Annotated in this window: 62 protein-coding genes, 1 other RNA gene and 1 pseudogene (2 of these 64 only partly in view); 20 read left to right on the forward strand and 44 right to left on the reverse strand. The window is 39.0% G+C overall.

The window, feature by feature from the left end; genetic code table 11:
• The 3 genes from HMPREF1210_RS12910 to HMPREF1210_RS12920 form a co-directional block, all read right to left on the reverse strand.
• A protein-coding gene (locus tag HMPREF1210_RS12910) for a YhgE/Pip domain-containing protein (protein WP_016429142.1) crosses the window boundary here: on the reverse strand, positions 1-622 show its 5' portion. It extends 1565 nt beyond the left edge of the window; 622 of the gene's 2187 nt are visible here — the first part of the coding sequence; it begins with the start codon at positions 620-622; its stop codon lies off the left edge, out of view.
• Between the two features lie 66 nt (positions 623-688).
• Complete coding sequence (locus HMPREF1210_RS12915; protein WP_016429143.1) at positions 689-1258, reverse strand: TetR/AcrR family transcriptional regulator; 570 nt, start codon at positions 1256-1258, stop codon at positions 689-691.
• 114 nt (positions 1259-1372) lie between these two features.
• Positions 1373-1561, reverse strand: a complete 189-nt coding sequence (locus HMPREF1210_RS12920) for a hypothetical protein (RefSeq protein WP_016429144.1) — start codon at positions 1559-1561, stop codon at positions 1373-1375.
• A gap of 426 nt (positions 1562-1987) precedes the next feature.
• Here HMPREF1210_RS12920 and HMPREF1210_RS12925 point away from each other — a divergent pair, with 426 nt between their 5' ends.
• Both HMPREF1210_RS12925 and HMPREF1210_RS12930 read left to right on the forward strand, forming a co-directional pair.
• A complete protein-coding gene (locus tag HMPREF1210_RS12925) occupies positions 1988-2341 on the forward strand; it encodes a hypothetical protein (protein ID WP_016429145.1) in 354 nt (117 codons plus the stop codon).
• On the forward strand, positions 2319-3290 hold the full coding sequence (locus tag HMPREF1210_RS12930; RefSeq protein ID WP_369758034.1) for an NAD-dependent epimerase/dehydratase family protein: 972 nt from the start codon (positions 2319-2321) through the stop codon (positions 3288-3290). The genes HMPREF1210_RS12925 and HMPREF1210_RS12930 overlap by 23 nt, the downstream gene beginning before the upstream one ends.
• Positions 3291-3565: 275 nt before the next feature.
• Here the strand turns inward: HMPREF1210_RS12930 and hemY are convergent, their stop codons facing one another.
• The 3 genes from hemY to hemE form a co-directional block, all read right to left on the reverse strand.
• Positions 3566-4978 carry a protoporphyrinogen oxidase gene (gene hemY / locus HMPREF1210_RS12935; RefSeq protein WP_036660190.1) on the reverse strand — a complete coding sequence of 471 codons (1413 nt, stop codon included), beginning with the start codon at positions 4976-4978 and terminating at the stop codon, positions 3566-3568.
• 23 nt (positions 4979-5001) lie between these two features.
• Positions 5002-5937 carry a ferrochelatase gene (gene hemH / locus HMPREF1210_RS12940; RefSeq protein ID WP_016429148.1) on the reverse strand — a complete coding sequence of 312 codons (936 nt, stop codon included), beginning with the start codon at positions 5935-5937 and terminating at the stop codon, positions 5002-5004.
• A gap of 73 nt (positions 5938-6010) precedes the next feature.
• A complete protein-coding gene (hemE, locus tag HMPREF1210_RS12945; RefSeq protein ID WP_016429149.1) occupies positions 6011-7060 on the reverse strand; it encodes a uroporphyrinogen decarboxylase in 1050 nt (349 codons plus the stop codon).
• A gap of 212 nt (positions 7061-7272) precedes the next feature.
• Between hemE and HMPREF1210_RS12950 the strand changes: the two genes are divergently transcribed.
• Positions 7273-7785, forward strand: coding sequence for an antibiotic biosynthesis monooxygenase (locus tag HMPREF1210_RS12950; protein ID WP_016429150.1), 513 nt, complete (start codon positions 7273-7275; stop codon positions 7783-7785).
• 186 nt (positions 7786-7971) lie between these two features.
• Here the strand turns inward: HMPREF1210_RS12950 and HMPREF1210_RS12955 are convergent, their stop codons facing one another.
• The 6 genes from HMPREF1210_RS12955 to liaF all read right to left on the reverse strand — a co-directional run bounded on the left by HMPREF1210_RS12955 (position 7972) and on the right by liaF (position 12225).
• The gene (locus HMPREF1210_RS12955) at positions 7972-8865 is read right to left on the reverse strand and encodes a manganese catalase family protein (RefSeq protein ID WP_016429151.1); all 894 of its coding nucleotides are present in this window, start codon (positions 8863-8865) and stop codon (positions 7972-7974) included.
• A gap of 90 nt (positions 8866-8955) precedes the next feature.
• Positions 8956-9189 (reverse strand): DUF2642 domain-containing protein, encoded by a 234-nt coding sequence (locus HMPREF1210_RS12960; RefSeq protein ID WP_016429152.1) that lies wholly within the window; start codon positions 9187-9189, stop codon positions 8956-8958.
• 101 nt (positions 9190-9290) lie between these two features.
• Complete coding sequence (locus tag HMPREF1210_RS12965) at positions 9291-9764, reverse strand: SRPBCC family protein (protein ID WP_036660116.1); 474 nt, start codon at positions 9762-9764, stop codon at positions 9291-9293.
• Positions 9765-9794: 30 nt separating this feature from the next.
• Entirely contained in the window at positions 9795-10439 is a 645-nt protein-coding gene (locus HMPREF1210_RS12970; protein ID WP_016429154.1) for a response regulator transcription factor, read from the reverse strand.
• Complete coding sequence (locus HMPREF1210_RS12975) at positions 10408-11481, reverse strand: histidine kinase (protein WP_016429155.1); 1074 nt, start codon at positions 11479-11481, stop codon at positions 10408-10410. Before HMPREF1210_RS12975 ends, HMPREF1210_RS12970 begins: the two co-directional genes overlap by 32 nt.
• Positions 11482-11496: 15 nt before the next feature.
• Entirely contained in the window at positions 11497-12225 is a 729-nt protein-coding gene (gene liaF / locus HMPREF1210_RS12980; RefSeq protein ID WP_016429156.1) for a cell wall-active antibiotics response protein LiaF, read from the reverse strand.
• Between the two features lie 209 nt (positions 12226-12434).
• Here liaF and HMPREF1210_RS12985 point away from each other — a divergent pair, with 209 nt between their 5' ends.
• The 3 genes from HMPREF1210_RS12985 to HMPREF1210_RS12995 all read left to right on the forward strand — a co-directional run bounded on the left by HMPREF1210_RS12985 (position 12435) and on the right by HMPREF1210_RS12995 (position 14883).
• Complete coding sequence (locus HMPREF1210_RS12985; RefSeq protein WP_016429157.1) at positions 12435-13607, forward strand: M20 family metallopeptidase; 1173 nt, start codon at positions 12435-12437, stop codon at positions 13605-13607.
• A gap of 250 nt (positions 13608-13857) precedes the next feature.
• Positions 13858-14250, forward strand: a complete 393-nt coding sequence (locus HMPREF1210_RS12990) for a hypothetical protein (protein WP_016429158.1) — start codon at positions 13858-13860, stop codon at positions 14248-14250.
• 24 nt (positions 14251-14274) lie between these two features.
• Positions 14275-14883: a DUF3298 and DUF4163 domain-containing protein gene (locus HMPREF1210_RS12995; RefSeq protein WP_016429159.1), complete on the forward strand. Its 609-nt coding sequence runs from the start codon at positions 14275-14277 to the stop codon at positions 14881-14883.
• An 83-nt stretch (positions 14884-14966) separates the two neighbouring features.
• Here HMPREF1210_RS12995 and HMPREF1210_RS13000 read toward each other — a convergent pair whose 3' ends face one another.
• Together HMPREF1210_RS13000 and HMPREF1210_RS13005 are read right to left on the reverse strand one after the other, a co-directional pair.
• Positions 14967-16157, reverse strand: a complete 1191-nt coding sequence (locus HMPREF1210_RS13000) for an ABC transporter permease (protein ID WP_016429160.1) — start codon at positions 16155-16157, stop codon at positions 14967-14969.
• Positions 16150-16890 (reverse strand): ABC transporter ATP-binding protein, encoded by a 741-nt coding sequence (locus HMPREF1210_RS13005; RefSeq protein ID WP_016429161.1) that lies wholly within the window; start codon positions 16888-16890, stop codon positions 16150-16152. The genes HMPREF1210_RS13000 and HMPREF1210_RS13005 overlap by 8 nt, the downstream gene beginning before the upstream one ends.
• Before the next feature lie 114 nt (positions 16891-17004).
• On the opposite strand from HMPREF1210_RS13005, the gene HMPREF1210_RS13010 reads away from it, so the two are divergent.
• From HMPREF1210_RS13010 to HMPREF1210_RS13035, 6 genes are all read left to right on the forward strand, one after another.
• On the forward strand, positions 17005-17430 hold the full coding sequence (locus HMPREF1210_RS13010; RefSeq protein WP_016429162.1) for an HIT family protein: 426 nt from the start codon (positions 17005-17007) through the stop codon (positions 17428-17430).
• Between the two features lie 117 nt (positions 17431-17547).
• On the forward strand, positions 17548-18072 hold the full coding sequence (locus HMPREF1210_RS13015) for a tryptophan transporter (RefSeq protein ID WP_016429163.1): 525 nt from the start codon (positions 17548-17550) through the stop codon (positions 18070-18072).
• Positions 18073-18244: 172 nt separating this feature from the next.
• Entirely contained in the window at positions 18245-18628 is a 384-nt protein-coding gene (locus HMPREF1210_RS13020) for a YtxH domain-containing protein (RefSeq protein ID WP_016429164.1), read from the forward strand.
• 168 nt (positions 18629-18796) lie between these two features.
• Entirely contained in the window at positions 18797-19363 is a 567-nt protein-coding gene (locus tag HMPREF1210_RS13025; RefSeq protein WP_016429165.1) for an HTH-type transcriptional regulator Hpr, read from the forward strand.
• A gap of 118 nt (positions 19364-19481) precedes the next feature.
• Positions 19482-20027, forward strand: a complete 546-nt coding sequence (locus HMPREF1210_RS13030; RefSeq protein WP_016429166.1) for a DUF3267 domain-containing protein — start codon at positions 19482-19484, stop codon at positions 20025-20027.
• Positions 20028-20095: 68 nt separating this feature from the next.
• The gene (locus tag HMPREF1210_RS13035; protein ID WP_016429167.1) at positions 20096-20281 is read left to right on the forward strand and encodes a hypothetical protein; all 186 of its coding nucleotides are present in this window, start codon (positions 20096-20098) and stop codon (positions 20279-20281) included.
• Between the two features lie 213 nt (positions 20282-20494).
• Here the strand turns inward: HMPREF1210_RS13035 and HMPREF1210_RS17800 are convergent, their stop codons facing one another.
• Positions 20495-20596: a YjcZ family sporulation protein gene (locus HMPREF1210_RS17800; protein WP_231391157.1), complete on the reverse strand. Its 102-nt coding sequence runs from the start codon at positions 20594-20596 to the stop codon at positions 20495-20497.
• Positions 20597-20726: 130 nt separating this feature from the next.
• Here HMPREF1210_RS17800 and HMPREF1210_RS13040 point away from each other — a divergent pair, with 130 nt between their 5' ends.
• On the forward strand, positions 20727-21623 hold the full coding sequence (locus HMPREF1210_RS13040) for a peptidylprolyl isomerase (protein WP_016429168.1): 897 nt from the start codon (positions 20727-20729) through the stop codon (positions 21621-21623).
• 461 nt (positions 21624-22084) lie between these two features.
• Here the strand turns inward: HMPREF1210_RS13040 and yhaM are convergent, their stop codons facing one another.
• From yhaM to HMPREF1210_RS13075, 7 genes are all read right to left on the reverse strand, one after another.
• Positions 22085-23029, reverse strand: coding sequence for a 3'-5' exoribonuclease YhaM (gene yhaM, locus HMPREF1210_RS13045; RefSeq protein WP_016429169.1), 945 nt, complete (start codon positions 23027-23029; stop codon positions 22085-22087).
• Positions 23026-25920, reverse strand: a complete 2895-nt coding sequence (locus tag HMPREF1210_RS13050) for an AAA family ATPase (RefSeq protein ID WP_016429170.1) — start codon at positions 25918-25920, stop codon at positions 23026-23028. The genes yhaM and HMPREF1210_RS13050 overlap by 4 nt, the downstream gene beginning before the upstream one ends.
• 9 nt (positions 25921-25929) lie before the next feature.
• Positions 25930-27150, reverse strand: coding sequence for a DNA repair exonuclease (locus tag HMPREF1210_RS13055; protein ID WP_016429171.1), 1221 nt, complete (start codon positions 27148-27150; stop codon positions 25930-25932).
• 166 nt (positions 27151-27316) lie between these two features.
• Positions 27317-28585, reverse strand: coding sequence for an ABC transporter permease (locus HMPREF1210_RS13060; RefSeq protein ID WP_016429172.1), 1269 nt, complete (start codon positions 28583-28585; stop codon positions 27317-27319).
• Entirely contained in the window at positions 28578-29477 is a 900-nt protein-coding gene (locus tag HMPREF1210_RS13065; protein ID WP_016429173.1) for an ABC transporter ATP-binding protein, read from the reverse strand. Before HMPREF1210_RS13065 ends, HMPREF1210_RS13060 begins: the two co-directional genes overlap by 8 nt.
• Positions 29478-29488: 11 nt before the next feature.
• Complete coding sequence (locus HMPREF1210_RS13070) at positions 29489-29800, reverse strand: DUF3796 domain-containing protein (RefSeq protein WP_016429174.1); 312 nt, start codon at positions 29798-29800, stop codon at positions 29489-29491.
• On the reverse strand, positions 29793-30002 hold the full coding sequence (locus HMPREF1210_RS13075) for a helix-turn-helix transcriptional regulator (RefSeq protein WP_016429175.1): 210 nt from the start codon (positions 30000-30002) through the stop codon (positions 29793-29795). Before HMPREF1210_RS13075 ends, HMPREF1210_RS13070 begins: the two co-directional genes overlap by 8 nt.
• A 146-nt stretch (positions 30003-30148) precedes the next feature.
• Here HMPREF1210_RS13075 and HMPREF1210_RS13080 point away from each other — a divergent pair, with 146 nt between their 5' ends.
• On the forward strand, positions 30149-30334 hold the full coding sequence (locus tag HMPREF1210_RS13080; protein WP_016429176.1) for a YhzD family protein: 186 nt from the start codon (positions 30149-30151) through the stop codon (positions 30332-30334).
• Positions 30335-30375: 41 nt separating this feature from the next.
• Here HMPREF1210_RS13080 and HMPREF1210_RS13085 read toward each other — a convergent pair whose 3' ends face one another.
• The gene (locus HMPREF1210_RS13085; RefSeq protein WP_016429177.1) at positions 30376-31158 is read right to left on the reverse strand and encodes an enoyl-CoA hydratase; all 783 of its coding nucleotides are present in this window, start codon (positions 31156-31158) and stop codon (positions 30376-30378) included.
• Between the two features lie 230 nt (positions 31159-31388).
• Between HMPREF1210_RS13085 and HMPREF1210_RS13090 the strand changes: the two genes are divergently transcribed.
• A complete protein-coding gene (locus HMPREF1210_RS13090) occupies positions 31389-32051 on the forward strand; it encodes a CPBP family intramembrane glutamic endopeptidase (protein ID WP_016429178.1) in 663 nt (220 codons plus the stop codon).
• A gap of 134 nt (positions 32052-32185) precedes the next feature.
• Here HMPREF1210_RS13090 and HMPREF1210_RS13095 read toward each other — a convergent pair whose 3' ends face one another.
• Both HMPREF1210_RS13095 and ssrS read right to left on the reverse strand, forming a co-directional pair.
• The gene (locus HMPREF1210_RS13095; protein ID WP_016429179.1) at positions 32186-32725 is read right to left on the reverse strand and encodes a MepB family protein; all 540 of its coding nucleotides are present in this window, start codon (positions 32723-32725) and stop codon (positions 32186-32188) included.
• 367 nt (positions 32726-33092) lie between these two features.
• A non-coding RNA gene (gene ssrS, locus HMPREF1210_RS17805) (6S RNA) lies at positions 33093-33287 on the reverse strand.
• Positions 33288-33910: 623 nt separating this feature from the next.
• Between ssrS and cspC the strand changes: the two genes are divergently transcribed.
• Entirely contained in the window at positions 33911-34111 is a 201-nt protein-coding gene (gene cspC, locus HMPREF1210_RS13100; protein WP_016429181.1) for a cold shock protein CspC, read from the forward strand.
• Between the two features lie 438 nt (positions 34112-34549).
• Here cspC and HMPREF1210_RS13105 read toward each other — a convergent pair whose 3' ends face one another.
• The 3 genes from HMPREF1210_RS13105 to HMPREF1210_RS13115 all read right to left on the reverse strand — a co-directional run bounded on the left by HMPREF1210_RS13105 (position 34550) and on the right by HMPREF1210_RS13115 (position 36523).
• Positions 34550-34897, reverse strand: a complete 348-nt coding sequence (locus tag HMPREF1210_RS13105) for a YlbF family regulator (RefSeq protein WP_016429182.1) — start codon at positions 34895-34897, stop codon at positions 34550-34552.
• Between the two features lie 10 nt (positions 34898-34907).
• Complete coding sequence (locus HMPREF1210_RS13110; RefSeq protein WP_016429183.1) at positions 34908-36056, reverse strand: DUF445 domain-containing protein; 1149 nt, start codon at positions 36054-36056, stop codon at positions 34908-34910.
• Positions 36057-36133: 77 nt separating this feature from the next.
• Complete coding sequence (locus HMPREF1210_RS13115; protein ID WP_016429184.1) at positions 36134-36523, reverse strand: ferritin family protein; 390 nt, start codon at positions 36521-36523, stop codon at positions 36134-36136.
• A gap of 69 nt (positions 36524-36592) precedes the next feature.
• Here HMPREF1210_RS13115 and HMPREF1210_RS13120 point away from each other — a divergent pair, with 69 nt between their 5' ends.
• Positions 36593-36799 (forward strand): YheE family protein, encoded by a 207-nt coding sequence (locus tag HMPREF1210_RS13120; RefSeq protein ID WP_016429185.1) that lies wholly within the window; start codon positions 36593-36595, stop codon positions 36797-36799.
• A 65-nt stretch (positions 36800-36864) separates the two neighbouring features.
• On the opposite strand, the pseudogene HMPREF1210_RS17810 reads toward HMPREF1210_RS13120, so the two are convergent.
• The 7 genes and pseudogenes from HMPREF1210_RS17810 to chrA form a co-directional block, all read right to left on the reverse strand.
• Positions 36865-37072 (reverse strand): annotated as a pseudogene (locus tag HMPREF1210_RS17810) (metal-sensing transcriptional repressor).
• A gap of 93 nt (positions 37073-37165) precedes the next feature.
• Complete coding sequence (locus HMPREF1210_RS13125; RefSeq protein WP_016429186.1) at positions 37166-38419, reverse strand: MFS transporter; 1254 nt, start codon at positions 38417-38419, stop codon at positions 37166-37168.
• 257 nt (positions 38420-38676) lie between these two features.
• Positions 38677-40434, reverse strand: coding sequence for an ABC transporter ATP-binding protein (locus tag HMPREF1210_RS13130; RefSeq protein WP_016429187.1), 1758 nt, complete (start codon positions 40432-40434; stop codon positions 38677-38679).
• A complete protein-coding gene (locus HMPREF1210_RS13135) occupies positions 40431-42173 on the reverse strand; it encodes an ABC transporter ATP-binding protein (RefSeq protein WP_016429188.1) in 1743 nt (580 codons plus the stop codon). Before HMPREF1210_RS13135 ends, HMPREF1210_RS13130 begins: the two co-directional genes overlap by 4 nt.
• A 607-nt stretch (positions 42174-42780) precedes the next feature.
• A complete protein-coding gene (gene kynB, locus HMPREF1210_RS13140) occupies positions 42781-43401 on the reverse strand; it encodes an arylformamidase (protein WP_016429189.1) in 621 nt (206 codons plus the stop codon).
• Positions 43402-44679, reverse strand: a complete 1278-nt coding sequence (gene kynU, locus HMPREF1210_RS13145) for a kynureninase (protein ID WP_369758045.1) — start codon at positions 44677-44679, stop codon at positions 43402-43404.
• Positions 44680-44688: 9 nt separating this feature from the next.
• Positions 44689-45876 (reverse strand): chromate efflux transporter, encoded by a 1188-nt coding sequence (gene chrA, locus HMPREF1210_RS13150; protein WP_016429191.1) that lies wholly within the window; start codon positions 45874-45876, stop codon positions 44689-44691.
• A gap of 204 nt (positions 45877-46080) precedes the next feature.
• Here chrA and HMPREF1210_RS13155 point away from each other — a divergent pair, with 204 nt between their 5' ends.
• A complete protein-coding gene (locus HMPREF1210_RS13155; RefSeq protein WP_016429192.1) occupies positions 46081-47433 on the forward strand; it encodes a hemolysin family protein in 1353 nt (450 codons plus the stop codon).
• A gap of 46 nt (positions 47434-47479) precedes the next feature.
• A complete protein-coding gene (locus HMPREF1210_RS13160; RefSeq protein ID WP_016429193.1) occupies positions 47480-48355 on the forward strand; it encodes a cation diffusion facilitator family transporter in 876 nt (291 codons plus the stop codon).
• Positions 48356-48575: 220 nt separating this feature from the next.
• Here the strand turns inward: HMPREF1210_RS13160 and HMPREF1210_RS13165 are convergent, their stop codons facing one another.
• From HMPREF1210_RS13165 to HMPREF1210_RS18115, 4 genes are all read right to left on the reverse strand, one after another.
• Entirely contained in the window at positions 48576-49229 is a 654-nt protein-coding gene (locus HMPREF1210_RS13165; protein ID WP_016429194.1) for a hypothetical protein, read from the reverse strand.
• 348 nt (positions 49230-49577) lie between these two features.
• A complete protein-coding gene (locus HMPREF1210_RS13170; RefSeq protein WP_016429195.1) occupies positions 49578-50417 on the reverse strand; it encodes a TIGR03943 family protein in 840 nt (279 codons plus the stop codon).
• A 13-nt stretch (positions 50418-50430) separates the two neighbouring features.
• The gene (locus tag HMPREF1210_RS13175; protein ID WP_036660122.1) at positions 50431-51321 is read right to left on the reverse strand and encodes a permease; all 891 of its coding nucleotides are present in this window, start codon (positions 51319-51321) and stop codon (positions 50431-50433) included.
• A gap of 360 nt (positions 51322-51681) precedes the next feature.
• Complete coding sequence (locus HMPREF1210_RS18115; RefSeq protein WP_016429197.1) at positions 51682-51825, reverse strand: hypothetical protein; 144 nt, start codon at positions 51823-51825, stop codon at positions 51682-51684.
• A gap of 418 nt (positions 51826-52243) precedes the next feature.
• Here HMPREF1210_RS18115 and rsgA point away from each other — a divergent pair, with 418 nt between their 5' ends.
• Complete coding sequence (gene rsgA, locus HMPREF1210_RS13180) at positions 52244-53338, forward strand: ribosome small subunit-dependent GTPase A (RefSeq protein ID WP_036660197.1); 1095 nt, start codon at positions 52244-52246, stop codon at positions 53336-53338.
• Between the two features lie 242 nt (positions 53339-53580).
• On the opposite strand, the gene HMPREF1210_RS13185 is transcribed toward rsgA, so the two are convergent.
• The 5 genes from HMPREF1210_RS13185 to HMPREF1210_RS13205 form a co-directional block, all read right to left on the reverse strand.
• Positions 53581-54120, reverse strand: coding sequence for an NADPH-dependent FMN reductase (locus tag HMPREF1210_RS13185; protein ID WP_016429200.1), 540 nt, complete (start codon positions 54118-54120; stop codon positions 53581-53583).
• 15 nt (positions 54121-54135) lie between these two features.
• Complete coding sequence (locus HMPREF1210_RS13190) at positions 54136-54783, reverse strand: response regulator transcription factor (protein WP_016429201.1); 648 nt, start codon at positions 54781-54783, stop codon at positions 54136-54138.
• Positions 54784-54795: 12 nt separating this feature from the next.
• Positions 54796-55911, reverse strand: coding sequence for a GAF domain-containing sensor histidine kinase (locus HMPREF1210_RS13195; protein ID WP_016429202.1), 1116 nt, complete (start codon positions 55909-55911; stop codon positions 54796-54798).
• Positions 55912-56007: 96 nt separating this feature from the next.
• Complete coding sequence (locus tag HMPREF1210_RS13200) at positions 56008-56916, reverse strand: DNA-3-methyladenine glycosylase (RefSeq protein WP_016429203.1); 909 nt, start codon at positions 56914-56916, stop codon at positions 56008-56010.
• A 60-nt stretch (positions 56917-56976) separates the two neighbouring features.
• Positions 56977-57671, reverse strand: partial view of a phospho-sugar mutase gene (locus HMPREF1210_RS13205; protein WP_016429204.1) — the 3' end only. 1039 nt of this gene lie beyond the right edge of the window; the window shows 695 of its 1734 coding nt (coding positions 1040-1734); its start codon lies beyond the right edge, outside the window; the stop codon is at positions 56977-56979.

Raw genomic sequence — 57671 nt, forward strand, 5'->3', positions numbered from 1 at the left:
ATTGTTCCAAGTAACCTTTCAAATCCGTCGCTCCAGAAGTAAGACTATCTGCTCCAGCCGATAATTTCTCAGCTCCGTCTGCAGCCTCCCCATACCCATTGCCCATTTTAGAAATGGAAGCGAAAAGATTTTCAGAGTAACTAGCGACGACTTGTTTATTTACTTCTGCACGAATTTGTTCAATTGCTGACTCACCAATTTGTGCGGATAAGAAATTAAACCCTTCGTTCGGTTTGTATTCAATCATCAATTTTTCAGGTTTCTCATCTAAAAGTGTCGTTGCATGTTGAGAAAAATTCGAAGGAATCTCAATTACCATATAATAGTCTTGATTTTTCAGAGCTTCTTCTCCCTGTTTTTTTGACACTTCCACAAAATGGAACTCTTGACTTTCTACCAGGTTCTTCGTGAGATCCTTCCCGACCGTTATGCGTTCCCCATCCAATTCAGCTCCCGCATCCTCGTTAACTATTGCTACTGGCAGTTCATTTAACTGTTCATAGGGATCCCAAAACGCCCATAAGAACATCCCCGCATACAATACCGGAATGAATAAAACCGCTAGGATTGGAACAAGTAATTTACGGTTCTTAACAATGTTTAGAAATTCTTGTTTTATCATCTAATTTCCTCCTAATACTTATTGACCGAATTTCTCAATTGGTCATTTTATTTCAAAAAAAGAGTCTCACTTAATGAGACTTCGGAATATAGTGTCACGAAATACATCCACTATTTTTTCTTCCGGCAGCGCTTGCTCATGAGTTTTTTGCCAATCAACAGCAAAGGCCATATAGGCTTTAAAAATTAAATAGGCGACTAGTTCAACATCTACTACTCTTATTTCATTCTTGGCAATCGCCCGCTCGATATGCTCTGCTATATAGCGTACAATTTCTTGTTCAACCTTTACAAGAACAGCCTGAACGACAGGCGTTTTCATATCTTTTTCTTCAGCAATCAACTTTGCAAGTAAAGCGTGTCGCTCCCGGAATTCCAGCATTTTCATTAATACGAGATGGGCATTTTTCTGGAAAGAGCACTGATCCGAAATGATGGCATCTTTTTCTGCCTTCATTTCATTAATCATCGTAAAGGCAATTTCATGAAACAATTCTTCTTTATTTGCAAAAAATGTATAAATCGTCCCTTTTCCTACATTTGCAACCTTCGCCACTTGATCCATGGTGGTCGCTTTATAACCAAATAAAGAAAATGATTTAGTTGCTGCTTCTAAAATTTCATGTCTGCGATCCAATTCTTTCACCTCATCTCATAAAATTGACTAAAAAACCATATTGGTCATCTAGTCATAATCATAATAGATTCTTATGTTTTTTACAATAGGCAATTCATTACTGTCACTATTTGTTCATAAATCATTAATCCTTCTTAATATATAGTATGAACTGATAATGGCTAAAATGGTTGCAATAATGGAGCGAATGAATAGACTCATAATGCCATCAGCACCAAAAGGATGGAAAATCATAATCTTCAACAGAAAATCAAAACACCAGATTAAAATGATGAAAATCATAAATTTCATAATAAGATACATAGTTTTCCCACCTACTATTACAATTTTTGATAGATTTACTAAACACTATAATACAATTTAAAGAGCTTTTTTAAAAAAGCCCTTACTTTCAACAATTGAAAAATCACAAAACAGATTAGCGCCAACTATTATAATCAACTTTTATCTGGATTAACTTCCTATGATTCTAATCCTAACCGGAACTCGTGACGACAAAGGTTGAACAAATAAAGGGAAAAATCCTCAAATCATTACCCAAATTCACTCAATTCCTCACAATCCATTGCTTAAATTCCATCCCAATAAAAATACATTTGTGTTCTGTAACTTAAACTTATCTTCTATTAGTTACCTACGATAAGTGAAGGTCTATATGTAAAAATTCGAATGCCTAAACTCATAGTCACCTACTACATACAATGTAAAAAACAAAAGGATGTTTGTGAATTGAAAGTTGTTGTCACGGGAAAAGCCGGATTTATTAGTTCCCATTTATTTGACGCGTTCATTTTGTCAGGAGTAAGTACGGCGAAAAAATCTTCCATCAATGAGCTTTTCAAGTTACTGGCAGATATTAATGGTATTAATATGCAACCACTCCATACTGCTTCTCCGGATGTAGATATCAAACATAGTTGTCTTTTTAATAAAAACGCACATCAAGGGCTATATTGGGATCCTCTCGTTAAAATCCAAAAGGGAATGAATGATACCTATGCTTTTATCGATCTAATTGACCGTTCATTTCTAGGTCCTTTCAATTTTCATTCCGATAGGAGTGGAGGATTTGACGCAAAATAACGAGTCATCAAGCCAGTTCCCGCTAAATGCTATACCATTGGGGAAACCGAGGATTTTAATTACAGGAGCAAATGGATTTACGGGGAAACACGCATGCCAATACTTTATGAATGAGAACTATCATGTGATTGCAGTAACGAGAATGGCAACCAATCAAATTTCAAATCGCTTAATAACCTATGAAAAATGTGAACTTACAGATAAACAGGCAGTTAAAATGCTAATCAAAAAAACAAAACCCGATTTTCTTCTTCATTTGGCAGGTCAGAACCATGTTGAAGCATCCTGGAGTGACCCACTTGGCTCTCTCGAGGCAAATGTTTTCTCTACTGCATATTTATTGGAAGCCCTGCGAAATGAAGAATCTGATTGTAGAATTGTAGTTGTTGGATCCTCGCTGGAATTCAATCCTGCCGACTTCTCCGCTCCTCACCATCCCTATGCTTTATCGAAAACTCTTCAAACATTGATTGCACAGTCCTGGGAAATGCTTTATGGAATGAATGTTATTATCGCAAAGCCTTCTAATCTTATCGGTCCGGGCATTTCTTTCGGGCAATGCTCAATCCTTGCAAAAAAAGTAGTTGAAATGGAATTCACTAATGCCGAAAAAATACTTAAAGTAATTAACTTACATGCGAGACTCGATTTTTTGGATGTTAGAGATGCTATTTTGGCGTACGATACATTATTTCAAAAAGGTATTCCTGGCAAAATGTATGTAATATCGTCTGGAAAATACAAGTACTTAAAAGACCTGATAAATACTCTCCGTCTTTATTCTTCTGTTGAATTTGAGATTCAAACATTGGGCAATTACCTTGAAGTAGTTAAACCTCTTAGACCTAATTCAATCAATAAACTTGGATGGCAACCTAGCATATCATTTGAGGAGTCAATACAGGACATTCTATCGTATTATCGCGATGTTTCACTTGGTTTTTCATAACTTTTTTGTAAATATAGCAGGTACTATTATCCTTGTACTCTCTGCTTAATCAAAAGGCTCCGTTTACTTTTACTATTGATTATTTATAGAGGGAATCCGCTCCCTTTCGTGAACTACGTAGAAAAGATTAAGGCCAAAGGTTATTTGGTCATGACCATTCCTCCGAAGCTATCGCAGCGAAAAATGGTATTTTATACCACTCTGATCTTTTATAATAACTCTACAATAAACGTAAACAAAAGGACAACTCCGAGGAGTTGCCCTTTCACATTCATTTATTTAACAAACAAGTCATCCAAAACTTCACTGACAGCTGCTTTCCCTTGATCGACACAATCAGGCAGTCCAAGGCCTTCATAAGAACTTCCTGCTAGCTTAATCATTGGAAAACGCTCTTGAATCTCTCTTTTCGCTTTAGCAACGCGCTCTTTATGCCCTACCACATATTGGGGAGAAGCATTTCTCCATCGAGTGACGACCGAAAATAGAGGTTCTTGATCAATGTTAATCGTTTTGCGTAAGTCCGAGAGAACAATTTTTTCAAGTTCGCTGTCTGATAATTCAACCGCAGACTCATCGCCTGCCCGACCAACAAATCCTCGAAGCAATACATGCCCGTCTGGTGTTGTTGTTGGCCACTTACGATGTGTCCACGTACAGGCAGTGATGGAGTAATCACTGTTTCTAGACACTAAGAAGCCAGTGCCTTCTTTATCTTGTTTGACTGCTTCTTCTTTAAAAGCCAGTGCAACAGTCGCCACTGAAGTAGCAGGCATCTCCTCGAAATCAGCCATCAATCCGTGCTCTTCAAATAATGGCAGAGCGGCGAGATGTGGTGTTGCAAAAATCAATTGATCGAGAAGCATTTCTGAATCGTTGTTTAGGAACAAATTCACTTGTTCCCCAACTCGTTCGAAACGTTCCACACGGACACCCTTCATAACTGAACCTGGTTCAAGCTGTGCTTCAATTGCTTCCACAACAGTTTCCAATCCATTTTTGAATGTACGGAAAATACCTTCTTTTGACTTAACAATCGGCTGTTTTGGTGTCGTTTTTTTCGAACCGATTATCAAACTTCGATGTTCCTGTTCCAGTTTATAAAACTGGGGAAACGTAGCCTGAAGGCTCATTTTATCAATGTCTCCTGAGTAGATGCCTGATAATAAAGGTTCAATTAAATTTTCAACTACTTCACCGCCGAAACGTCTACGTAAGAATTGTCCAACCGACTGATCTCCGTTAACAGAGGACTTAGGTAAAATAAAATCTCCAGCCGCGCGAAATTTCCCGCTCCATGAGAACAATCCTGAGGTGACGAAAGGCGATATTTGTGTAGGGATGCCCATGACAGACCCTCCAGGAATTGGGTGCAGCCCGTCATTGACCAGAATATATGCCTGTCCAGTTGCATTGCTGACAAGTTGGTCACTGATGCCAAGATCCTCGGCTAAAATGCCAAAGCTTTTTTTACGTGCCAAAAACGAGTCAGGTCCCCGTTCAATGACAAATCCATCTTTGCGGACTGTTTGGATTTTCCCTCCGAGTCGATGGGAAGCTTCTATCAAAACTACTTCAAGAGGATACCCTTTTTCTTTCGCTTCTTTCTGCAAGTAATATGCAGCTGCCAATCCAGTAATTCCCCCACCAACTATCGCTACTTTTCGTTTTCCTTGAGACACAGTCATCATCACTTTCGATTTCAGTTTCCTTATTTTTTATCTAAATGTTTCAATACAACATCGGACATAGCATCAATAAATAATGGTTGTGTGTTAGGCATTTCAGGTCGGTAGTAATTGGCACCGATTTCATCAGTCACCACTTTACACTCATAATCATTGTCGAATAACACTTCTAAATGATCTGCGACAAACCCTACTGGCGTATAGACAAATGTAGAATAGCCTTTTTGTTCGTGCAATTCATGAGTAAGGTCTTGAACGTCTGGTCCAATCCAAGGTTCTGGCGTTTGACCAGCACTTTGCCATCCGACTTCGTAGTTTTCAATACCAGCTGATTGCGCGATTAAGTTGGCCGTTTCTTTTAATTGATCTGGATATGGATCGCCATTTGCGATAATTTTTTCAGGTAATGAGTGTGCAGAAACGATTAAACAAGCTTTTTCACGTTGTTCTGCCGACATCGAATTGAAAGTTTCGGAAACCTTTTCAGACCAATACTGAATGAATTTTGGTTCATCGTACCAACTCTCTACTGAAGTGATCTGTAGACTACCTAATTTTTCAGCAGTTTCTTGTACGCGCCCGTTATACGACTTAATCGAGAATGTTGAGAAATGAGGTGCAAGTACAATGGAAACCGCTTCTGTGATTCCATCCTTATGCATTTGCTCCACGGCATCTTCAACAAACGGTTCAATATGTTTTAACCCAATGTATAATTTGAATTCAATCTCGTCTTGAACGGCATTCAAACGGTCACGAAGTGCAGTCGCTTGGTCGTCTGTAATTTTTGCCAAAGGAGAAATCCCACCGATTGCACGATAGCGGTCTCTTAAATCGATAAGAGCTTCTGGGCTTGGCGGACGACCATGACGAATATGTGTATAATAACGCTCTAAATCTTCTTCTTTATAGGGCGTACCGTAAGCCATCACAAGCAGTCCCATTGTTTTTTTAGTCAACTTGATCACCTCGTTCATTAATTTACAATCTTCATTTTGCTAGGTTCAATTTCATTGCGCGAACATGTAAGCCTTATGAATGTGCTTTGATTTGTGCACGGCTGTATTCATGGACAAATGACGTCAATCGTTTTAATGTATCTGGATTTACTTCAGGGAATACGCCATGTCCTAAATTGAAAATGTGTGAAGGATGAGCGATTCCTTGATCGATGATTTCTTTAGCACGTTCTTCAATGACAGACCAATCTGCCAACAAAAGAGATGGGTCCAAGTTTCCTTGAAGCGTTTTTGTTAAGCCCATTGCTCGAGCTTCTTTGATTGATAAGCGCCAGTCTAGACCTATTACGTCCACCGGCAGATCATGCCACTCTTTTGCTAAATGACTTGCACCAACACCAAATGTCGTTACAGGTACACCTTGTTCTTTAATAGCAGTAAAAATTCGTGTCATTACCGGTTTGATGAAAATACGGTAATCTTCAATATTCAATGCGCCAACCCATGAATCAAAAATTTGAATGGCTTTAGCACCAGCATCGATTTGTGCTTTAGTATAAATGATAATCATATCAGCAAGCTTGTCCATTAATGCAAACCACGCTTGAGGCTCAGAAACCATGAATGCTTTCGTTTTGTTGTAATTTTTAGAAGGACCGCCTTCAATCATGTAACTTGCAAGCGTGAACGGAGCTCCAGAGAAACCGATTAACGGAACATCCAGTTGTTCTTCAGTCAAAATTTTGATGGTTTCAAGAACAAATGGGATGTGATCTTGAGGCGAAAGTTCACCAAGTTTTTCTACATCTTGCACTGTTCGAATCGGATTAGAAATAACAGGACCCACGCCTGATTTGATTTTCACATCAACGCCGATTCCAGGAAGTGGTGTCACGATATCTTTATATAAAATCGCGGCATCCACATTGTAATTTTCAACCGGTAAGCGTGTGACGTATGCACAAAGTTCTGGTTGATGCGTGATTTCTTCTAAAGAATATTTTTCTTTAATTTTGCGATATTCCGGTTGTGAACGTCCTGCTTGACGCATATACCATACAGGTGTGTAATCTACTTTCTCGCCTCTCGCTGCGCGTAAAAAAGTGTCGTTAATCTGTCTCATGAATTGCCTTCCTGCCTTTCAACATTACATATTTGGGGTCGTCCTTGTTATATTCGTTCTAAATATAGACGTTCTCTACACTATTGTATAGATTTCAAGTGCAATTGTCATAGAATTGTCTTGATTCAACGACACTCTTTTGACAAAGTGTTGTTTTGAGCACTTTTAACTGGGGAAGATTATAATGTACATATAGAATGGAGGGATTTTGAGTGAATATTTATTTGACGTCAGGTACACCTGAATTCATGAATTCTTTAAAGGAAAAACATGCAGGAGAAAAGATGGTCGTCCTACACGGACAAGGAAATGCAGTGCTACTTCATGAAACAAGTGGCAAAACAGTTTTTCAAACACCGCGTAAGTATGAAGTCATCGACTCTTCAGGTGAATTAAGTGACCAGGGCTACTTCGTTTTCAACAATATCCCAGTAACGGAAGAAGGTCGCCCGATTTTTGAACACCGATTCACAAATCGTCCGCGTGCTATTGAAAATGAGCCAGGATTTATTGCAATCCGCGTATTGCGTCCAGTCGGTTCGGACACATACATCATTTTGACGGAATGGACTGGTGCAGGCTCATTCGAAGCTTGGCAGAATTCACAAGCTTATAACAAGGCACATGAAAAACGCGGTACCGATGAAGGCATCGACAAACGTCCAAATATCTTCTCAAGTGCTTCTTATGTTACAACTTATAAAACTGCAAAAAAGACAGACTAAGCTTAATAATATTGAAAAGCGCCTATTCCCAAGGGAACGGCGCTTTTTTGATGGCTATGGATTTCTTAATAATAATTTCGTGAAATTTTTATCGCTCAAATTAGAGGATTTATCAATCAAACTAGAAATTTATCGCTCAAACTCGGTTCACAAGCAAGTTAACTTCTTGAGAAATCGTTTAAAACCCTACATGTTAGCCATTAAACGTTTGGCAATTTGTTGATATTCATCCGGCCCAATTCCTGGCGCGAATTCTTCAGGTAAATCGTCAAGATCCGGAATTGGTCCACCTTTAGGAATGCCATCTTGTACAACAAGTGGCTGACCATTACTCGGATTATCGCCTTTCCAGATAGAGCGGATATCTTTATACTGCCCTTCATCATTCCATGTAAAGAGAACATTTCCTAACCCACGATCTTCAAATTTTACCGCATGATCAAATGACCGATTATCCAGATTCGGTATTGGAAGCATTCTTGTTAAATCAACACCAGTGGCCATTTCAATTGCTTTAGCATACGCAAGTACGTGTGTACCGCCTCGTACTAATAGATATCCAATCATTTCTCTCGCTGTTTCGTGACTCGTCATTTCATAAACGCGCATTTTATGGGTTCTTGCTCCACATTCCAAGAAGAAATTATGCAACAGATCCAGCACTAAGTTTCCGCTAGAAAACACATGGTCACCGCGCCATGGATTACCCATGGAATCCCCTGCCATCGAAGTTTGGGCGGTTGCTATGAGCGCGTACGTATTTCGTAAATCTTTACCATTCTGCAATGGTGTCAAATCAGGATCACCTGCAAAGGAAATACCTTTGTTCAAGATATTGATGGTATTGGATACCAGCTCAACATGTCCAAATTCTTCAGCGGTAATACTTGCGACTAAGTCATAAAATGGTTTAAATTTCGTTTTTTGACGAAAATTGAATGACTGATACATATAGTTATTCAAAGTCGACATTTCTCCGAATTTACCACCCAAAAGTTCTTGAACGGCTGCGGCAGCGTTTGCATCGCCATATTCGGGTACAGGCAACTCGATTGCCAGCCTATTTACGCGTTTAAACATGGAATCTCCTTCTCTCAAATTTGATAATTAAACGAATTCGACTCTTCCCGTTTATGTTTATGACTCCCAGTAAGTGAATATGTTCAATTATTATTTATGAGAAGCTGGAGACACCCAAATAATTTGTTGGATACGAACGTAAAATGGTGTTCCATTTTTTTCTACTACGATATGATCGGGCACAACCTCTTTAAGTACACCTGTGACCACACTGTTATTTGATAATTGAACAACAATTTTTCCTCCTACAGCAGATGTTAATGTCTGGTACACAAAAGGATCAAAATTGCTGACAAATTCTACGGACTGTTGTTGATCATCCATTCATGCCACACTCCTTTCAATCAATACCCATATTGTATGGAAGGACTGTGGCAAAGGTGATATAAAATTTCCAATCCTCGAAATTTGAAATGTCCACAGGCTTATTCTGACTTCATTTCCCTCATTCGTAATTCTGCCAGATGCTTTAGCTCATTCGAACGGGATTCAATAAATCCTTGCATGTACTTTTCCAAAAACAGTTTATCTGCCACGCGCCCAATGATGCCGAATGGTGCATGATAGACAAATGTATCTTTCATCATTGTTCCGTAATGGATTTCCGTAAATTCGTGCGTATGTGTAAATGATTGAAAAGCTCCTTTAACTTGAACATCTATAAAAAAATTGGGTCTAACCATCTCTATAATTTTGGCAGTTAACCTCTGTTTCACTCCAAAATGAGTGGCTTCCCAAGTGACACAATCACCTTTTTCAAATAATCCTGTTATTACGCCATCAACTGCCCTTTCATTTGTTTGAGAGGTAGTTTTCATATGCGCTTCAACGCTTCTGGCAAGATTGAAACACACTTCAATCGGTGCTTTTATGTAAGTAATGTGTATGATAACAGGCATCATTCGACACTCCTCAATGTGAAAGTCAGTTTATTCTTTCCCGTGCAAGATCCCATTACGATTGGCATAAACAGCCGCTTGAGTGCGGTCGGCACATTCAAGCTTCCCTAAAATATTGCTCACGTGAGTCTTCACCGTTTTGATGCCAATGAATAACTTTTCCCCAATTTCCTGGTTACTAAGCCCGTCCCCTAGGCACTTTAATACATCCAATTCCCGCTCCGTTAAATCATCGTGAAGAAACCGCTCTTTAGGACGCAGCTTTTTCATCATCAAGTCAGTCACTTTAGGGGCAATCGTCGCCTGCCCTTTAATGGCATCATGAATCGCCTCAGAAATTTTATGGGCCGGCAATGTTTTCAATAAATAGCTGAAAGCCCCTGCTTCTAGCGCTGGAAATACTTGTTCTTCATCATAATAGCTCGTTAATATCATGATTTTACATGTTGGATGAAAAGTCAGGATTTCTTTTGTGGCTTCGATTCCATTGCCATCTTCCATTAACAAGTCCATCAGCATCACATCGGGCAGATGTTTTTTAGCTAAGGCGATTCCTTCTTTACCACTTCTCGCTTCTCCAACAACTTCGATTCCAGGTTCTGTCATAAAATAAGATACCAATCCCAGTCGGACCATTTCATGATCATCCGTTATGCCAATTCGAATCGGTTTCATCACGCATACCTCCTTTTAAAGGTTGGCAAGGAATCTGGAAAAGCCACTCCGTTCCTTCCCCTTCTTTTGAGTGCAAACGGGCAGTTCCGCCTATTTCTTCACAGCGTTCTCGTATCGTCATCAATCCATATGATGTTTGCTTCTTCTTTGCCGAATCAAACCCTCTGCCGTCGTCTCTGATGGTCAATACAAATTGTGAACTACTGAGCTCAGCTAAAATTTTCACATATGTAGCTTCTGCATGACGAAGACAATTGGCAAGCACTTCCTGCACAATTCTGTACACATGCTCTTCACTTCCTTGAGACAAGCAGGACTCTTCTGGGAATTTAAGGTCGAATTTAACATCAGTCCTCGTCTCCAACTCTTCGAGTAACTCTGAAAGTGCCACAAAGAGGGTTTTATTTTGTAAATCCATTGGTCTTAAATGAAGCAATAGAGCTCGCATTTCATTGAGGGTTTTAACGGATAGAACAGATATTTGCTGAATAATGGATACAGCTCGTTCAGGATTTTGTAGAACTGTTCTCTCTGCAGCAGAGGACAGCATCGATAAGGCAAACAATTGCTGACTGACAGCATCATGCAATTCACGTGCAATTTTTTGACGTTCTTCCGTCATTGCAGCTTGTTCAGCTTGTTTGATCATCATGACATTCTGATCCACTAGACGTTGTAAAGTTCTTAATTGGACATTCATTTGTTCTGCCAACTCATTAAAACCTTCTTCGAGCAACCCAAGCTCGTCATTTCCTTGAACTGGAAGGCGGGTACGGTATTTGCCGTTTTGCAACATACCAAAACCGGCCAGTAGATCGCGGTGGCGACTTGATAAATGATTGTCCCTTCGATATCCCCGGATCATTTCGTACGTAGCGATTACTATAAAAACGATGATGGGCACTACAATAGAACCTTTTATAGTAATAAATGTGTACGGAATGAAATAAACATATAGTTGAAGAATAGCGAATAGGAAAATGGAGACATCACGTGCAAGCCGCCAGCCTTGTTTAATGGATTCAACATGAAATGACTTCATTCCTACTCTTCCTTCCTAGACACCATGAATTTTAACATCGACAACATTGTACTTAATGAATATTCGCAGACGTTTTTCTGAAGTTTCAAAGTTTGGTGTTTCATAAACGAGGTCTGCACCAAGTCCTTTATCCAGTTGGTCGAATAATTCAACTGCACCTACATTCGCTTTAATCGTAATATGAGCACCGATATGTTCAGGGATTAACATATGGATGTCTCCTACAAAACCAGTTAATTGAATCGGAGTCTCGCCAGGCGGAATAATTGCCTTTGAAAAGTCAAAAAAATATTCAGCCACATTTTTTGTTAATTGTAGAGGCCCTAATTCCCAATCAGGACTGTGAAAAGACTTCTTTTCACTATTTTTTGATGTATTAATTGTAATGATTTTCTTCTTTTTCTCTTGTAAAGGCCGTTTGAATAGTTGATGTACACCGAAAGCAACAAATAAAATCGGCCATAATTTCAACCAGTCTCTATATGCAAATTCAAAATAATCCAGAATTCCCAATGTAATGAGAATTCCGTACAAAACGGCAAACATTCCCCAAACTAAGGAAATACCTTGGCGATCTTTTTTGATATAACTATCCAGAGCAATCAATCCAAGCACAATAAGGATTCCCGGAATAATAAAAGTTTTCCAGGAGGTCTCTCGTAAGTTAAATACACCTAAATTCAAACTAAGTAAAATCGCACCCATCCCAATAAAAAAAAACGTGGACAATAATGGCCTTTTCATGTTTTTACCACCAATCTAAAATTTCTTATACCCTTTATTCTAACTAAATCGTATGCGAATACTTCTCTCGCTAGTGGGATGTGTTCTCCGCCTTAAGACGGAATTTGCTTTGTTTGGTGAATTTATTAAACTTCAATTGTTCTGATGTTCCCTCAATGATATAATAACAAACATTCAAACTATTTCGACAGTCGAAAGGAGATTTTTTTGTGAAGAATCAATTATTTGAAAAACTAGATGCGGCATTTGAGGAAATGCTAGTCATCCGCAGATATTTACATATGCATCCTGAAGTTTCATTTCAAGAGACAAATACAGCAAAATACATTCAAGATTACTATGCAGATTTAGGTATTGAGTTCACAGCAAATGTTGGCGGAAATGGTGTAGTTGCACGAGTCAAAGGTGCTTTGCCAGGTAAAACTGTTGCCCTGCGTGCGGACTTCGATGCATTGCCAATTCAGGACGAGAAAGATGTATCGTATAAATCGACGGTTCCTGGCGTTATGCATGCTTGCGGTCACGATGGTCATACCGCTACTTTATTAGTTCTTGGAAAAACATTGCATCAAATGCGCGAACAACTTACCGGAGAATACGTACTCATTCATCAACATGCAGAAGAGTATGCGCCTGGTGGAGCGAAGCCAATGATTGAGGCAGGCTGTTTAGAGGGTGTCGATGCCATTTTTGGTACACATTTGTGGTCACTGACTCCTGCAGGAACGATTGAATACAGAGTCGGACCGGTCATGGCCGCAGCTGACCGATTCGAAATTACAATTCAAGGTCGCGGAGGACACGGAGCCAGCCCCCACCAAACAAAAGATTCAGTCGTAATCGGTGCTCAACTAGTTACTAACCTGCAACAAATCGTCTCTCGTCGAGTGAGTCCAGTGGAATCGGCCGTATTATCTGTGGGTTCTTTTGTAGCCGAGAATGCATTCAATGTCATTGCTGATTCAGCGAAGTTAATAGGAACAGTCCGTACATTCAATCCTGAAGTCCGTGATCTTATTGAAAAAGAAATGGAACGTGTCATTCAAGGAACATGCCATTCGAATGATTGCACATACGAATTTTTATATGAGCGTGGTTACAATGCCGTCGTTAACCATGTTGCTGAAACTCAATTTTTGAAAGAACTGGCTGAACATGTGCCTGGTGTCAGTGAAGTGCGTGAAACGGAACAACATATGGGCGGTGAAGATTTTGGTTACTATTTGGAAAAAGTACCAGGTACATTCTTCTTTACCGGGGCGCAACCACAAGGAGAAATGTTCCCACATCATCATCCCAAATTTGATTTTGATGAAAGTGCCATGTTGATTGCGGCAAAAACATTAGGTGTAGCAGTTGTAGATTATCAAGACGTAAAATAAATGAGAATTCGACATCAGTATGATGGTGTCGGGTTCTTTTTTTAGTGGCTCTGTTAACTTTCACGGTTGATTTAATAAAAAAGAAGGAGTATGTGCCCTTTCTGCGGATGAAAACAGGTAAGCCTCCATCAAATTACTTCTTATAAGAAGTAGCTTTTATTAATTTCCGGTTCGTGCTTTCATGCCAAACTTCGAATAATTAAAAGGATTAGGCATATGATTTTAAAACCATGTCTAATTGGAGGTTGCGATGAGAAGGTCAAAAAAAGGAGTAATGTTGCTAGGTTTCTTATTTATCAGTCTGGTAGTCGTGATTATAATTCTATCGTCTTTGACTAGCGAATCGGATCAGGACCTTTATTTGCGAGATGTGAAAGAAGTTGAAGCCGTCACCAGTAAATTGACCGAGACGAACTTTCAGCAACAACTTATTACATCATTAAAAAATGAAGGATATAAACCTACTGGAAGCATTGCGTACACGATTTTCAGTATGGATAAAAAGGAATTAACGATCATTTTGCATGGAATCGATACGAGTCAAAGAAAAGCAGAAAACTACATACAGGATCTTACCAACAAACTTTCCACTTCGATGGGTCTTGGAACTTTTGAGGTAACGGTTATAGAGGATAAAGATTAGACATGTTTTAGAAAGGATGAACGAATGGATTTACCTGTTACGATAGCTCACAAAGTTCTTCAAAAACAAACACCTAAAGTTAACGTATACTATCCTTTTGTAATTGGTCTCGCCAATCGACAAGCGGAAATGAAAATCAATTCCGTCATTGTTTCAACAATGAATAACACGATGGTCGAACTTGGATTTCATGAGCCATTTCTACAGGAAATGATCGGACAATTTGAAATCAAGACAAACGAACGAAATATATTAAGTCTGACATTAACCGTTTATGGGTTTACCGGTGGCGCTCACGGCAATACCATAGTCAAAGCACTGTCGTTTGATGTAACTACAGGAAGACAGTATGAATTAAAAGATTTATTTAAACCAGATAGTGATTACGTCACGGTTTTATCGAAAATCATTGGACAGAAAGTCAAAGATTGGGATATTCAATTGCTTGAACCATTCACAAAAATCAGGCCAGATCAAGATTTCTACTTTGCTGACCATTCACTGGTCATTTACTTCCAGCAATATGAAATCACCGCTTATGTCTGGGGCTTCCCATACTTCCCTATTCCGATTCTCGACATTCAAAATATCATTCAGCCAGATGGTCCACTCGAAAAATTACTGCCCTTCTGAAAAAAGTAATTTCTATTACCAATTGTATTAGAAAAAGGTCTCATAACCCCCATGTAATGGGCTATGAGACCTTTTAAAATCCCCTATTTACTCATCCTTAATGTAATCTCACTAACTACTACGACAATTAGAGGCAAAGTATATAAAATGCCTTGCTCTACGCCAATAAGAAGCACAGCAATCAGTACGATTATTGCTTGCAAAACTTGTACAACTCTTACTAATTTCAACACCGCTTTCTTCCGTGCACTTTCGACCAAGGGATAAAGCATATCCATTCGGAATTCACTAGATGACGATAGGGCTTGTTTGATTTGAATAGCAGAAGCAAATGCCAAAGCTCCTACGAAAATCATTACAACAACAGGAATGCCAATAAATGCCGCACCTATTGCAGAAAGTGCAGTTAAGCGAAGCCATAAGTAGAAAGTATCATCTGTACGAACAAAAGTACGAAACACTAAGTAATTTTGTGCGTTTCCCTCTTGGAATGGAATCAATCGATACATGACATCCATCCAGGGACGACGGTGAATGCTTCCCCGTACATGAGGAACATCCGTGAAATAATTAGCAAATCTATAAAAACGCAACATACGATTTTGTTCCATTTTCACAAAGTGCTCATACGGGAATGGTTGTCCCTTAACCTGCTTAATCCAAAGACTATAAAAACCAATTGGGAAAATCAATAGCACCAAATAAAAGGGAACCAGTGTGAAAGTGGCTATGATTGTAGATATAGAAATTAAGGCACGTATAGAACGATCTCCCCAGATTCTCTTGCCTGAATTAGCCCACTGGAAGGCAAACTCAATTTGGCCATTCCAAAATTTCAACAATACAATGGTGATAAGAACCATACCAATCGTCATTGGTTTGACTTGTCCTACTTGTGTAAGTAAAGGAATGGCAACAACTAATGGCAGTAAGACTAGATATATCTGAGACCAAAATGACCAAGCTAACGCTTTCTTCATATATGACATTAACTTTGATTCCAAAGGCAATAAATATACCTGGTCCGGTTCACGAATCAATGTGGTAGGCGGACTATATGCCAATAATAGTCCGATTACAATAGATACTAGCCATGTAGCCGGAAAATCAGTTGGTGCAGACTTCAACCATTCACTATATTGATAACCACCCGCTCCAAGGACAAACACAAAGACAATTGCTAGATGTCCTGTAAATACATATTTCATGTATTTCTGTAGTTCATTTATATAATGAATAAACCGTATTCGCCATACATCATGCAGGTTATTCATGGTCTTGCTCCTTCGTCATTGCGATGTACAAATCATCAAGAGTAGCAAGTGGCATATTGAACGCTGCCCGTAAATCATTCATCGTCCCTTGCGCACGAATGCGGCCGTTGTGCAATAACAAAATACGATCGCAGTAGCGTTCAGCTGTCGATAAAATATGCGTAGACATGAGGACAGATGCGCCAGTTTGTTTTTTTTCATTCATTTGATCCAGTAAAGATTGAATGCCCAGTGGATCGAGTCCAACGAAAGGCTCATCGATAATATATAATGAAGGATTTACTAAAAAGGCACACATAATCATGACTTTTTGTCGCATTCCTTTTGAAAAATGTGATGGAAACCAATTTAACCGTTTTTCCATGCGGAATTCTTTCAACAATACTTCTGAACGCGCTGCCAAAGTTGCTTCATCTAACCCATAGGCCATCGCAGTCAGTTCCAAATGTTCTTTTAATGTTAGTTCGTCATACAAAACGGGAGTTTCCGGGATATATGAAAACGATGAACGATAGACGTCCATATTTTCCTTCATTGTCACTTCGTTTAGTCGAATTTCTCCATCTTTTGGATTCATCAACCCAATTATGTGCTTAATGGTTGTACTTTTCCCTGCCCCGTTCAATCCTATTAAGCCCACTAATTCACCGGGGGCAATGGAAAAGGATAAATCATGAATGACTGGTTTCCGTGTATAGCCACCTGTTACTGCGTTTACTTCCAATACGTTCATCAGATGCACCCCTTTTATTCTTTATCTTATCAAAAAATTTGCTGTATGGCTTTTCACTTGCCACTTCTTTGTATGATAAACTTATGACCATATCTTGAAAGGACGTGACCCAAAATGAGTGAGTGTTTATTTTGCAAAATTGTAGACGGTTCAATTCCAAGTACAAAAGTATATGAAGACGAGCATGTGTTAGCCTTTATGGATATTATGCCACTGACAAAAGGGCATACGCTATTAATTCCCAAAAAACACCATGAAAATGTTTATGACATGTCATCAGAAGAAGCTGGACAATTATTTTCTGTTGCGCCAAAAATCGCTGAATCAATCAAAGCTTCTTTTCAGCCAGCCGGCTTGAATTTGCTGAATAATAATGGTGCTCCTGCAGGGCAAAGCATTTTCCACTTCCATCTTCATTTCATACCTAGATATGATCAAACTGATGGATTTAAGGCAACTTGGCAAACAAAAGAGAAGCAATATACCAATGAAATGTTCGCTGAGTATGCAGAACTGATTAAGTCAAACATACACAAGTAAACTTGCATTTTACTGCCAAACCTTGTAATATCTTAAGTAAGTTTCTCGCTGTCGATCACAGGATACGTCAGGAGATTCCTAAATATGAGTTTAGAATAGTTGAGGAGAGATGAGCAAATGAATACAAAAAATTTAGTGTTAATGGCCCTATTAGTCGGTGTAGGAGCTGCGTTGTACTTAATCGTTCCAGGTTTCGGCGGTGGAATGAAACCTGACTTCATGTTGACGATGATGTTTATTGGGATTTTATTGTTTCCAAAAGCGTCACATGTATTTTTACTCGCACTGACAACTGGCGTTATATCTGGATTATTTTCGACTTTTCCAGCTGGTTTTTTACCAAACGTGATTGATAAGTTTATTACAGCATTTGTCTTTTTTGCAGTCGTTGTGGCACTTAAACATTTCACACATAAACTTTCAGTTTCGGTCGCACTTGCAGGATTGGGTACACTTCTGTCAGGCATCATTTTCCTATCCGTTGCCATTTTTGTACTCGGAGTAAATGTTCCTTTTGGCGGTCTTGTAGTTGGGGTTGTTTTACCAACTGTAGCGTTGAATGCCATCGCATTCTTCTTTATTTTCCCGATTGTAACGCAATTGTTGAAGCGTTCAAAATTCGATACCGCTTTTTCAAACTAAATAATCTATGGTCTGCCAATCATGGCAGGCCTTTTTTTATCCTCTAGCAACCAACGGAAATCGGGCTTTCTAGGCACTTTTCGCATTTCTTGTTGTTTTGGCTTGTCCGACATGTTTTAATTAATTGAAATGAAGGAATAGTATACATATATATGAAGGGAGTGCCTCTATAATGAAAGCTTCTACATTTTTTGTTGGTCTGGTTTCAGGTCTTGTGGCAGGATCAGCAGTGGTCTTATTCTCTACTCCTCAATCCGGTAGCGAATTACGTTCGAATGTCAAAATGGCATCATCTGATTGGAAAGAGAAATTATCTGACGTTAAGTTTCAAATAAGCGATTTAAAACAATCGATAGCTGGTTTAACTAATACGGCAAAGACTGATGTACCGCAAACGATTAATGAGTTGAAACAATCTGTACAACAATGGCAGTCAGAAACTGCACCTATTCAGGAAAGTCTTCAAAATGAAATTGCTTCAATTCAGTTGGCAATGGAGGAACTTGAAAAATCAATCACAAAGCATCAAAAAGATGCTTCACCAGCCAATTCATAATTAAGCATAATGCCCCGCAAAAAATTTGCAGGGCATTTTTTATTTGAATCAATTTCTCGTCAACAAAAAAACTACTTAAATCTTAATATTTCCAACATTCTAACTATGCAGACCTTTACTTTATTGCTATAATGATAGAAATTGATTTTTATGGAAGCAGGTGACGATATGTCTGAACAATTGTATACCATGAAAGAAGCTATGCTCTACAGCCAGCGAATTGCCCAGTTGTCGAAAGCGCTTTGGAAAGCGGTCGAAAAGGATTGGCAACAATGGATAAAACCTTATGACTTGAATATTAATGAGCATCATATTTTATGGATTTCATATCATTTAAAAGGGGCTTCCATTTCAGATGTTGCAAAGTTTGGTGTAATGCATGTGTCTACTGCATTCAACTTTTCAAAAAAATTGGAAGAACGTGGGCTTTTGTCTTTTTCAAAACGAGAAGATGACAAGCGGAATACGTATATCGAGCTTACTGAACAAGGTGAAGAATTATTAATTAAAATGATTGAGCATTATCACGATTCTCAGCACGCTGTTATTGAAGGTTCAATGCCTCTTAAAGATTTATACGGGCGTTTCCCCGAATTCATGGAAGTCATGGCAGTAATCCGAAATATTTATGGAGATGACTTTATGGAAATCTTCGAACATTCATTTAAAAACATTGATCAATCCTTTGATGAAAAGATTGGTAACATTAAACCGGCCGTTACAAACAAGAGTTAATATAGCAACGTTTGAAAACGCTATCTAATTTGTAATAAATATTGGCTTGCTTTTTCTATCAAAACATCGTAATGTATGTATCTGCAAGTACATTATTTTACAATAGGAGATGCATACAGTGCACTGCTGGAAAACCATCAATGTAAAAAAACAATACGGATTTGATCGTATTTTCATGTTATCGTCATTACTCGTCGTTGCCGTATTTTCACTTTTTTATGTGTTGCTCGAAATTTTACACGACAATCGCCTTTCGGATGATCGATTCGCTGTTTTTTTACTGAGTTTCTTGTTATTGTATCCAGTTCATAAGAGTCTTCACTTTTTACCATTGATTCGATATCGGAATCGCATACACTTCTCAGTAAAAAAACAATTCAGCTTTATGCCTATATTATCGATTCGCATAAAAGAGCCTGTACCTAAAGCACTTTTCTTGTTTGCTTTACTTGCTCCGTTTTTTATTATTAACAGCATGCTGATTACTGGAGCATTCATGATGCCCGAATTTGGTCATTATTTTACGATGCTACTAGCTTATCATTGTGGTCTCTGTCTGATTGATTTGTTATATATTAAAAATCTTGCCCGTTCACCCAAAAAAGCTTTAATTGAAGAAACGGAAACGGGATATGAAATTCTTGTTCCTCCAGCTACCTTTTAAACGGATTGCTGTTCTTTTTTTCTTGATTTTGATATGCTTGTGAAGATTGGCAGAGGGGAGGAATAAACTTGATTATCGCAGTTGTAGTACTATTCTCGATTGTGTATTTATTCCAGATTAATCGCATGACTTATGCATTATGTGCGCAACGAGAAATTCCTGAAGAGAAACAAAATAAGATTTTCCGAACCATTAATGTATTGGTGACGATTTTACTTGTTTCCTTTTATGTAGAAATATTATTGACCGCATAAAAAAGTCCATTCGCCTGACTCCAGGCAAATGGACTTTTTCTTTTTGAAAAGCAAAGAATACTTTTTAAAGAAACCCACAAATTAAGAGAGCCTCTCTGTTCAGCTTCAGCGTAAGTTCGGACAGTCGTTTCACTACTTCATCCGAAAATATTCTTTTCCGATAGTTTATGCAACGCCAATGTCGGTCTATCTCAGCCGTTACTGATTTTTAAATTAGCACAAAAATGCTGCACCTACGATGATCAAAAGAATAAATAATACAACGATTAAAGCAAAGCTGGATTGATGCTGGAACCCACCACTCACTTCGCACACCCCCTTCCTCTTTGTTATCGTATGCTCTTGTGTTCAACAAGCGTAGGCATATGAGGGAACCATTTTTGTTTTTCCGTCGTCTATGGTATAGTAACAACGGCAATAAGAAGATAGTTAGGAGAGATTTCCCATGAAAAAAACCGTATTAACATTGACATTAGCAGCATCTGTATTAGCTTTATCAGCTTGTAATGGCGACTCAGCGTCAGACGACAAACCAATCGTCACGTCTAAAGCTGGAGATATTACGAAAAACGAACTTTATGAAGAAATGAAAGAATCCGTTGGTAAACAAGCACTTCAAGTTTTAATCATTGAAAAAGTATTAGCTTCAGAATATGAAGTTTCAGACAAAGAAGTAAAAGCTCAATTTGACAAAGAGAAAAAAGAAATGGGCGAAAGCTTTGATCAATATCTTGCACAACAAGGTCAAACAGAAGAGAGCTATAAAAAATACATTCGTTTGAACTTATTGCAAGAAAAAGCTTTAACTGAAGACGTTAAAGTTACCGACAAAGAAGTAAAAGCTCAATACGAAAACATGAAAACAGAATTAAATGCACGTCATGTATTAGTAGCAGACGAAGCAACTGCGAAGGAAGTTAAAGCGAAGCTTGATGGTGGCGCTGATTTCGCTACTGTAGCAAAAGAATATTCAACTGAGCAAGCAGCACAGCAATCAGGTGGCGAACTTGGCTGGTTTACTCCAGATAAAATGGTAAAAGAATTCTCTGATGCAGCATTGGCATTGGAAGTTAACAAAATCAGTGAGCCAGTAAAAACTAAATTTGGCTATCATATTATCCAAGTAACGGACAAGCGTGAAGCTAAAGTTGGTTCATTTGAAGATGAAAAAGCAGAAATAACTAAAACCTTAAAATTGCAAAAAGCTGATCAAAGCACTTTGCTACCTAAAGTATCGAAGTTAATGAAAGAAGCAGATATCAAGATTAACGATGAAGACTTAAAAGGTGCAATCGATCAAATGTTAAATCCAGAGCCAGCAGAACCTGAAGCTGCTGAATAATAATGTGTACAGGAAAGGCGCTTCCCATTTGAGGAAGCGCCTTTTTGTTATGTGCTATGTTAACTTTCACGGTTGTTTTTTAATAAAGAAGGAATCTGTGCCCTTTCCGCGAACGAACTAGCAAGCCTCCTCGGGCCAACAGGATGTTGGTCACAAAGGCGTTAGCCTTCGTTCCATTGTCCACACTGTGGGGTCTTGCTAGCCAAGATTATGGTCAAAGGTAGTTTGACATAATCTTGGCTACGAGTAACCGCAGGAGCAGCCTTATTCTTTGCGACGAGTAACCGCAGGAGCAGCAATTTCGAAGAATGAGACCCACAAGTATGTGGTTTTCATACTTATTGGCTCATGCGGAACATGCGGCTAGCGCAAATGTACGATAAACGACCGTTTCTATTAACTGAGCCTTGTTATTTATCATTGTTAATCTTTGCATAACTAACTACCTAATACACGTTTTCTTATTCAAACGTAGGTTTATAGAATGAACGATTGTCGAGTGGGAATAGACGCTCGGAAAACTCTCCAGGGTTCGTTTTCTTTAATGCTCGATCCAGCATATTCATCTTCGCATCGATATTATCAATATAGTGAAGAATTTCTGCCTCACGCAGCATTGGTTTTTTAGGACTGCCCCACTCTTCTTTCCCGTGATGCGACAAAACCATGTGCTGGAGAAGCATGACTTCTTCCCCTTCAATTTGTAACTCCTCTGCCGCTTTTGAAATCTCATTGACCATGATTGTAATATGGCCTAACAAATTCCCTTCGATGGTATAAGAAGTTGCGATTGGCCCTGATAACTCGGTAACTTTTCCTACATCATGCAAAATAATGCCTGCATAGAGTAAATCTTTATTCAATGAAGGATACAAATCACATAATGATTTACCAAGCTTTAACATCGATACGACGTGGTCAATTAAACCAGAGACATAATCGTGATGATTTTTCGTTGCGGCAGGATAAGTCATGATGGCCGCTTGATGTTTTTTCAACAAGTGACGAGTTATTCGCTGAATCTGTGGATTCTTCATTTCAAAGAAGAATTGCATTAACTCCTCAAACAATACTTCTTTCGCTTTTTCAGCAGATGGCACAAGGTCACTTAATGAAATTCCTTCATCATCTTTTACAACTCGAATGCTTTTGATTCGCAATTGGTTTTTCCCACGGTAATGTTGTATCTCTCCACCTACACGAACAATTGCTTCCGCATGATACAACGCTTCATGCTCTTCATTTGTATCCCAGAGCTTCGCTTCGATATCTCCACTTTTGTCCTGAAGAATAAGGGTCATAAAAGGGTTTCCGGTCGTTGTGAATGCCTTTATAGATTGCTTGATTAATAGATTATGATCGACAGTTTCGCCCACTGCTAAGTTTGAAATACCTTTACCTTTCATACCGGCGATACACTCCTTTCCTTTTGCAACAATGCAACATCTATGATGTGTGCATCAGTCCATATTGCCGTCATCTCTTCATGACAAGTGAAATACAAGAATTGATGATGGTTTTCTAAATCTGACATTAATTGTACCATTTGTTTCACACGGAAACGATCGAAATGGACAAATGGATCATCCATTACGAATGGGAAAGGCACGGATCCAACCAATGATTCCGCCAAAGCGAATCGCATGGCAATATACGCTTGTTCTTTCGTAGCTTGACTCAATTCCGCAATTCGATAACGCATGCCTTGTGAATGGACCGCTTCGAAAATTCCCTCATCATTAACTTCAAGTGACTCATATCGTCCATTTGTTAAGTGCGTAAAGAACTGCTGTGCTTTTTCAAGAACAAATGGGAGTCTATTTTCTTTTAAATTGTGCATCGTTTGCCTGATGGCTTCCGATACAACTTTGTTGATGGACCATTTATGTGCAAGTTCTGCGAGTTCAGTTTTCTTTTGTTCAAATTGTTGTAGCATATACCCATAATTTTCATCACTAAGCATTGAGCTAGTTAGCTGTCTCAGTAATGCTTTTTCCTCCAATAAGTCTTGGCGGGATTTGGTAAGATTATTTGCTTGTTCCTTTAATTGAGTCAACTGGGCTTCTTGTTCCTCATGATTTACAGTAGACATTGCGATTTCACCAATTGATTTGAGTTGCGCTTGAATCGACTGGTATTCCTGTTGAAGGGTTTGTTTCAGACGGTATGCTACGTCGGCTTCATAAAATCCACGTTCAGAATCGACTTGCGCTTCACTCCACAACTTTTGTATGTCTTCAGACAAGGCATCAAACAACTTCTCTTTTTCTGATAGCTGAGCTTCCCATTCTTTCATTTTTACTTGATACATTTCATGCTCTTTTCGATTTGTTTTTGCAGTGTTGCAGATCTCACGCAACCGATGATAAGCATGCTCTTTTGAAAGTGCCTCTCCCGTTGCTTCGGACATTTTTTTAAGTCGTTTTTGAATTTTTTCTTCAAGAGATTGAACATCCGTCAATTTTTGTGAAATTGATTGTTGCTGTTCCTGAATATGACGAATGCGTTTAAACAGTTCTGGGAACAATTTCGGATGCAATAGCTCTGTAAATCCATGAAGCTGAAGAAAATCCGATAATGTCTCTTTCGCTTCCTCACATTTTGCCTCTTGAATACCGATACTTTGCTCTACCTTCACCGTCAACCGATGTTGATCTTGAAGTTTTTCTTTGAGCTGATCAATTCGTTCATTATACAATCTTACCCGATTGGCCAAATGCTCCGTACTGGACAATTCCTGTTCTAGTGCTGCAATTTGCGATGAATAATCATCGGGTTTCCTGTCAGATGTACCTTGGTTCATCTTTTTCAATAACACAAAAATAAGTCCGGCTAACACAATTCCACCAATCGCGATCGTCCAGTTTCCTGAAAGAATAGCCCCTAGAATGGAGGCTATACAAATCATGATGGTGATAATTTGGGGAATGTTTGTCGTCACTGCTGCCGGCTCTGTCTCCAGTTGCTGGCGGGCTTTCAACTCGGCCACTTGTCTTATCAGTTTTTGCACATTTCCGCTTTGTTGTTGCTCCATTTCAGTAGGTGCAGACGCACGAAGCTGTTGCATTCTACTTTCAATTTCTTCTCTTTCGATTTTTGTTCGTTCCCAGCTTTGTCGTTCAAATCGAATAGCCTCTTCGGCTTGTTGCAATCGATGCATTACTTGTTGAAAGTGCTCTTCTTTTTGAAGGGATACATCCATAGCTATCACTTGAGAAAAATGGGACTTGTCTTTGACCCCCAACATTCGCGCTTGCTGTTGTATGTCGGCTTTCGCTTGTTCAAGGTCACTCGTTAGCTGTTGCTTTCTAAGTAGCCAATGATGCCATTCAGACTCCTTAGCCAATAACTCTTCTTTTTCCCGTGTTTGTTCATACGACCATAATTCATTCAATTGCTCTAGTTGTTGTTGAATAGCAAATTGTAGCTGTTCCACTTGAATTTTGGCTTCGTGCATGCGATCTTTAGCTTTCTCGTACCGTCGAATTCCTTCTATAGGAAAATTTGCTTGTTGGTTGATAGCAAGTTCTGATTGAAGTTGTTTCTGTTTTTCCAGTAATGGTTTAGCTTGAAGGAGTTTAGCAAATTGCTCATTTTGTTGTTTGACATGCAGCTCAACATGATTCAAGTTTTCAAGTTCTCCATCAATTTCAGCAATGCGTAAAATGGCTGGTTCGTATTGATCGATTTCCGCTCGTGCTTCTTTGAGCTTCTGGTCCAACATGCGGATTTCTTCTATTTTCATATTCATTTCTGGATTTCTGCCAGATTTTTTAAATAAGCCACTCATTTCTTTTGTCGCCCGTTGCTCCAGCTTCGTCAGCGTGTCTACGCCCGTTGTTCCTGAGGAAAGAAGAGTACGACTTAGCTCTACTTCGGTCATCTTGTCAAAGTTTTGCAATTGATGAATAGAAAAAGAAAAAATCGATTCAAAGGAGTTTCGATCATATCGATAAAGTACTTTTTTTAACGTTTCTTCATCGCCTCGCGTACCATCTTCGAAAAAGACTGTTACATCTCCGGCAGATTTACCTTTGACTCGTTCAATCACCACGTGACCGAACTCAGAATGATTGATATGAACTTGTCCACCGTGTCGACCGCCACCTTTTGGTTCATATCTCATATTGGATTGATTGCGGAGCGGGAACCCGAACATCACCGCCAAAATGAATTGTTGAATGGTCGTTTTTCCCGCTTCATTGTTTCCGAAGAATACATTGATTCCATCTTTCAGATTGATCGTTACATTTTCATGTTGTCCGAATCCATAAATCACCAGTTTCTGAATACGCATGTAAGGTCTTCACTCCTTTCCTACAAGTTCTTTTTGGATAAAAGTTCGAGCCTCTGAGTGAATCGTCTCATAGTCATTGTCATTCAGTCTTTCAATATATCGACTCAACCTTGGGTGTTGATAGACATCACTAATAATTTCTTTCCATTGTTGTGTATCCCACGTGTCCATGACGGAAATCACCTGTTCAGTCATTCCGCTTGATTCCATTTCAAATGCATCTATAGCATCAAATGTAATAGCATGTACCCAAATATTAGGCTCTTTCATCTCTTGTGTCTCCCGTACCATTGACAGCCACTCTTCAAGTGGAGTACCTTCTAGCATTGTTAACGTATTGGCATCAACATCCGTTAGATTAATCTCAAGAACGCCAGCACCATGAACATTGCGGAAATTTTCAATTGCCGAATCGATTGTTTCAAACCATTCATTAGCATGAACAATTCCCTTACACGAACAATTTATTTGGTCGTAGATAATTGACGAAGTCGGTATGAAATTAAATTGCGCGTTGCCTTTTTCAAGGAAGACATCATAAAATCCTTTTGGACCTTTTTCGTTCCGGTGACGGCTCTGGATGTTTCCTGGATATACAATGGGTGGCTCCGAATGGAGAACTTGTCTCTTGTGTATATGACCAAGCGCCCAGTAGTCATAATTTTTATTGATAAGTTCTTCTTTAGTAAATGGTGCATAAACGGCGTGTGTCGTATCCCCTGCCAAACTGCCATGGAGCATGCCAATGTAAAATGCATCCGTCTGGAATGCTTCTTCGTACATTGTCGTCATTGACTCTTTCACATGGCGTTCCGGATAACTGAAACCACTTATGTATACATCATGATGTCGAATTTTAACATTCACTTTTTCTACTTGATCCCGAAATACATGGACATTTTCCGGAAGTCGAAAGCGTGTCCATTTGCCTCCAAGATGATCATGATTTCCGTAGCAAAGAAATACAGGAATTTGATGACGGTTGAGCACTTCCATCCCTTCCTGAAACTTATGTTGTGCACGTAAACTACGATCTTCTCCATCATAGATGTCCCCGACAACTAAAATGAAATCCGGTTTTTCTTGAACGGCCGTTTCAATCAGTGTTTGAAAAGCTTTAAACGTACTGTCACGGAGAGTCTTAAACTGATGTTCTGGCATCGATGTAACACCTTTAAATGGACTATCAAGGTGTAAATCAGCCACGTGGAAAAAGCGAATGGATGTCATAATGTCCCTCCTTCAAAAAAACGAATATTTGTTCTTATTTTATCATTCACACGTAAAAATTGCTACTTGCCAGAAAGGCAGATTCCAGTTCTGGTGAACAAAGAAATATCTTTTACAAAAGAAAAAAGCGGGACATGTTATGCCCCACTTTTACTTGTGATTCTATTTATTTTCTTCCTAAATCCAATGCCTTCTTAATATCTTTCAACGATTGTGAGGCACCGTACATCAATACACCCCCACGATATACCCGTGAGCCGAACCAGCCCAAAATGAAAATAGTGACTAATAGTATTCCAATACCCAATAGTGGTTCCCAAATAGGCAAATCAAGCATCCCAACACGAAGGAACATAACCAGCGGTGTAAAGAATGGGAAGTATGATGCAAACTGAACATATGATGCCTCCGGATTTCCAAGACCCGAAAAAGCAATGAATGACGCAATAATTATTAAAAAAGTCATAGGCAACAATAGCTGTTGCACATCTTCAGTTCGACTCACGAGTGAGCCAAGCAACGCTGCAAGAGTTGCGTACAGGAAATAGCCGAGAAGGAAGAATATAACAGCGAAAATCATCGTACTGATGCTGACATTTGAAAAACCAAAAAAGGAAAATACACCGGACGTCAAATCAGACGAACTTGTTTTCAAGGCGGTAAAACCAGCCACTCCGAATATCGCAATCTGCAACAAGCCTAACGTGCCCACACCTGCAATTTTCGCAAACATGTGTTTAACGGGAGAAACACTCGAAATAATGATTTCCATAACCCTTGAAGATTTTTCAGTTGCAACTTCCATTGCAATCATATTTGAATAGTAGAACACGGCAAAATAAATGACAAAAATCAATACATATACCAATCCGCGCGCCTGACTCAATTCTTCTTCTGATTTAGATGAGGCACTTACCGCATCCTGTTCGAATTGAATTGGTGAAAATAATTGTCCGACTTCTTCTGGTGACAGTTCCAAAGAAGTTGCTTTAATATTTGTCTGCACGGTTTGAAGTGCTTCACGAACCTGCATCGGTTGCTCAAAATCAGTAGCATTTTTAGATATATAAGTCGCTTGGATAGTATCTGTTTCATCTAACTTCAACACTAAGAAACTAGCAATCTTTTCATCTGTAATTTGCTGCTCCAGGTCCTCCACAGATTTGCTGGTAGCTTTTAATGTGATATCACTCTCCGAAGCCTTTAATTGCTGCTGAAGTTGATTGAGCAATTTTCCATCTTCTTCAACAACGTAAATTGTATCTTTCTCCGCTCCCCCATCAAATACACCTGCATCTTGAATTTTGGTAATTATGGTCGCAATGTTGGCCATCAGGAAAATCCCGGCAATCACAATGAGTGTCGTAATCACAAAAGATTTCGTTTTAGCTTTCGTCCAAAATGATTGTTTAAATATTGTCCAGAAATTACGCATGTTCTTTTCCCACCTTTTCAATAAAGATGTCCTGAAGGGATGGCTCTTCAATTGCAAAATATCGAATATCACCTTTCGTTAAGGCCATTCGCAATAATTCATGTGCAGTATGTTCTTCCGAAATTTGAAATAGTCCACCTTCGATGGAAGGCTTGAATGAATTCACACCTTCCATGTCACTTAAAAAGGAAAGATCGAAATCCGCTTTCAATCGAACGTTTTGACGTCCAAATCCTCTTTTCACTTCACGTAGAGACCCTCTGACAATTGCTTCCCCGTGATGCATGATGCAAAGCTGTTCACACAGTTCTTCTACATGGTCCATACGATGACTGGAAAAGACAATTGTTGCGCCTTCTTTTTGGATGTCCAATATCGCTTTTTTCAAAATTTCTACATTGACCGGATCCAGCCCACTGAATGGCTCATCTAAAATGATTAACGAAGGCTTGTGGATTACAGAGGCAATCACTTGTATTTTTTGTTGATTTCCTTTCGAGAGTTCTTCCACTTTTTTATTTGCATAGTGTGGCACTTCAAATCGCTCAAGCCATTGATGTGCTGCAATTTTGGCATCGTTCTTTTTCATGCCGCGGAGCTGACCTAAATAAACCAGCTGATCTTCCACTTTCATTTTTGGATAGAGTCCACGTTCTTCTGGCAAATACCCGATATGTGTACTGTTTTCATAACTGATTGGTTGGCCATTCCAAGTAATGGCCCCTTCTGTTGGATCCAATAATCCAAGAATCATGCGGAAAGTAGTCGTTTTGCCAGCGCCATTCGCACCTAGAAAACCAAACATGCTCCCTTGTTTAACAGACATGGATAAATCTTTGACTGCAGTGAAATCCCCAAATTTCTTCGTTACATGTTCTATCTGTAATGTCATGTGAACACCCCTTAGAATTTTTTCTCGACAACTATACTACTAATCAAATACGCAATCATATGCGCAACATATACAAACGTTAAGATAAAAAATGAAAAACCTGCTCCTTCCACAATTATTGAGGCCATCCAGGCACCTACGATACAGAAGGTTGATATGCTCCAGGCAATCGACCGTGCACGGGTATGCATTTGATGGTAACGTTCATCAAATCTTCGTTTCTTTTTGCCAATTTTATGATTGAAGTAAAGTACGATGGCAACTGTCAAAAAACCGAAAAAGAATCCAGACAATCCAGCTAAATTATCAACATTGTCAAACACCTTTTTCATCCTCCTCATAAACGAATAAGTCTTCAATCGTGCAACTAAATAATCGTGCCAATTTAAATGCCAAATTGATGGACGGGTTGTATCTTCCTTTTTCTAACGAAATTATGGTTTGTCTTGATACATCTAACTTTTCGGAAAGATCATCTTGCGTCATATTTAATTCCATACGCTTCTCTTTCACGAAATTCTTCAACCATCATCCCTCCTTTACGTAAAGTTAACTTTACGTAAAGCTTACTTTACTTATCCAAAATATGTCAAGTGTAATTCACAAACTATTTTTTCTTTTTAAAAACTTGTATAATGAACTTATATTCATTTCAAAGGGGTTTGATATTTTTGAAATCTTATAAATTCACAGCGTTTGAAAAAACAGGGAAATTAATCGTCGAAGAGACTTGGGAGTTTGCCTCTGATGAGGAAGCAAAAGCAAAAGGACAAGATTTAATCGATGAAAAAGACTTTACCGACCGGACGCATCGCTTGGTCAATAATTCCGGGAAATTAATTTTATTTCACGTATAAAAAAATCTGCTTGAAGCGAATCTCGCTACAAGCAGATTTTTTTATATACCTTTAAAAATTGGTTTTCGTTTTTCCACAAAGGCTTGTATTCCCTCCAAATGATCCTTCGTCCGACGCATTGCTGATTGAGATGTACTTTCAAGTGCCAGAACACGCTCCAATTCATGTACATGTTGCGTATGTAATATTTGTTTAGATGCAATCATTGCTTTCAAAGGGGCAGACAAGAATTTTGCTGCCGAAAGTTCCGCATAATCATAAGCCTTTCCTTCAGCCGTTACTTCATCAATTAAGCCAAGGGACAAGGCTTCGTGTCCATTCAACACTTTACCTGACCAAATCAGTTGCTTAGCTTTTGGAATACCCACTCTTTCTTTTAAGAAGAAATGTCCTGCTCCGTCTGGAATCAAGCCAATGCCAATAAAGTTCATAGCAAGTTTACTGTTTTCCTCTGCAATGACAACATCACACCCAAGCACTAAACTAAGCCCCAGTCCTGCTGCTGCTCCATGAACAGAAGCAATCGTAACCATAGGAAGAGTATAAAGTGCCTTCGCTAGACGGGATATATCGCCCATGACTGAGTCAATATCCATTGGACTTTCCGGATCCAACATTGCTTTAATATCACCACCTGCCGAAAAAGCACGTCCTTCTCCTTTGATTAATAACACCTGCACATCTTTCTCTTCGTGCAACCATTCCAGTGCTTCGGCAATTTCTCTCATCATTAAAGCGTTCATTGCATTCATGCTTTGAGGACGGTTCAAAGTCAACGTCGCCAAGCGTCCATTTTTTTCTACACTTACTGTTTCATATGTCAAAGCAGACACCTCTCTCCGAGTGAATAGTCATTCATAATATTATTATTCGAGAAACTAAGAATAAATCCTCTAATTATTACTAAAAATCTTTATTGTATGTTGAAATCCATAAGACATATGGGTCAAAATTCCATTTGCTGCTATACTTAATTGGCAAGCGAATATTCCAATGGTTTAATTTCAATACTAAAGTCGAGATGATTTTGTCATTCCATCAATCAGGAGGCAACATGAAAAATGTAATCTACCTTTTCGGTCCTACAATTATGATTTTTTTAGGAATCAATATATTTGAATCGATTCCCATCACATTCAGTTTATTTTATAGCTGGCTTTTTTTAATTCCTTTTGTTTCTTATTTTAGGAACCCAGCACTTAAATCTTCATTTTATCAATCCATCAAAACTGAAAAAACATTGAAATCCATTATGACTGGTCTTATTAGCGGAGTTTTGTGCGCCATTGCAATCTTCGGCTCATTGTCATTAGCAATGGGTCACTTATTTGAAATTGATCATGTCTCGGATATACTCGTCCAGTGGGAATTTAGTGGTCCGATTGTGTGGCTCTATATTTTCATATTGATTTGCATCAATCCATTTTTGGAAGAATGGTATTGGCGTGAATTTATGTACAAGCGATATCTTGATAAATTAGGAACCATGCGAAGTGTCATCATTACTTCATTTTTTTATGCCCTCTATCATTTGTTGGTTCTGATTCCGCTCGTTGATATGCCTTTGAGTGTTATCGCAACCATACCAGTCCTACTTGCAGGTTTGCTTTGGGGCTATTTTAGAAAGATTTTTTCATCCATCACCGCTTCAGTGATTAGCCACACACTCGCAGATATCGGTATTATCCTTTTTTATATTGTTTATTTAATGCAATAGGCATAGCGATTTTTTTACAATATAATTAACAGAGTCTTCAATAAATATAGCCCAGTTCCTAGAGTAGGAACTGGGCTATATTTATATAAGGCGGTTCATTAAATATTGACTATATCTTTGGAATGAAAATCATTTTATCTCTGGAACAGTTTTTTTGCGCGAGTTAAGTCAATTGATTGATCTTCAATAATTTCCATGAAATATTCTAATTGCCATTTTTGAGTTTTAAGCGCTTGTCTACTTGTTGTATTATCCCAGGGTGGATAAACTCTAATGGCTCGTTTACCTTCATTGTTACAGTCTGATATTATTCCTTTTTCCAGTAATACAGATTTCGGAAAAATAAACTGGCCGAAATAATTGTCTTTTCGAGTGCTTACAATAAATAAATCTATATTATCCGAGTTGTGGAATGGTTGAATAGGACCCTTACCTTCCCTCTTCCATAAAGTAACAAACTGTCCTATCTTGGTTGGAGTTATCTTAGCTACTCGATATTTAATAGATAACCCGCTAATCTCAAAAGTATAAGCGCCATAATCGGCACTTTCAGATTCAGCTCTTGGGAGAGTGCAGTCAAATCCACACTTATTATATAGAAGCTCCTTTGCAATAAGGAGATCATTATGAATTGCCTTCGATGATGTCCAAATATTATAAGATTTATTATTCACTATTATCAGTATCCTCCATCTAAACATGACTACCTATACGACTACTGTTAACCAGGGTTTCTTGAGTTACCTCACTATCGGAACATATATTCCTAATTATAGAACAAATGTTTGTATTTATCAAATAAAACTGACAATGGGTGTTTGTTCGTTTACAAGTTTTTAAGAAGATGGAAAATACGTAGTCTATTCTAATGCCAATTTTGATTATTAATTGTAATAAACCTCTGATATATAAAGAAAAATGACGCTTCAAACTGTTGCAAGTTTGCACCAAATTAACACCCACAGAGAAATTGACCACAAAAAAGCACCCTCACCATTTCTGGTAAGAGTGCATATAAAACCTTGCTATTAAAGACTTATTAAAAAAGCCGCCTTTGCCGTAAATAAAATAAGAAAGTTTTAGACCACCACTCCTCAAAGTGGGTGTTCGCGGAAACCATCCTGCCTGTCCTCATTGACCTAAGTGAATGTGGCATGTCATTCCTGTTTCTATAAAAACTCCCTACAACAGCTTAAAGGTTAAAACTTAATATCGTTACGAACAATGCAGCTTGTATTGATATCTTAACACGATTGTCTTTGACCTTTCAATGGGAATTTTGACCTCGGTTAGCATCTTTTTATTTATGTAACTATTTTGATAGCACTCTATTTATTTACATTTTTTTCCTGTATAATTTAAAATAATAAACCGAACAAAATACTTTAAGAAAATCATTTTGCTTTTCTTATGAAAATCATCGTAGGAAGGAACGAGGAAATGGATAAAATTTTGAAATATTCAAAGACATTTGTTGGAGATGTATTCAGTGGAATGAGTTCTTTGCTTTATGGGTTCATTTTTTTCGGAGTTATTATTTTCATCATTACAGGAATCCTTTTTGGCATCAGCTTAATAAGAAGTTAACGATTAAGAAATGATTAAGTCTATACAATTCAGAAACTGCACTGTATCAGCTTTCTACTGATAAATGAACATGGAATAAACTATTCATTTAGACTATGTTTTTTTCAGTTAATCAAATCAGTTGCTAATCCGAGAGAATGGTGCTATGATAAAGAAGAATTATTTTTGTCGGTGTAAAAGATTTGTATACGTTTCAGACTTATCGTCTTAATGATCACTTTGGGCAGGGATAGTATTACATTGTGTGAATTTCACACTAGGAGGCAACAAAAATGGAACAAGGTACAGTAAAATGGTTTAATGCAGAAAAAGGTTTTGGTTTTATCGAGCGTGAAAATGGGGACGATGTATTCGTACATTTCTCAGCAATCCAAAGTGAAGGCTTCAAATCTTTAGACGAAGGTCAAAAAGTTACTTTCGACGTTGAGCAAGGCGCTCGTGGAGCTCAAGCTTCAAACGTTCAAAAAGCATAATTTAACCTTTCAACAGACTCTACATTGTAGAGTCTGTTTTTTATTTGTCCAAAATAAAAAGCAAATAAGAAAAACGCAAAGTTCCACTCTAGTCTGATTCCGGCGCTGGAAGCACCGAATCGAACCCCCCGCTTTCTCATGAGGGATTGAAGCTTAGATGCAGGCAGGCTGGCACTTGGAGCTGAATATAGTAAAACTTTAACACTAGAAAAACCTTGAATAATTTATTCTTTCATATATGTCAAAAAAACCACTGCTCATGTTGTGAGCAGTGGTCTTCATTCAAGTAAAGTAACACAATTTAAAGGATTCTTAGATTATAGCATACCTTCTAACTCATGCAATGCTTTTTGGGACCTTTCAGTTTTCCTCTATTTCATTTATTACCCTCTTTCAGTTAATTTACTTTCTCCATAAAAAAAACCGGCAATCGCCGGTTTAAATTCCTTCATATAATGCCTGTACAGGCTTCATTAATACACGGTTAACATCTTCCATTAACCCACTAAGCGCCATTTCAGCTTGAAGCATCTGTTCAATTTTAGGATTCGATTGAGCAAGCTGTGCCGTTTTCTGAGCGTACTCAAGTTCTTCTCCCGAGATTTCTTCACCTTGCATTTGTTTTTGTTGCAGTGTCATTTGCAAGTCACGGAAGCTCTTAAACAACGCCAATGCTTGTTCATCCGCCTTTACTGCTGCTACTGCTTTTTGTACAGAAGCATACTCTGACGTTTTTCTGAATGTGGTTTCTAATCGATTGATATCATCATAAATATTAACTGACATGTGATCACTCCTACATAGTATTGATTAAGTACATGATACCACCTTGGATTAAACCAATAAGCCCACCAAGTAATGCCCCAAGTACCGTAATCATTTTAAATTCTTTTTTAGAGATACCCAATACTAGATCTTCAAGACGTTCAACAGGGAAAGAATCAACTTGCTCTTCTACCATCTCTTCAAGCTTTAATCGTTGAATCGTTTCTTCCAGTTTTATTTCGCCTTGGGTAAAAATAAATTCAGTCATTTTGGGCGTCAAGTTATTGGCTGTCCAATCAGCACCCTCTGGCCAGTACGATTGTAACGTAGCATCCAGACGTTTTTCAAGTGCCACCTCTTGTTTGACATACGATTTTACAACCGTTATTACCGGCTGTAAATCAAACCCACCAATCAATTCATGCAAGGGACGATCTTTTAATTTGTCCAATTCTCCGTGAATAACATTGGTAAGAAGTTCAAATGTTCCAGGTGCGCGTAGGAATTTTTGAATTTCCGGTTGCACTCGATCCACGATAGAAGAAGATTCTCCCATAAACATTTGAATCATATTGCCAAAAGTACCCTTTGACGAAAGGAAATCGTCTATCAGTCGTTTAACCGTTTTCCGTCCTTCTTCAGAAGCAAAGTAGGTTTCCCCTTTTGCAATCATATACGAAACAATTTCAGGAATGCGTTCATCGGCTTGTTTCTGCCACTGTTCGGGTGCAAGCTCCTTCACTGTTTTTGATGCAAATTTGGATTCAAGTGATTCGAATTGTCCATCGATAACGGAATCCATTTTATTTTCTACAAGTGCAGGAACGTTTTCGATGCCAGCTTTTGAAAGCCATTGCTGTAAGGTCATATCTGATTCAAAAAGATGTTTCGTTAGTTGACCTTGAATCCATAACTCCGCTTTTCTTCGCATATCATCAGAGAAGAAACGTCGTTTAAATGTTTCTGGTGTCAATAAATGCTCTACAACCGTTCGGCCAAGTTGTTTCGCCAACTCATCTCTTCGCCTTGGAATTAGTCCAGGCGTAAATGGCACACGCCATTTGCCGATATATTTCGCTTCATGAGGCCGAAACAGCATTTTAATCGCAAGGTGATTCGTATACCCACCGATTAAGGCACCAATAAATGCCATGAAAAGTAATGTCCATATAAAGTCCAAATTGTTCACCTTTTTCTGTCAATCTGCCTTTCATTATAACAGACAAAGGCAGATTGATAAAAATGTGAACCTCTCATTTAAAGTGCATTGTACATCGTAGAAAATCTGATCGCGTGTTCCATTTCGTCATGCATGGCAATGAAAAAGGGATTGTAGGCTTCGGGTAAGGGAACGGTAAGCAGCATTTCTTTATAAAAATCGGTCGCTTCCAGCTCTTTTTCAAGCGACTCTTTTGCTGCTTGCTTTAAGTTAGTTGGTGGTTTTGGTTTAGGGGGATTTTGTACAAATTCGCCGGTGAGCATATAATGGAGTTGTTGGAACATTTCATAATGACTTTTTTCGTCCTCCATCGCATGCCTGATAAACGATTGCCAGTATGGATCATCAGTCAGCTTCAACATGGATTTATAAAAATAAAAATCTCGATACTCGTCTAATATGGCTTGTTTTAATTGTTCATTAAACATTAGGCCACTCCTTTACGCCTTTTTTCTAGCGTATGCAGGTGTGTCTCTACCTATGAAAGGAGCCCAATCATGCTGCAACATTTTAGCTTCAAACCCATGTTTGAAAACAAACAACTACCTGGCTGGACATTTTCATTTTTCTATAAGCAAAGTCGTTATTCTGGTGAATACTTACCGGATGGATCCATTTCATGGACAAACGGTTCTATACCTCCAGATGAAGAAATTGTAAAAAAAATGATTCACGAGCTGATGCTCTTTCATGTTTACGAATGAAGGATTATTTCATACACAAAAATAGCTGGAAACGCCTGTATCTCGCGTCTCCAGCTATTTCTCATTTATCTACTTTTCACCAACATACTGACAGCTTCCTGAATGGCAGTTTCTGTAGAAGAGCCTCTTTCATTAGCTTCAATAATACAGTTTTCTAAATTTTTGGCGATAATCAATCCAAGTGTGCGATCTGAAGCAGAACGTACAGCAGAAAGTAGAGTTACAACATCACGGCAATCTTTACCCTACCATCATTCTGATGAAGCCTCGCACTTATCCTTCCAGACGTTTTAAACGATTCGTCATATCTTTATCATAATGCAAGTCCGTCCAACTCATCATAGCGGATTTAAGTGAAAAAAACCCTTACAACACCTGTTTTTTTCTTCCAAATATAACATAAAAGTAACTGGAAGAAAGAATGTATAAAACACCCGTGATTGAAAAGGCATAGGCGTAACCCCAATAGGAGCCATATGTCGTCACTAATAAAGCAGAAACAGGACCCATCACTGCCCACCCTATATTGAATACCATTTGATTAACGGAGTTTGCTAATCCTTTATATTTATCATGGACGACTTCCATTGCAATCGCGCTTTGAATCGGATTACCTGCATTCATTAACGCCTGCCTCATTAAAAAACCAGCAGATGCAAGCCATACGGAAGTTGTAAAAGCCGTTAAAAACAAAAACGGCAACGACCCTAACTGAAATAGCACCAGGGCATTTACTTTCCCAACTTTTTTGACCAGCATCGGACCAATCAGCATCGCAATAGCTGTCATTGCCGAACCAAGAGAAAGCACTAATCCGATAAATGCGGACGAAGCATCAAATCGATTGGCAAAATACAAATTCAAATAAGGAATGACTAGACCCGATCCAATTCCTATTAATAATTGAGCAAAGGCAAATAACACAATAATGCGTACATTTATTTTAAATCCGCTGTCTTGTTCGGGAAGATTTATTACTGCTTCTACTTTCGATACCTCCGAAACAGTTTCAGGTTTTAATTTCAATAAAGGTACAATCCCACATGTGAACAGTGCTGCTCCTGCAAGAAGAGACCAACGGATGGCGTCGACCGCAGTCATTCCAAATCCAAATTCGAGAACATCAGCCAATACCCCGCCTCCGAGACTCCCAATTACACTTGCCACTGTGACAACCGAAAAGTGAATACTGAACAAGTGCATACGCTCGGAAGCTTTTGAGTTTTCTGCGAGAAAAGGAACGCCTGACACCTGCACAATAGCCATAAAGAGTCCTGTAAAGAATGCTGCAATGACAATAGGTTCTTCAGTTACAACTATACTTCTATAAAATAATGTACTCGCCGTCAGTAATGTACCGACCGCTATGCTCCATTTCCTTCCGAAACGATCACTCAAAAATCCAGCAGGAATCAGGACAAGTGCTGTTGCTAAAGACATATATGAAATGACTTTCCCATTCACGACTTCGGATAATCCGAGTTCTTTTATATATAAATTGTACATGACCATAAACACGCCCATACCAATTTGAATCAGGACATTCGCAAGCATGAACATCCGTATGTTTTGATTAAAACCTGTAATTTTTTTCTTCCATTCAGACAACCAGGTATTCATGTTTATATATATCCCCTACCCCTTTATTTCGCCTCTCTAAATATAAGACTTTCATTTGGAATATGCAATGCTTAGAAATGCGTAAAGCGCAACACTAGCCTGAAACCGTTGCTAGACGAGATTCGAAAGCTTGCTTTCGTATGAGAGACTGAAGCGGTGCAGACTGGCGCTTGGATTTGGACACAGCAAATCATGAAAGAAAGAAATTACCTCGAAAAGTTCTAACTTTGTAATAAGCATAAAAAAGGGAGTGCCCCTTAACCCACTTGCGGGTTAAGTGCCACTCCAGATTGTAAGCGATACATTTGTTCATAGCGACCACCGAGTGCAACTAATTCATCATGTGTTCCTTGTTCAGCAATTGCCCCTCGATCCAATACTAAAATGCGATCTGCATTCTTAATAGTAGAAAGTCGATGCGCAATAATGAAAGTTGTACGTCCTTTTTTCAGCACTTCCATAGCATGCTGAATAATTTCTTCTGTTTCTGTATCAATATTGGAAGTTGCTTCATCCAAAATTAATATCGCAGGATCAAATGCTAATGCACGAGCGAACGAAATTAATTGACGCTGACCTGACGAAAGAGTGCTTCCTTTTTCAATTACAGGCTCATCAATTCCATTTGGTAAATGCTTCAGAACACGTTCTCCTCCAACTGCATCCAGAGAAGCTATCACTTTTTCACGGGATATTCTTGCATCTCCAAGGCTGACGTTGGATTCAATGGTGCCTGTAAATAAGTAAGGATCTTGCAAGACAATTCCCATATGATCTCTCACCGTTTGTCGGGACAAGTCTTGAATGTTTGTTCCATCGATGGTTATAGCACCTTTGGATACATCATAGAAACGGAACAATAAGTTCATGATAGAGCTTTTCCCGGATCCGGTATGACCAACTAACGCCACCGTCTCCCCTTGCTTAGCTTCAAATGAAATGTTTTTCAGTACATACTCTTCATCTTTATAAGCAAACCAGACGTCGTCGAATCGAACATTGCCTCGATAACGGGCGATTTTTTCGTCGCTGACATCTTCACCAGAGCGATCCAGTAATCGGAAAACACGTTCAGCAGCTACAAGTGCTTGCTCTAATTTAGCTAACTGATTCACAACACCCGTCACTGGGTTAAACAGTCGCGTAATGTAATCAACAAAAGCATATAACACACCAACTGAAATCGCAGTGGTTGCATTCAAAGATGCTCCGCCGAAATACCAAATGAATAATACAAATGTAATAGAGCGGATTGCACCAACCAGGTTATGTGAAGTTCCCGCATCCAAGTACAACAGTTTATTTTGATATTTGTAATGTTCGCGATTCATCACTTCGAACTCTTCTTGCATTTGTTCTTCACGACGGAATGCTTGAATAATCGTCATACCTTGAATGGATTCATTAATCATCGCGTTCATATCACTTACTTTTGCACGGACGATGTGGTTATATTTCGATGCATATTTTCGGTACAAGACCATCCATACAAACAAAATAGGTAAAACAAATAATGCGATAGAAGCCATTTTCCAATCCAAGAAGAACAGCGCCACATAAATACCTGTAATGTACATAGCGCTTGAAGCAAATTGAGAAAGAACTGTTACATATAATTCTCGTATTGCTTCGGTATCGTTTGTGATACGAGCAACTACTTTACCGGCAGGCAGGTTATCAAAGTAGCGGATCGGCAATGTTTGGATGTGTTGATACACATCATTTCGCATTTTTTGAATAACACGGTTCGCAGCTTTTTGTAGCAATAAATATTCACCGTAACGAAAAATTGCTGCCACGACCGTTAAGGCAAAGAACACAGCCAGCAGCATCACAATCGGTTCAAAATCTATTGAACCTGCAGTCGTATCTGCAATATGTTCGTCAATGATTTTTTTGGCAATCAAGGGACCGGCCAAGTCGGCTGCAACTGCAACCGTCAGCATGGCAATTCCCATGATTAATAATTTTTTATAATGAAGGGCGTACAGCCATAATCTTTTTCCTGTACTCATGATGACACCTCCTCAATTTGCTGTCGGTCGAACTGTTCTTTATACCAGCCCTCATTCTCCAGCAAATCTTCATGTGTACCTTCTTCAATCATTACACCGTCGTCCAATACAATAATCCAATCTGCATGTTGGATAGCTGATAGACGATGGGTGGTAATAATCGTTGTTTTTCCCTGTCGTTCTTGTTGGATATTTTCAATAATTCGCGCTTCTGTTTTCGCATCAACAGCGGACAAGGAATCATCCAATAATAAGATTTCAGGATTTTTAATGAGTGCTCGGGCGATTGAAATACGTTGTTTTTGACCGCCAGATAACGCGACCCCTTTTTCACCAACAAGTGTTTCCAACCCTTGTGGTAGCAATTGCAGGTCTTTTTGGAAATGAGATAAACGAATTGCAGTTTCAATATCCTCTTCCGTCCCTTCCGGATGACCGAACAGAATATTTTCTCTGACAGTCCGTGAGAATAACACATGATCTTGAGGAACATAGCCAATCCAATTCCGAACCTGGTCTTTTGTTTGATCTTCAATTGGAATGTCGGCTAATGAAATCGTTCCTTCTCCAGTTGGATATTCACGAAGTAACTGCTTGATCAACGTCGTTTTTCCGCTTCCCGTTTTCCCGACAATTCCAAGCGTTTGACCTTGCTCCAATTGCAAGTTGATGTCGCTTAAATTTACCGACGAAGACTGTGGATATTGGAATTTCACTTGGTTGAAACCGATGCGTCCAGGTTGATTGACTGTTACTGGATGGGACGCGTCTTTGACATCTTCTTCATAATCGAGCGTTTCTTGAACGCGATCAAGAGAAGCGTTCCCTCGCTGCATGACATTGATCAATTCCCCGATTGCAAACATTGGCCAAATAATCATCCCTAAATACACGTTGAATGATACTAAGTCCCCCAGTGTCATTTGCTGTTGTGAAACGAGGTACGCACCGTACCCTATCCCGATCATGTAACTGACTCCGGTCAATACTTTCGTGATGGGATTGAACAATGCATCGATTTTTTCAACTTCCATGTTTTTCGCATACACATCTTGCGTCATATCAGCGAATTGTTTTTCTGATGCACGTTCTTGCACGTATGCCCGAATCACTCGAACCCCCGCTACTGCTTCCAGTACGCCATCATTCATATCGCCAAAGGCATCTTGCGCCTTCATATATTTCTCGTGGATGCGCTTGCCGAGAATTTGCATAATGATCGCCAAGATAGGCAGTGGAAGAAGCGCTACTAATGTCAGTTTCCAACTAACGAGCATTCCCATCGTTACTAAAATCGTAAGCATATAAAGGGATGAGTCAATCAATGTTAAAATACCGAATCCTGCTGTTGTGGAGACTGCCTTTAAATCATTTGTCGCTCTCGCCATCAAATCCCCTGTTCGGTTCTTCTCATAAAACGAAGGCGTCATGCGTAAAAATTGTTTCATCAAGCGGCTACGTAATTGTTTTTCAATAACATAGGCTCCGCCAAATAGTTGGTATTGCCACACAAAGTTACTTAAGTAATTGAGAACCGTTACACCAAGTAAAGCGAGTAAGAAAGTCATCAATAACTGTGATGTTAATGTTTGTTGATAAATGGCATCAATAGATTCGCCTAGAAGCCATGGTGGAACAACTTCGATTACATTCGTGACCATCAATAATGAAATGGCAATTGTGTATCGCTTCCAGTTTTCTGCGAAAAACCATTTAAGTTTAAATAATACGGAGAACATAAGATTTTCCTTCTTTCTTTTTCAGGTTGGGCTTACACTAGCCACCTTCTAGAGATTCCTTGATTAAAATTTGTTTCTGTAGCTGAATGTTCATCTTCAGCACTCCTTTTCATAGTTTTGTTTGCTTTCAACCTCAGACAGGTCATTCATGGTCTTTGGCATTTCTCTATTTGAAACAGCAGAGCTGTAACAACCAAAATTTGGTAGTAAAAAAACACAAAAAAGCACACGCCCTGTTTCCAGATGCGTGTGCGCATGAAAATAGGAACAGGTGTCCATACCTGTTCCCTGATTAATGTGAACTCAAAGAGAAATGACCAGTAGGTACGGACGAACTATGTAGTTTGTAGCAACTTCAACTCTGATCTTCATGACACGTACCTCCTTTTCTCATAGTTATTTACTTATTAAGATTATCATGACATTTTTTGGATTGTCAATAGATTTAGAAAAAAATTATTATTCTGTTAACAACTTGCGTTTAGGCATATTTAGGTAGGGTATTTAAACGGGTATTGCTCGAACGTGGGTATGAAGGCTTTTCATTTAACTACTTTCTATTAAAAAATGGACCTCGGCGTTTCAGCCAAGGTCCTTGTATTCCGTATTACTTTTCAATTAATACTGCGCGCACGGGGCTTCCATCCGCTCCTTCTATTTTCAAAGGAAGTGCGATTAATTGATAAGTTGCTTCCTTGAGATCGTCCAGTATAAGTCCTTCAAGAATATAGCGACCTGCAGTTCCTAAAGCATGATGCATAGGTAAATCTTTGCTAGTAATCGCATCAACCGATGGTAAGTCGACTCCAAATAAAGACAATTCGTTCTCAACCATCCAATCCACAATATCCGCATCAAATGCTGGAATTGCTTCAGGGAATACATCTCTTTGCTGCCAGGCATTCGTTCGGAAAAGAACCGCTTTTGCTTCCCCAGTCACTTTACCTTTCAACAATTCTCTCGATATAACCTCACTTCCACTCACATCAATCACAATCGCGTCGACGATATAGTTTTCCAAAGGAAGTTCGTGAACTTTCTTTCCGTTTTCATCAAAATGAAAAGGAGCATCGATATGGGTACCTATATGTGTACTCGTCGTAATTTGTCCGACGTTTACCGAACCACTCTGTTCTTTTGTCCAGTTGATATGAAATTGGAATGGCGTATCACCCGGCCATTCTGCAACGTTCTGGTTCAACAACATCGAAATGTCATGTATTTTCATTTAAGCCACCACATTTCGTTCATTAGTGAACGTTTTGTATGTTTCTTCTACCATAATGGTTTTTAAGCGTTGGACCATTTCCCACACATCTTCAAAACTCGAATAAAAACTAATCGGCGCCAATCGAATAATATCTGGTGCTCTGAAATCGGGAACGACATTTGCTTCTTTCAATGCTCTACAAATCCGGGCAGCTTCTGGATGGGCAAGAGCAATATGTCCACCTCTTGATTCATCTGCAAAGGGCGTGACATCAACAAAGCCGAATGAACCTGCTTCCGCTTGAATCAACTCACGTAAATATTTTGTCAACGCAAGTGATTTCGAACGGACTGCGTCCATTCCCGCTTCTTCAAAAAGCTCCACACTTCCGCTTAAAGGCGCAGTGCTGAATAAATTCGGGGTCCCGATTTGATAAGCACCCGCTCCATTTGCTTTGGAGAATTCATGAGACATATCAAATTGCTTGGTCTTATCTGAACCGAACCATCCCGCAAGACCAGGCAACTCGTGATGATGACGCTCGTGAATATAAAGCCCACCAGTTCCCCCAGGACCATTATTCATGTATTTGTAATGGCACCATATTGCAAAATCTACGTCATCATTATGTAAGTTATGAGGTACGGAGCCAATGGAATGTGCCAAATCAAAGCCTACCAAAATTCCTTTCGCATGGGCCATTTCAGTGATGCGACGCAAATCCAACAACTGGCCGCTTCGATACAACACAGAAGGTAACATTAAGATGGCTACATCCTCTGTTAACATTTCTTCAATTGCATCCAGTGTTAGTGTATAGCCGTCAGTACTTTTCACTTTTCGCATCGACACAGCAGGGTCAAGACCACGCAACCGCAAATGACTTTCCACCGCATAAATATCGGAAGGGAAATTCAGTTCGTCAACGACAATGACAGACTTTTCAGCTGTCGGATGGAACAAAGTAGCTAGCATTTGGTGAATATTTACGGTAATGGAGCCGGTCACCATCACTTCATTTCCTTGAGCACCGACAATTTTGGCGACACGTTCACTTAACTTCTCTGGATATGTAAACCATGGATTCTCACCTTCAATCCAGCCATCAATCCCTTTTTCACGCCAGCTGGAAATTAGTTTATCCAAAGTTGCTTCAGAACGTTTTGACATAAGCCCCAACGAGTTCCCATCCATATATAATTGATTCTCTGGTAAGTAGAATTCTTTTTTAAAAGAACTCATCTTATCATGCTTATCCATTTCTATTGCATATTGCACAGTCGTATCCAAAGCCATCTCTCCCTTTTAACCAAATATAGCCAAGCTCAATGCACCTAATATTGCGGTGATAATCACGACAATCCAAGGTGGCAGTTTATAAAATACTAACAGAGTAAATGAAATTAACACAATGACAAAATCAATTGGGGCATGTACGGCACTTGTAAAGACCGGGTCATACAATGCTGCCAGTAATATTCCTACTACGGCCGCGTTCACTCCTTTCAATGCCGCTTGAATTCTTGGTTTAGTACGAATAACCGCCCAAAAAGGCAACGTTCCCATTACAAGTAGGAAGGAAGGTAAAAACATTGCAACCACGGCAATGGCAGCTCCGGAGAAGCTTCCCATGATTTGACCAAGATAGCCAGCCAGTGTAAACAATGGACCCGGTACCGCTTGAGCTGCACCATAACCCGCTATGAAAGCTTCCGAAGACATCCAACCGGCTGGTACTACTTCCCGTTCCAGCATTGGTAAAACAACATGCCCCCCGCCGAACACGATAGAACCAACACGATAGAAAATATCAAAGATCGCATACCAAGTAGCTTGTACAAATGGTCTAAAGATCGGCGATATAATGAGTAAAGCAAAGAATAGAATCCATGCGATAATTCCTGTCCTCTTACCGAATGACAATGGCATTTCGACCGCATCTGGTGCTTTTTCATTTTTGTAATACAGTACGCCAAACAAACCAGCTAGTACGATAATCAGAATCTGACCCAAAGCCGTCGGAATCAATAATGTTGCAGCTGCGGCAATCATTGCGACTGTCAATCTCGGTCGATCCGGTGTTAACGTTTTGCCCATCCCCATCAATGCATGTGCGACAACTGCAACAGCGACGATTTTCAAGCCTTGAATCCAACCACTTTCAAATGATCCCGTTTGCATAATAATCCATGCAAAGGCCATCAATATTAAAACCGAAGGAAGTGTAAAACCAATCCATGACAAAATACCACCGAGTAATCCTCCACGTAGCATACCGATTGATATCCCTACTTGTGAACTCGCGGGACCGGGCAGGAATTGACATAAGGCAACCAAATCAGCATACAGCTTATCGTCGAGCCATTTTCTCTTTTGCACGTATTCATCTCTAAAATAACCGATATGTGCTGCTGGACCTCCAAAAGAAGTTAACCCTAGTTTGGTTGAAGCGGACAAGATCTCAAGATAACGACCTCTCTTAGCTTTTCCCATAATTTATTCACTCCCCCATCATATAAGTCTCTTCTTTTAGGATACAAAAATATGGAAACCGTTGAAAGGGAAATTGCGTGTGGTAAGTAATATTTGTTTTTTAAACCTGAGTATTTTATTATTATAGGTATTAACTATTTTTTAGAAAACAGGAGGTGTACACTTTGTTCTCCCCCTCATTCGGGTCTGGAACAAAGGAATTCTTTGGACATAGCCATACGATTGACAGCATTTGCTGTCTTAATCGCCTTTACGGCATTCTTCGTGGCAAGTGAGTTTGCTATTGTAAAAGTGAGATCAACCCGCATTGATCAATTGGTTGCGGAAGGAAATAAACGTGCAGTTCACGCTAAACGCGTCATTTCAAATTTGGATGAATATTTATCTGCGTGTCAGTTGGGTATTACAATGACCGCGTTAGGTTTAGGTTTACTTGGAGAACCTACTGTCGAGCTATTATTGCATCCGCTATTTGAACGTTTCGAGCTAAGTGATAACACGTCAAATATCCTATCTTACGGAATTGCGTTCTCATTCGTTACATTTTTGCACGTAGTGGTCGGTGAATTGGCACCGAAAACGTTAGCCATTCAAAAAGCGGAGCAAGTTGCCTTGTTTACGGCAAAACCATTGATTTGGTTCTATCGCATCATGTATCCAATTATTAAATTCCTAAATGGTTCCGCTCGAACACTTACAGGCTTATTTGGATTAAAGCCTGCATCTGAATCAGAGCTGGCACATACAGAAGAAGAACTTCGTATAATTCTATCGGATAGCTTGAAAAGTGGTGAAATCAACCAATCGGAATATAAGTTTGTAAACAAGATTTTTGAATTTGACGATCGGATTGCCAAAGAAATTATGGCTCCCCGTACCGAGATGAGCACCATTGATAAAGATACGACCCTTCGCCAAGTGTTTGACCAGGTAAACGTCGAACAGTATACGCGATATCCAGTAACAGATGGCGACAAAGATCATGTAATCGGTTTGGTGAACATGAAGAATTTATTGACTGCTTATATTAAGGATTCGGAAAATATTAATCGACCGGTCATTGATTATATGCAACCAATCATTCGTGTCATTGAAACCATTCCAATTGGTGAGTTGTTATTGAAAATTCAACGTGAACGTATTCATATGGCAATATTGATGGATGAATATGGCGGAACATCGGGTCTCGTAACAATCGAAGACATTCTTGAAGAAATTGTCGGTGATATTCGAGACGAGTTTGATAATGATGAATTGCCGGATGTTCAAAAATTAGGAGATCATCACTATATCCTTGATGCCAAAATTTTAATAGAAAACGTTAATGATATTTTGGGCATTGATATTGATGAAGAAGATATTGATACAATCGGTGGTTGGTTCCTGACTAAACATTTTGAAGCTATTAAAGGTGAAAAAATAATTGAACAAGGATACGAATTCACGATTAAAGATATGGAAGGCCATCACATACTGTATCTTGAAGTCATTAAGTTAACTAAAGAAGAATTAGAAAATATGATTGAAGAACGATTAGAAAGAAACGACTCTCACTAAGAGAGTCGTTTTCTTATGTCTGAAAGTTTTGCAGGGGGGAAACAAATTGGAGCTATATACACAATTACGCGAAGGGGAAAAAGGTGCTTGGATAAGTATCGGTACCTATTTAGTTCTAAGCACTATAAAATTGACCATCGGATATATCGGTACTTCCGAAGCTTTAAAAGCAGATGGTCTCAATAATTCGACGGACATCGCTGCTTCAATTGCTGTATTGATTGGACTTCGAATATCACAAAAACCTCCGGATCATAATCATCATTATGGACATCTCCGTGCCGAAACAGTTGCATCCCTTGTCGCCTCTTTTATTATGGCTGCTGTCGGTTTGCAAGTATTAATAAATGCAGGAAAGAACTTGCTTCACCCGATTCACGAAACACCTTCCATCTTAACAGCATTTGTTGCTGCTGGCAGTGCCATTGTGATGTATGTGGTTTATCGATACAATTTAAGGCTGGCTAATCGAATTAATAGCTCCGCGGTTCGAGCCGCAGCATATGATAACCGATCCGATGCCCTCGTTAGTATCGGGGCATCCATCGGGATATTAGCTGCTATATTTGGACTCCCTATCTTGGATTCAATTACAGCCATTTTAGTCGGATTACTGATCATGAAAACGGCATTCGATATCTTCAATGAGGCCGTACATACCTTGACTGACGGTTTTAACGAAGATGAGGTTGAAACTCTTTCAGTTCTCGTTCGAAAAGTACAGGGTGTCATCCATTTAGAGGACTTCAAAGGACGCATGCATGGGAATCTAATGTTTGTCGATTTAACCGTTACAGTTGATCCATCATTAAATGTTGTGGAGGGTCATCGAATCACGGAAGAGATTGAGAAAAAAATACATTTAGTAAAGCCATTTTGCATGGTTCTGGTTCATATTGAACCCCACGAGACAATCGATTAAAGAATTGAAGGATTGGGGTAAAACGAAGAAGTTTGATTTATTAACGATAAGAAAACGCTGAAAAAATCCTATCGAGTTTTCTTGAGAGGAAAAAAAAACTAAATAATATCCGATATCGGATATCACTTAGTAATTAATTAGCACCGCATTTAGCGGTGCTTTTCTTTTAAAATATAAAATGCACCATCCGAAGACAGTGCAAAATCACAATGTTTTGTTGTTATTGTCGGTCCACTGATACTTTTTCTCCTAAACCACCATCATCCAGTATTTCAAACTTCCCAATTTTTCCTGGTTCAGAAAGAATTGCCGTACCTTTTACTTCGTGTTGTGAAACTTCACCTGCATTATTCGTATATTCTACCTGAGCGGTAAAGTCATAATGCTTGGGTGTGTTTTTATTCTCACTTTTAGTTACTTGTATATCACTAACTTTCATTTCATACCGAATATTTTCGTCAAAGCCTATATATCCATAGTGATAATGAAAAGCAATAACATTGGAAATAAGGTAATCATATAGATGGTCAGTAAAGTAAGGTCCATATGTTTTTTTAACTAATTCCTCGTAGGCACGCCATTCATCTGAGACCCCTGACTCTACATCTCCATTTACTTCATTCGCTTCAGGTGTGTGGCTGCCTATTTCGGTCATTTTTTTATCAATGTTTTTGACAATAAGCACATATTCTTCGTTCGGAACTGTGAATTCTGATTCAAGAACAGCCTGGACTGCTTCTTCATTTTTATCTTCTAATGAAACAACCACTTCTTTTTGCTGTTCAGGAATTTCTTCCGAACAGGCGGCAAACAGAAAACACGAGCTAACCAAGAATAAGATGCCTCCAATTTTTTTAATTCGTTTATAATACATTCTAATCCCCCCTGATAATTTGTGTTACGTTAAAATTATTATCTTTTGTTAATTGTAATACGTTATAAAAACAGAAAAGTTACATTTTTCTATCTTTTACTTATTTACACAAACCCCCCATGCTCCCTTTTTATAAAATTAGTATTGCTATTCTCAAGTCAATAAACTGAAATAGAAAAAGCACCGCTTTTTGATACAAATCTTATGACAGATTTGTACCAATTGCGGTGCTTTTAGTTATACATTTTTATTGACATTTTGCGGTTTTGTTCTTCATAACAGAACCAGCTAGTCTGCGACGCCTTTTTTTCTTGCCTATGGATTTTAGACTTTCACTATCGATGAAATTTAATATGAACGATAAACATATGGTTCTTTGGGTTCTTTGGTATTTTCCCATTCTTCTACAAGCAACACTGGGATGGTGGATTTAAATGGTTGGTAATAGACTGAAGAGAGGGTTCCCTTGACATGGATCCATTGGTCATCTTCGATATTCATATTCCCAGGAAATTCAACTAACATTCCATATACACCCGAATCTGCAATACAATGAATAATACCAAATCGCAGGACGAAAAGCTGGTTGTTGTTCACAGTCTCCCCTTTAAATGTAAAACCATCAAATTCGATTGTCTTCCCAAGAAAATCCCCAGGATAATTATAGATTGTTTCCAATCCTTTAAGATAGTTTGCATCTTTAAGTATTACGCTGCTTTTGGATAGATATTTATTTTTTTCAATATCCATTAATTCATCGTAGCCTTCCTTGCCATAATAAATACTGGTATCAGGTTTCAAGTACTGAGTGACAGCATATTCATCGGTTGTTTCCATTGCCTTGAACGAAAATCCTTTCGATTTAACAATTGTAGAATCTAGAGTTGCAATAGGCAGAAAAAAGCCAGTTAGTAAAGGAAATATAAAAATCCCATAAATGAAACATCTCTGATAAAAAGGCTTCGTTTTTTCATGGCTATGACTTCCATCACAACAAGATTCATCAGGTTCATCTTTTGACTGTTTGATATCTGTATATGCTTGGACAATTGTTAAAATGGCGAAAATGAAAATTGCGCTATAGGAAAGATAGGAATACTTCATGTTAATGTATTTCGTAATATTTCCTGAAGCATGTAAATGTGCAAAGAAGAAAGTGAAAATGAGTAAAATATACGTCCTTACCAAGACTTTCCCTCCTTCATATCAATAGTGAACCGACTAAAACAAATAGGGCAATATAGCCAATTAAGATAAAGATAAAACGTTTATTGAAAACACTGAGCATCATAAGAGTATTTTTAATGTCTACCATTGGACCAAATACAAGAAATGCCACGATAGATCCGACTGAAAAAGTACTACTGAAAGAAGAAGCAATAAATGCATCTGCTTCTGAACAAAGCGACATGACAAAAGCAAGAACCATCATGACAAGCGATGAAGTAATGTCGGTTTGACCGATGTCCAGCAATGTAGAAGTTTTCAAGTAGGTTTGCATTGTTGCTGCAATAAATGCGCCCAAAATTAAATACTTACCTACAGAAAAGAATTCATCCACTGCATGTCGAAGCATATCCGCAAATTTGCTTTTAAACGACTGTCCCTTAGAATGATGATGATGATGATGATGAGTATTCATCTTCCCCTTTTCTAACAGTTGATTCCCCTTAAATTGATAGGACAAGATAATACCAACTGTCATTGCGACAATAAAAGCAAGTCCACTGCGGTATAACACCATGTCCCATTGATTTCCGAAAGCAATGTAAGTGGAAAATAAAACAATAGGATTGATGATCGGCCCGGTTAACATAAAAGCAATTCCTGCATGCAAAGGGACCCCTTTTAGGAGAAGTCTGCGAACAATCGGCACAATGCCACACTCACAGGCAGGAAAGAAGGCACCCAAAATAGTTGCATAGAGGACGGCCAAAAATCGATTCTTCGGGATAACTCGTGCAATCATTTCTTCCGATACAAACATTTGAAGGAATCCTGAAATAAAAACACCAATCAGCACAAAAGGTATGGATTCTATTAATATGCTGATAAAAATAGTATTTAATTGTAAAAATGATTGAGAAAACATATGAAAACCCCACTAGCTAGAAAGCTTATATTTACAAAACAATATAGTATCATAGATTGTTCGTGTACATCATGAAACTTTAAACCGAGAATTTAAAAACAAAAATTTGTTCCTTTTAAGTAAAAGAATATCCTATCAATAATAATTCTTTAAAAGAGACGACTACAAGTAGACGTAATCAGTGCAATTCGGTTCCAATAATATAACAGTTACCAAAATTTACATATATCGTTTTCCTCCAGCATCTTACTAACTCCATTCTAAAATGTTCAAGTGAATGTAATATTTTTTATAAAAAAACCAAATCATATTACTTTTAATCCATAAAAAAACCGCCATATCGGCGGTTTTTTTGAAGTCTTATTCAGAGTCTTGTTCATCTTGGATTTCATTCTCAACATCTTCATCGTCTCCATCACCACATGCCCCTAGTAAACCTACTGTCAGGAAAGCTGCAGCACCAATTTTCCACCATTTTTGTCCGGCAATTGAATTCGTCATCATTTCGAATACCTCCACTTTCGTATTTTAGTATTTTTCTAACAACTTATTAGTTATATACCCTTACGTTACGGTTTCATAAACATGACAATTACTTTTTTTCAGAATTGGGTAAAATTTCTCACATATAGTATTGACATGATGAATATGATTTTGTTATGGTTACTTTATTAAATCGAAAGCAGGTGAGGTATTATGGCAAATTTAATTGAGAACGTAAAATTGCGAATTGGCATGTTCCAGGTATCTCATCACACGTATGCTTTCTAACAAGTAGAACGTTTTTTTTGTGATGTGTATGAACCGTGACTGCCTTTCGCAGCCACGGTTTTTTTATTTCCCAAGAAAATGTAATGGACTGAAGCGCATATGGCGCATTCCAATTTTCTTATACACAAATCAGGAGGAACACACATTGAAAATGATTAACACATTGAAAACAATTAAAAATTACGGATGGAACGAGTCTTTAGAAACGAAATGGCAAGACCAGTCCTCGAATGAAAAGTTGCAAGCTTGCGTTATTGGACGCGTATTGCTTGAACATAAACATATGTACAGAGTGGTGACAGATGAAGGTGAATGGCTAGCTTCCCTTTCCGGCAGCTTCAAACACCAGGCAAATGAACGCCGGGACTATCCGGCTGTCGGTGATTGGGTAGCGGTTGAAAAAATGCCAGGTGAAGAAAAAGGTATCATTCGAAACATACTGCCACGAACTTCTATATTTTCACGAAAAGTAGCGGGTGGTACAACGGTAGAACAAATTGTAGCCGTTAACGTAGATATCGTCTTTCTCGTCATGTCTTTGAACATGGATTTCAACCTTCGTCGATTGGAACGATATTTGGTTGCAGCTTGGGACTCAGGCGCAAACCCTGTTATCGTTTTAACGAAAAAAGATGTTTGTGATGATCCACATTCTTATGTGGATCAAGCTGAAACAGTGGCATTTGGTGTACCGATACATGTCGTCAGCAGTGTTACCGGAGAAGGCATTGACGAACTTCAAGACTTATTGAAAGACGGCAAAACTGCTGCGTTGCTGGGCTCATCTGGTGTAGGGAAATCTTCTTTAACCAATGCACTATGCGGTGAGAATGTCATGGCCGTTCAGGACATTCGAGAAGATGATGATAAAGGCCGCCATACGACAACTCATCGAGAATTGTTCCGAATGCCTGGAGGCGGTCTGTTGATTGACACTCCTGGTATGCGTGAATTCCAAATGTGGGATAACAGTGAAAGTTTAGATACTGGCTTTAAGGACGTAGAGCAATTTGCGAGAACATGCCGCTTTTCAGATTGCCAACATAATGGCCAACCTGGATGTGGTGTGCAGGAAGCGTTGAATAATGGCTCCCTAACACACGAACGATATGCAAGTTATGAAAAACTAAAACGTGAGCTTGCTTATATGGAACGAAAAGCTGATGCCGCTGCCCAAAAAGCAGAGCGAGGGAAATGGAAACAAATTACGAAAGATATGCGGAAAAGACCTACTAAAAAAAGATAACAAAAATGGCCAACCTCTATTTCATAGGTTGGCTTTTTGTTTGATTAGGCATTTCTCTGTCTATATCTGTTTAATCGGCTCTAGAGCTGGTTTAATCGGAATTAATCGAGATTTAATCAGTCTCACCCAATAATTAACAACTAACTCCACTAATAGTACATCAACATACAACATTTAACTGATCAATCCTATACCAAAGCAAAAAGTTGAGAACCAACCATAACAGGTCGCTTCTCAACGTTTTAAATCAAACTTTGCGATTTCATTTCATTCCCGATCCGTGCGTACATTTTCAATTCCTCGATTAAGCCATCGACTTGTTCAGCCGCTTCTTTTACTAGACCATCTCGGTCATAATCAAATGTACTTGGATCAAGCACCAACTGGCGTGGAATTGCATTGGCATAAACGCCTCGCATCACTGTACGCATATTATTCAAGCAATTGATGCCACCTTTTCCTCCACCAGCGATAGCAAGTAAGCCGACTGGTTTATGTAGAAACTGTGTACTGCCCAGGAAGTCCAATGCATTTTTCAGCGCTCCACTCATGGCACTGTGATATTCAGGTGATAACAACAATACAGCATCAGCTTCTAGCACAGCTTGACGTAAAGATTTTACAACAGACTCATTTGCTTGCTCTTCTTCTCCAGTGTACATCGGCATTCCCATTACACTTAAATCCATTGTATGGAATCCATAAGTACGTTCAATAAATCGAGCTGCAATTGCGGTACGACCATGTTTACGTGGTCCTCCACTTATGACTAAAATTTTCATGTTCATTCTCTCCTTTTACAGTCCGCTCGGTTCAGTTAGTCCATGCTTTACTGCATAAAGTGCGGCTTGCGTGCGGTCTTGGACGTGTAGTTTTGAAAAAATATTGGATATGTGGGTTTTGACTGTTTTTTCCGTGACAAACAATGAGGAAGCGATTTCTCTATTGCTTTTCCCTTTTGTAAGCTCAGATAAAACATCCTGCTCTCGTGGAGTCAAAGGATATAATTTGTGCGGTGGATCAATTTGCGGTTCCCGGACCTTCATCAGTTCCGAGGTGGCAAGCGGATGCAACGTATTTTCCCCACGCATCAGTTTGCGGATGGATTCCACTAAATCGTCAGGTTCAATATCTTTTAGTTGATAGCCTGCAGCTCCCGCTTCAATAGCAGGAATGACATGATCACGGTCTGAAAAGCTCGTAAGCATCAGCACTTCTGTTTGCGGGTACTGTTCTTTGATTTTTTTCGTTGCTTGAATCCCATCCATTATTGGCATAACTAAATCCATTAATACAATATCGGGTCTGAGACTTGCTGTCAATTCAACAGCTTCCTTCCCATTGGTCGCTTCTCCCACCACATCCATGTCTTTTTGCGTTTTCAAGAAAAATAATAAACCGCGGCGAACAACATGATGATCATCCGCAATCAGCACTCGTATCATGCAGATTCCTCCTTAATATGGCAAACGGATTAACAGTTCCGTTCCTTTTTCAATTTCACTCACCCAATCTACGGATCCACCAGCAGCCTGGGCACGGTCGCGCATACTCTGTAAACCGATAGAAGGAATTCGTACATTTGTATCCATTTGAAATCCGCATCCTTCATCTTTCAAAACGAGTAACATATCGGAAGGTGTCACCGTGATGAATAATTCAGCTTCCTGCACACCTGAATGTTTACGGACATTATTTAATCCTTCTTGTGCTATACGGAACAAAGTTTCTTCTATGCGTGATGGCAAGTTAATAACCCCGGTTACATTCACTTTCAAGGACAAACCAAGCATTTCTGCATAGCCTTTTATCCCTTCAACCAAGCCGGTTTCAAGACCCTTTGGACGCAATTGCCAAATAAGTGCACGCATTTCTGTCAAAGCTTCCTGCGTTAAATGTTGAATTTCACGAAACGTTTCTTTTACCTCTGTCTGCTCCGCCATTTCGCTTCCACCTCGCGCAGTCAACGTAACGGAAAACAAAAGCTGGTTCACTGAATCGTGTAAATCACGGGCTAATCGGTTGCGCTCCTGAACTAATGCCATTTCCTGTTCTTGCTTCGTTAAGACGATTCGTTTGATGGCTGAACCCATTTGCAAGGCAACCGATTCGAGCAACGCTAATTCGTCATTCGTAAATCCAATCGTATGGGGGGATGCTACATTCAACAAACCAAATCTTTCCTGACCTGATTGAAGCGGAACGGTTGCGTGATGTGTAATGCCTCCGTGATCACCTAATTTTGCATCGATGGCATTCTCTATCCGCTGACATTCTATCATATTCGTCGCTTTCTTTAGTTCACCATTGCGATACTTGGAAACACACCAGCAGCCGCCTTTTTGAAGATGACGACAACTATCATGTTCCAGTGCATTTGGTAAATTTTCATGTGCAATTAATTGATGCCTTCCTTTTGTATCAATGAAGAATATCCATCCTGTTTCAAACTGTGTGCCAGCTAAAAATTTTCGTAATGCGCCCTGCAGCATCGTTGTCATTTCGGTTTCTTCATTTAATAACTCGGCAATCTCTTTCAGTAAACCGATATTTGAATGTCCATTTGATTGCATACAGTCGCCTCCGTCATACCATCATTGTAACTCTTATCATACCATTCGATTTCATGCATTCGCATGAAGACAGATTCATACTTTTGACTGAAATGCTTACTCCTGAAGAGTTCTCCATAAGTAAAACGTGGCATAAGCGCGCCAACCAGCCCAATTTTCGGACCATCTTTCGATCTCTTCTAAAGTCGGTTTTTGCGATTCGTTGTGCACTTTTTTCAATGCATTATGTAGACCGACATCAGCTATTGGAAAAGCATCCGGGTGCCTGAAACATCGCATGATGACATAGTTTGCCGACCATTTCCCGATACCTCGAATGGCTGTTAACCTGGCTTCCATTTCCGTTAATGACAACCCAACAAACTGTTCCTTTGTTAATTGTTTGGTTGCTATGATCCCAGCAACACCCATGACATATTCTGCTTTTCGCTGAGTGAAGGAAAGGCTGCGCAAATCCTCAACTTGCAATGTAGCAATTCTCTCGGGTGAAGGAAATAACCAATACTTTTCTTCTTTATATTCGATAGATTCACCATATGTTGTGACGAGCTTCTGTTTTAACGCATACGCAACGTGCAAACTTATTTGCTGCCCCATAATCGACCAACAAAGTGCTTCAAATAGATCTTCCACACCAACTATCCTAAGCCCTTTATAAGCCGAGACAACTCCAGCTAATGTCGTATCATCTTCAGCTAATGTATAAAATGGGCGTAAATCACGAGATAAATCAAACCACACTTCTACGTACGCAGTCGCTGAGTTGATAACCAAGTCACTAATCGTACTCAATTGTGGGAAAGCTATGACAAGTTCGTTTTGGATGTAAGATACTTCAATTAATAAGAGTTCTTTATCAATTCGAATCGCTTTTACTACGGATTGCTTTTCGAAATCCACACGGTGTAATAGTTCTCTGTTATTGCGTCCTAAGTACAACAGCAAATCGTCCCAATTAATGTCCTGTATAGATTTTCTCAATTCGTTATCTTGGTGTTTCCACATTCACTTTTTATCCCCCTTATCAACAAAACCCTATTAGCTTTTTGCTAATAGGGTCTCCAATTACAGGCCGAAACGCTTATCCATGTCAGCAGTGAATTGTGTTTTTATTCGTTCAAGTTTTTCCTTGCTTTCAGCTTCAGTAGGACTTGTCACACCAATATAGTATTTGATTTTTGGTTCAGTTCCACTTGGTCTTACACAAACCCATGATCCATCTAACAGGAAATATTTCAATACATCGGCTTGTGGCAGTGTAAGTGTCTCGTCTTTGCGACCGTCAACAAAGCTGCGTGTTTGCGTCAAGTAATCTTCTTGTGATGAAATCGCAATGCCTGCAACTTCTTTCAAAGGTTGAGTTCGTAAACTGGTTAACAGACTTTTGATTTCACGTGCACCATCTGCTCCCTTTTTCGTCACGGATACTAATCCTTCAAAATAGTAGCCATGTCTTTCAAACAAATCGTGGAGGACGTCAAGCAATGACTTCCCTTGCATTTTGTAGAAAGCGGCCGCTTCTGTGATCGCTAAGACAGTTTGAATAGCATCTTTGTCACGTGCAAATGGTTTTATCAAATAGCCATAGCTTTCCTCGTAACCAAACAGGAATGTGTATTCATTTGTTTCATTGTATTGCTGAATTTTCTCCCCAATGAATTTGAATCCGGTCAGTACATCTTCTGTTGATGAACCATGGAATTCTGCTATTACTCGTCCGAGATCGGAAGTCACAATGGTTTTGAACACCCGTCCATTGG

Source organism: Paenisporosarcina sp. HGH0030 (genome assembly GCF_000411295.1).
Taxonomy (GTDB): domain Bacteria; phylum Bacillota; class Bacilli; order Bacillales_A; family Planococcaceae; genus Paenisporosarcina.

What these genes read in the sequence shown, in the direction of transcription:
- HMPREF1210_RS12920 (WP_016429144.1), bottom strand. Translation starts at nt 1,561, where the DNA reads ATGTATCTTATTATGAAATTTATGATTTTCATCATTTTAATCTGGTGT.
- hemY (WP_036660190.1), bottom strand. Translation starts at nt 4,978, where the DNA reads ATGACTGTGTCTCAAGGAAAACGAAAAGTAGCGATAGTTGGTGGGGGA.
- hemE (WP_016429149.1), bottom strand. Translation starts at nt 7,060, where the DNA reads ATGAGACAGATTAACGACACTTTTTTACGCGCAGCGAGAGGCGAGAAA.
- HMPREF1210_RS12955 (WP_016429151.1), bottom strand. Translation starts at nt 8,865, where the DNA reads ATGTTTAAACGCGTAAATAGGCTGGCAATCGAGTTGCCTGTACCCGAA.
- HMPREF1210_RS12960 (WP_016429152.1), bottom strand. Translation starts at nt 9,189, where the DNA reads ATGGATGATCAACAACAGTCCGTAGAATTTGTCAGCAATTTTGATCCT.
- HMPREF1210_RS12965 (WP_036660116.1), bottom strand. Translation starts at nt 9,764, where the DNA reads ATGCCTGTTATCATACACATTACTTACATAAAAGCACCGATTGAAGTG.
- HMPREF1210_RS12970 (WP_016429154.1), bottom strand. Translation starts at nt 10,439, where the DNA reads ATGAAACCGATTCGAATTGGCATAACGGATGATCATGAAATGGTCCGA.
- HMPREF1210_RS12975 (WP_016429155.1), bottom strand. Translation starts at nt 11,481, where the DNA reads ATGAAGTCATTTCATGTTGAATCCATTAAACAAGGCTGGCGGCTTGCA.
- liaF (WP_016429156.1), bottom strand. Translation starts at nt 12,225, where the DNA reads ATGAAAAGGCCATTATTGTCCACGTTTTTTTTTATTGGGATGGGTGCG.
- HMPREF1210_RS12990 (WP_016429158.1), top strand. Translation starts at nt 13,858, where the DNA reads ATGAGAAGGTCAAAAAAAGGAGTAATGTTGCTAGGTTTCTTATTTATC.
- HMPREF1210_RS12995 (WP_016429159.1), top strand. Translation starts at nt 14,275, where the DNA reads ATGGATTTACCTGTTACGATAGCTCACAAAGTTCTTCAAAAACAAACA.
- HMPREF1210_RS13000 (WP_016429160.1), bottom strand. Translation starts at nt 16,157, where the DNA reads ATGAATAACCTGCATGATGTATGGCGAATACGGTTTATTCATTATATA.
- HMPREF1210_RS13005 (WP_016429161.1), bottom strand. Translation starts at nt 16,890, where the DNA reads ATGAACGTATTGGAAGTAAACGCAGTAACAGGTGGCTATACACGGAAA.
- HMPREF1210_RS13010 (WP_016429162.1), top strand. Translation starts at nt 17,005, where the DNA reads ATGAGTGAGTGTTTATTTTGCAAAATTGTAGACGGTTCAATTCCAAGT.
- HMPREF1210_RS13015 (WP_016429163.1), top strand. Translation starts at nt 17,548, where the DNA reads ATGAATACAAAAAATTTAGTGTTAATGGCCCTATTAGTCGGTGTAGGA.
- HMPREF1210_RS13020 (WP_016429164.1), top strand. Translation starts at nt 18,245, where the DNA reads ATGAAAGCTTCTACATTTTTTGTTGGTCTGGTTTCAGGTCTTGTGGCA.
- HMPREF1210_RS13025 (WP_016429165.1), top strand. Translation starts at nt 18,797, where the DNA reads ATGTCTGAACAATTGTATACCATGAAAGAAGCTATGCTCTACAGCCAG.
- HMPREF1210_RS13040 (WP_016429168.1), top strand. Translation starts at nt 20,727, where the DNA reads ATGAAAAAAACCGTATTAACATTGACATTAGCAGCATCTGTATTAGCT.
- yhaM (WP_016429169.1), bottom strand. Translation starts at nt 23,029, where the DNA reads ATGAAAGGTAAAGGTATTTCAAACTTAGCAGTGGGCGAAACTGTCGAT.
- HMPREF1210_RS13050 (WP_016429170.1), bottom strand. Translation starts at nt 25,920, where the DNA reads ATGCGTATTCAGAAACTGGTGATTTATGGATTCGGACAACATGAAAAT.
- HMPREF1210_RS13055 (WP_016429171.1), bottom strand. Translation starts at nt 27,150, where the DNA reads ATGACATCCATTCGCTTTTTCCACGTGGCTGATTTACACCTTGATAGT.
- HMPREF1210_RS13060 (WP_016429172.1), bottom strand. Translation starts at nt 28,585, where the DNA reads ATGCGTAATTTCTGGACAATATTTAAACAATCATTTTGGACGAAAGCT.
- HMPREF1210_RS13065 (WP_016429173.1), bottom strand. Translation starts at nt 29,477, where the DNA reads ATGACATTACAGATAGAACATGTAACGAAGAAATTTGGGGATTTCACT.
- HMPREF1210_RS13090 (WP_016429178.1), top strand. Translation starts at nt 31,389, where the DNA reads ATGAAAAATGTAATCTACCTTTTCGGTCCTACAATTATGATTTTTTTA.
- cspC (WP_016429181.1), top strand. Translation starts at nt 33,911, where the DNA reads ATGGAACAAGGTACAGTAAAATGGTTTAATGCAGAAAAAGGTTTTGGT.
- HMPREF1210_RS13105 (WP_016429182.1), bottom strand. Translation starts at nt 34,897, where the DNA reads ATGTCAGTTAATATTTATGATGATATCAATCGATTAGAAACCACATTC.
- HMPREF1210_RS13115 (WP_016429184.1), bottom strand. Translation starts at nt 36,523, where the DNA reads ATGTTTAATGAACAATTAAAACAAGCCATATTAGACGAGTATCGAGAT.
- HMPREF1210_RS13120 (WP_016429185.1), top strand. Translation starts at nt 36,593, where the DNA reads ATGCTGCAACATTTTAGCTTCAAACCCATGTTTGAAAACAAACAACTA.
- HMPREF1210_RS13125 (WP_016429186.1), bottom strand. Translation starts at nt 38,419, where the DNA reads ATGAATACCTGGTTGTCTGAATGGAAGAAAAAAATTACAGGTTTTAAT.
- HMPREF1210_RS13130 (WP_016429187.1), bottom strand. Translation starts at nt 40,434, where the DNA reads ATGAGTACAGGAAAAAGATTATGGCTGTACGCCCTTCATTATAAAAAA.
- HMPREF1210_RS13135 (WP_016429188.1), bottom strand. Translation starts at nt 42,173, where the DNA reads ATGTTCTCCGTATTATTTAAACTTAAATGGTTTTTCGCAGAAAACTGG.
- kynB (WP_016429189.1), bottom strand. Translation starts at nt 43,401, where the DNA reads ATGAAAATACATGACATTTCGATGTTGTTGAACCAGAACGTTGCAGAA.
- kynU (WP_369758045.1), bottom strand. Translation starts at nt 44,679, where the DNA reads ATGGCTTTGGATACGACTGTGCAATATGCAATAGAAATGGATAAGCAT.
- chrA (WP_016429191.1), bottom strand. Translation starts at nt 45,876, where the DNA reads ATGGGAAAAGCTAAGAGAGGTCGTTATCTTGAGATCTTGTCCGCTTCA.
- HMPREF1210_RS13165 (WP_016429194.1), bottom strand. Translation starts at nt 49,229, where the DNA reads ATGTATTATAAACGAATTAAAAAAATTGGAGGCATCTTATTCTTGGTT.
- HMPREF1210_RS13175 (WP_036660122.1), bottom strand. Translation starts at nt 51,321, where the DNA reads ATGTTTTCTCAATCATTTTTACAATTAAATACTATTTTTATCAGCATA.
- HMPREF1210_RS18115 (WP_016429197.1), bottom strand. Translation starts at nt 51,825, where the DNA reads ATGATGACGAATTCAATTGCCGGACAAAAATGGTGGAAAATTGGTGCT.
- rsgA (WP_036660197.1), top strand. Translation starts at nt 52,244, where the DNA reads ATGATTAACACATTGAAAACAATTAAAAATTACGGATGGAACGAGTCT.
- HMPREF1210_RS13185 (WP_016429200.1), bottom strand. Translation starts at nt 54,120, where the DNA reads ATGAAAATTTTAGTCATAAGTGGAGGACCACGTAAACATGGTCGTACC.
- HMPREF1210_RS13190 (WP_016429201.1), bottom strand. Translation starts at nt 54,783, where the DNA reads ATGATACGAGTGCTGATTGCGGATGATCATCATGTTGTTCGCCGCGGT.
- HMPREF1210_RS13195 (WP_016429202.1), bottom strand. Translation starts at nt 55,911, where the DNA reads ATGCAATCAAATGGACATTCAAATATCGGTTTACTGAAAGAGATTGCC.
- HMPREF1210_RS13200 (WP_016429203.1), bottom strand. Translation starts at nt 56,916, where the DNA reads ATGTGGAAACACCAAGATAACGAATTGAGAAAATCTATACAGGACATT.